Annotated in this window: 40 protein-coding genes (1 of these 40 only partly in view); 34 read left to right on the top strand and 6 right to left on the bottom strand. The window is 52.4% G+C overall.

Annotated features, from left to right (window positions below; translation table 11 throughout):
- The 32 genes from xylA to B156_RS0107855 form a co-directional block, all read left to right on the top strand.
- Positions 1 to 523, top strand: partial view of a xylose isomerase gene (gene xylA, locus B156_RS0108010; RefSeq protein ID WP_018619163.1) — the 3' end only. The gene continues 809 nt to the left of window position 1, outside the view; only the last 523 of its 1,332 coding nucleotides appear in the window; the start codon falls outside the window, past its left edge; the stop codon is at positions 521 to 523.
- A 65-nt stretch (positions 524 to 588) separates the two neighbouring features.
- The gene (locus B156_RS0108005; RefSeq protein WP_018619162.1) at positions 589 to 1,446 is read left to right on the top strand and encodes a transketolase; all 858 of its coding nucleotides are present in this window, start codon (positions 589 to 591) and stop codon (positions 1,444 to 1,446) included.
- Positions 1,447 to 1,455: 9 nt separating this feature from the next.
- Entirely contained in the window at positions 1,456 to 2,412 is a 957-nt protein-coding gene (locus tag B156_RS0108000; RefSeq protein WP_018619161.1) for a transketolase family protein, read from the top strand.
- A gap of 86 nt (positions 2,413 to 2,498) precedes the next feature.
- Complete coding sequence (locus B156_RS0107995) at positions 2,499 to 3,647, top strand: Gfo/Idh/MocA family protein (protein WP_018619160.1); 1,149 nt, start codon at positions 2,499 to 2,501, stop codon at positions 3,645 to 3,647.
- Between the two features lie 629 nt (positions 3,648 to 4,276).
- A complete protein-coding gene (locus tag B156_RS0107990) occupies positions 4,277 to 5,371 on the top strand; it encodes an endo-1,4-beta-xylanase (protein ID WP_018619159.1) in 1,095 nt (364 codons plus the stop codon).
- A gap of 81 nt (positions 5,372 to 5,452) precedes the next feature.
- Complete coding sequence (locus B156_RS0107985) at positions 5,453 to 6,043, top strand: RNA polymerase sigma factor (RefSeq protein WP_018619158.1); 591 nt, start codon at positions 5,453 to 5,455, stop codon at positions 6,041 to 6,043.
- Between the two features lie 58 nt (positions 6,044 to 6,101).
- Positions 6,102 to 7,175: a FecR family protein gene (locus B156_RS0107980; RefSeq protein WP_018619157.1), complete on the top strand. Its 1,074-nt coding sequence runs from the start codon at positions 6,102 to 6,104 to the stop codon at positions 7,173 to 7,175.
- A 238-nt stretch (positions 7,176 to 7,413) separates the two neighbouring features.
- Positions 7,414 to 10,863, top strand: coding sequence for a TonB-dependent receptor (locus tag B156_RS0107975; protein WP_018619156.1), 3,450 nt, complete (start codon positions 7,414 to 7,416; stop codon positions 10,861 to 10,863).
- 8 nt (positions 10,864 to 10,871) lie between these two features.
- On the top strand, positions 10,872 to 12,692 hold the full coding sequence (locus B156_RS0107970) for a RagB/SusD family nutrient uptake outer membrane protein (protein ID WP_018619155.1): 1,821 nt from the start codon (positions 10,872 to 10,874) through the stop codon (positions 12,690 to 12,692).
- A gap of 171 nt (positions 12,693 to 12,863) precedes the next feature.
- A complete protein-coding gene (locus B156_RS0107965) occupies positions 12,864 to 15,335 on the top strand; it encodes a glycoside hydrolase family 95 protein (RefSeq protein WP_018619154.1) in 2,472 nt (823 codons plus the stop codon).
- Between the two features lie 171 nt (positions 15,336 to 15,506).
- Complete coding sequence (locus B156_RS0107960; RefSeq protein ID WP_018619153.1) at positions 15,507 to 15,809, top strand: GIY-YIG nuclease family protein; 303 nt, start codon at positions 15,507 to 15,509, stop codon at positions 15,807 to 15,809.
- Between the two features lie 195 nt (positions 15,810 to 16,004).
- Positions 16,005 to 17,687, top strand: coding sequence for a glycoside hydrolase family 43 protein (locus B156_RS0107955; protein ID WP_026260682.1), 1,683 nt, complete (start codon positions 16,005 to 16,007; stop codon positions 17,685 to 17,687).
- Between the two features lie 126 nt (positions 17,688 to 17,813).
- Positions 17,814 to 20,096 carry a glycoside hydrolase family 127 protein gene (locus B156_RS0107950; RefSeq protein WP_018619151.1) on the top strand — a complete coding sequence of 761 codons (2,283 nt, stop codon included), beginning with the start codon at positions 17,814 to 17,816 and terminating at the stop codon, positions 20,094 to 20,096.
- A gap of 3 nt (positions 20,097 to 20,099) precedes the next feature.
- Positions 20,100 to 20,648, top strand: a complete 549-nt coding sequence (locus tag B156_RS0107945) for a VOC family protein (protein WP_018619150.1) — start codon at positions 20,100 to 20,102, stop codon at positions 20,646 to 20,648.
- Between the two features lie 20 nt (positions 20,649 to 20,668).
- Positions 20,669 to 22,246, top strand: coding sequence for a glycoside hydrolase family 43 protein (locus B156_RS0107940; RefSeq protein WP_018619149.1), 1,578 nt, complete (start codon positions 20,669 to 20,671; stop codon positions 22,244 to 22,246).
- Positions 22,247 to 22,250: 4 nt separating this feature from the next.
- Complete coding sequence (locus B156_RS0107935) at positions 22,251 to 23,105, top strand: sialate O-acetylesterase (RefSeq protein WP_026260680.1); 855 nt, start codon at positions 22,251 to 22,253, stop codon at positions 23,103 to 23,105.
- 207 nt (positions 23,106 to 23,312) lie between these two features.
- A complete protein-coding gene (locus B156_RS0107930; protein ID WP_026260679.1) occupies positions 23,313 to 24,257 on the top strand; it encodes an alpha/beta hydrolase in 945 nt (314 codons plus the stop codon).
- A 120-nt stretch (positions 24,258 to 24,377) separates the two neighbouring features.
- Positions 24,378 to 25,490 (top strand): alpha/beta hydrolase-fold protein, encoded by a 1,113-nt coding sequence (locus tag B156_RS0107925; RefSeq protein WP_018619146.1) that lies wholly within the window; start codon positions 24,378 to 24,380, stop codon positions 25,488 to 25,490.
- A 5-nt stretch (positions 25,491 to 25,495) separates the two neighbouring features.
- Entirely contained in the window at positions 25,496 to 26,803 is a 1,308-nt protein-coding gene (locus tag B156_RS0107920) for a family 8 glycosyl hydrolase (protein ID WP_018619145.1), read from the top strand.
- Positions 26,804 to 26,830: 27 nt separating this feature from the next.
- On the top strand, positions 26,831 to 27,982 hold the full coding sequence (locus B156_RS0107915) for an alpha/beta hydrolase-fold protein (RefSeq protein ID WP_026260678.1): 1,152 nt from the start codon (positions 26,831 to 26,833) through the stop codon (positions 27,980 to 27,982).
- 172 nt (positions 27,983 to 28,154) lie between these two features.
- Positions 28,155 to 30,080, top strand: a complete 1,926-nt coding sequence (locus B156_RS0107910; protein ID WP_018619143.1) for an alpha/beta hydrolase-fold protein — start codon at positions 28,155 to 28,157, stop codon at positions 30,078 to 30,080.
- A gap of 107 nt (positions 30,081 to 30,187) precedes the next feature.
- Complete coding sequence (locus B156_RS0107905) at positions 30,188 to 31,300, top strand: endo-1,4-beta-xylanase (RefSeq protein ID WP_018619142.1); 1,113 nt, start codon at positions 30,188 to 30,190, stop codon at positions 31,298 to 31,300.
- 92 nt (positions 31,301 to 31,392) lie between these two features.
- Positions 31,393 to 34,029: a glycosyl hydrolase 115 family protein gene (locus B156_RS0107900; protein WP_018619141.1), complete on the top strand. Its 2,637-nt coding sequence runs from the start codon at positions 31,393 to 31,395 to the stop codon at positions 34,027 to 34,029.
- Between the two features lie 4 nt (positions 34,030 to 34,033).
- Positions 34,034 to 35,992 carry a sialate O-acetylesterase gene (locus tag B156_RS0107895; RefSeq protein ID WP_018619140.1) on the top strand — a complete coding sequence of 653 codons (1,959 nt, stop codon included), beginning with the start codon at positions 34,034 to 34,036 and terminating at the stop codon, positions 35,990 to 35,992.
- Between the two features lie 25 nt (positions 35,993 to 36,017).
- A complete protein-coding gene (locus tag B156_RS0107890) occupies positions 36,018 to 37,568 on the top strand; it encodes a glucuronyl esterase domain-containing protein (RefSeq protein ID WP_018619139.1) in 1,551 nt (516 codons plus the stop codon).
- Positions 37,569 to 38,051: 483 nt separating this feature from the next.
- Positions 38,052 to 40,292, top strand: a complete 2,241-nt coding sequence (locus B156_RS0107885; RefSeq protein ID WP_018619138.1) for a catalase — start codon at positions 38,052 to 38,054, stop codon at positions 40,290 to 40,292.
- A gap of 292 nt (positions 40,293 to 40,584) precedes the next feature.
- A complete protein-coding gene (locus tag B156_RS0107880) occupies positions 40,585 to 41,655 on the top strand; it encodes a twin-arginine translocation signal domain-containing protein (RefSeq protein WP_026260677.1) in 1,071 nt (356 codons plus the stop codon).
- A gap of 13 nt (positions 41,656 to 41,668) precedes the next feature.
- Positions 41,669 to 43,210 (top strand): c-type cytochrome domain-containing protein, encoded by a 1,542-nt coding sequence (locus B156_RS0107875; RefSeq protein WP_018619136.1) that lies wholly within the window; start codon positions 41,669 to 41,671, stop codon positions 43,208 to 43,210.
- A 220-nt stretch (positions 43,211 to 43,430) separates the two neighbouring features.
- Positions 43,431 to 46,898, top strand: a complete 3,468-nt coding sequence (locus tag B156_RS0107870) for a DUF1553 domain-containing protein (protein WP_018619135.1) — start codon at positions 43,431 to 43,433, stop codon at positions 46,896 to 46,898.
- Between the two features lie 99 nt (positions 46,899 to 46,997).
- Positions 46,998 to 48,449 carry a DUF1501 domain-containing protein gene (locus B156_RS0107865; RefSeq protein WP_018619134.1) on the top strand — a complete coding sequence of 484 codons (1,452 nt, stop codon included), beginning with the start codon at positions 46,998 to 47,000 and terminating at the stop codon, positions 48,447 to 48,449.
- A gap of 114 nt (positions 48,450 to 48,563) precedes the next feature.
- Positions 48,564 to 49,352: an NIPSNAP family protein gene (locus B156_RS0107860; RefSeq protein WP_018619133.1), complete on the top strand. Its 789-nt coding sequence runs from the start codon at positions 48,564 to 48,566 to the stop codon at positions 49,350 to 49,352.
- Between the two features lie 330 nt (positions 49,353 to 49,682).
- Positions 49,683 to 50,138: a RidA family protein gene (locus B156_RS0107855; RefSeq protein ID WP_018619132.1), complete on the top strand. Its 456-nt coding sequence runs from the start codon at positions 49,683 to 49,685 to the stop codon at positions 50,136 to 50,138.
- Between the two features lie 52 nt (positions 50,139 to 50,190).
- Here B156_RS0107855 and B156_RS0107850 read toward each other — a convergent pair whose 3' ends face one another.
- The 3 genes from B156_RS0107850 to B156_RS0107840 all read right to left on the bottom strand — a co-directional run bounded on the left by B156_RS0107850 (position 50,191) and on the right by B156_RS0107840 (position 52,525).
- Positions 50,191 to 50,400 (bottom strand): hypothetical protein, encoded by a 210-nt coding sequence (locus B156_RS0107850; protein WP_018619131.1) that lies wholly within the window; start codon positions 50,398 to 50,400, stop codon positions 50,191 to 50,193.
- Between the two features lie 80 nt (positions 50,401 to 50,480).
- On the bottom strand, positions 50,481 to 51,947 hold the full coding sequence (locus B156_RS0107845) for a CCA tRNA nucleotidyltransferase (protein WP_018619130.1): 1,467 nt from the start codon (positions 51,945 to 51,947) through the stop codon (positions 50,481 to 50,483).
- Positions 51,944 to 52,525: an L-threonylcarbamoyladenylate synthase gene (locus B156_RS0107840; protein WP_018619129.1), complete on the bottom strand. Its 582-nt coding sequence runs from the start codon at positions 52,523 to 52,525 to the stop codon at positions 51,944 to 51,946. Before B156_RS0107840 ends, B156_RS0107845 begins: the two co-directional genes overlap by 4 nt.
- 170 nt (positions 52,526 to 52,695) lie before the next feature.
- Between B156_RS0107840 and B156_RS0107835 the strand changes: the two genes are divergently transcribed.
- A complete protein-coding gene (locus B156_RS0107835; RefSeq protein ID WP_018619128.1) occupies positions 52,696 to 53,802 on the top strand; it encodes an AI-2E family transporter in 1,107 nt (368 codons plus the stop codon).
- Between the two features lie 116 nt (positions 53,803 to 53,918).
- On the opposite strand, the gene B156_RS0107830 is transcribed toward B156_RS0107835, so the two are convergent.
- Positions 53,919 to 54,926 (bottom strand): nitrilase-related carbon-nitrogen hydrolase, encoded by a 1,008-nt coding sequence (locus B156_RS0107830; RefSeq protein WP_018619127.1) that lies wholly within the window; start codon positions 54,924 to 54,926, stop codon positions 53,919 to 53,921.
- Positions 54,927 to 55,073: 147 nt separating this feature from the next.
- On the opposite strand from B156_RS0107830, the gene bshB1 reads away from it, so the two are divergent.
- Positions 55,074 to 55,793, top strand: a complete 720-nt coding sequence (gene bshB1, locus B156_RS0107825; RefSeq protein ID WP_018619126.1) for a bacillithiol biosynthesis deacetylase BshB1 — start codon at positions 55,074 to 55,076, stop codon at positions 55,791 to 55,793.
- Between the two features lie 33 nt (positions 55,794 to 55,826).
- Here the strand turns inward: bshB1 and porG are convergent, their stop codons facing one another.
- Together porG and B156_RS0107815 are read right to left on the bottom strand one after the other, a co-directional pair.
- On the bottom strand, positions 55,827 to 56,498 hold the full coding sequence (porG, locus tag B156_RS0107820) for a type IX secretion system protein PorG (RefSeq protein ID WP_245563700.1): 672 nt from the start codon (positions 56,496 to 56,498) through the stop codon (positions 55,827 to 55,829).
- A 39-nt stretch (positions 56,499 to 56,537) separates the two neighbouring features.
- The gene (locus B156_RS0107815; protein ID WP_026260675.1) at positions 56,538 to 57,527 is read right to left on the bottom strand and encodes a hypothetical protein; all 990 of its coding nucleotides are present in this window, start codon (positions 57,525 to 57,527) and stop codon (positions 56,538 to 56,540) included.
- Between the last annotated feature and the right edge of the window lie 144 nt (positions 57,528 to 57,671).

Genomic DNA, 57,671 nt, shown 5'->3' with positions numbered 1-57,671 from the left:
CCAGCTAAACATAGAAGTTAACCACGCCACACTGGCCGGTCATACCTTCGATCATGAACTACAGGTGGCGGCTGATGCCGGTATGCTGGGCAGTATTGATGCTAACCGGGGCGACAATCAGAACGGCTGGGATACGGACCAGTTCCCCATCAACCTGTACGAACTCATCGAAGCAACTCTGGTGATTCATCAGGCCGGGGGTATCAAACCCGGTGGTATCAATTTCGATGCGAAAGTACGCCGGAACTCAACGGACCTGGAAGACCTGTTTGTGGCCCACATCAGCGGCATGGATGCTTTTGCCCGCGCGTTCATCGTAGCCGACACGATACTGAAAGAATCCGATTACCTCAAGTTTCGCACCGAGCGTTACGCATCGTTCGATAAGGGCCAGGGGAAAGCGTTCGAAGAGGGGAAACTATCGCTGGAAGACCTGCGAACCTATACCTTCCAAAACGGTGAACCGCAACTGCGTAGTGGCAAACAGGAATGGCTCGAAAGCATCATTAATCAATACATTTAACCCAATTTTGCCAGACCGATAGTCCGGTCTGGCAAAATTCTCAAGTGATTACAAAAAGGAAACGCATGAAAACGGACGAGTTAAAAAAAGTAGCTTCTCAGGTACGCCGGGACATTGTCCGGATGGTACATGGTGTGGCATCCGGGCATCCGGGTGGCTCACTTGGCTGTACGGATTTGTTGGTAAGCCTCTATTTTCAGACGATGAAGCTGAAAACAGACGGGACGGATTCGGTGGTGTTCGATATGAGCGGCACGGGGGAGGATATGTTCTTCCTGTCTAACGGCCACATCTCGCCGGTGCTGTATTCCGTTCTGGCTCGCCGGGGCTACTTCCCCGTCAGCGAACTGGCAACGTTCCGTAAGCTGGATTCCCGGCTACAGGGTCACCCGGCCACGGCCGAGCATTTGCCCGGTATCCGGATTGCTTCCGGGTCGCTGGGGCAGGGACTTTCGGCTGCGGCCGGCGCTGCTTACGGCAAAAAAATTCGGAATGATTCACACCGGGTGTATTGCCTGATGGGCGATGGCGAACAGCAGGAAGGTCAGATATGGGAAGCCGCTGCCTTTATTCCCCACCGGAAACTGGATAACCTGATTGCTGTCATCGACTTCAACGGTCAGCAAATCGATGGCCCTACGGATGTGGTTCTGAACAACCGCGACCTGGGCGTTAAATACGAAGCATTTGGCTGGAAGGTATTGCACATGGATGGCAACGACCTGGATGACGTAGTAACCACACTGGCCAAGGCTCACGCAGCCGGTGGGAAGGGCGTTCCCGTTTGCATTATCATGAAAACGGAGATGGGGCAGGGCGTTGATTTTATGATGCACACCCACAAATGGCACGGCACGGCTCCTAACAACGAGCAGTTGACCGCTGCGTTGGCTCAACTGGACGAAACCCTCGGCGATTATTAAGGCTCCCCCATGAAAACATACACATTTACTGAAAAGAAAGATACCCGCTCCGGCTTCGGCGCGGGCATGGCCGAACTCGGCCGAACCAATTCCGATGTGGTAGCGCTGTGCGCCGACCTGGTGGCTTCGCTCAAGCTGGATACGTTCATTAAAGAAAACCCCGACCGGTTCATCCAGTGCGGCATTGCCGAAGCCAACATGATTGGCGTAGCGGCTGGCCTCACTCTGAGCGGTCTGATTCCCTTTGCCACCACTTTTGCCAACTTTGGGTCGAGCCGGGTGTACGACCAGATTCGGCAGGCGGTGGCCTACTCCGGCAAGAATGTCAAAATCTGCGTGTCGCACGCGGGGCTGACCCTTGGCGAAGACGGGGCTACGCACCAGATACTGGAAGACATCGGCATGATGAAATCCCTGCCGGGCATGACCGTTATTAACCCCTGCGATTTTAACCAGACCAGGGCTGCTACCATAGCCATCGCCGATTACGAAGGACCGGTTTACCTGCGATTTGGTCGCCCCGTGGTGCCCAACTTCACCCCCGCCGACCAGATTTTTGAGATTGGAAAAGCAATTGTGCTGAATGAAGGGCCGGACGTTTCTATATTTGCCACGGGCCATCTGGTCTGGCAGGCGCTGGAAGCGGGTAAACTACTGGCCGAGCAGGGTATCGAAGCCGAAATTATCAACATCCACACCATCAAACCGCTGGATAAGGAAGCGATTCTACAATCTGTTCGTAAAACGGGTTGTGCCGTAACCGCCGAAGAGCACCAGATGAATGGTGGTTTGGGCGACAGTGTGGCGCAGGTATTATCGCTGAATTATCCAGCCCCGCTGGACATGGTAGCCGTCAATGATTCATTTGGAGAAAGCGGTACGCCCGAACAACTCATGGAAAAATACGGTCTGACAGCGGCTTCGATTGTGGCCAAAGCGCTGGCCGTTATTCAACGAAAAAAATAAGTAATAAACCGGTCAATGACGGGCTCTGGTTAGCCAGTGCCGGGAAGTTGACGAAACCCCTAAACCAAATGAACAGAAAATTGCGAATGGGCATGATTGGCGGAGGTAAAGATGCATTTATTGGCGCTATCCACCGCCATGCCGCCAACCTGGATAGTACCATAGAACTGGTTTGTGGTGCCCTCAGCATCAACCCGGACGTTGCGATGGCCAGTGCTCAGTCTTTGTTTTTACCCGCCGAACGCAGCTACCTGACTTATCAGGACATGCTGGAGAAAGAGAGCCAACTACCGGCTGAGCAGCGCATGGACTTCGTGACCATCGTTACGCCGAACTTCGCTCACTTCGCCCCGGCTATGCTCGCGCTGGAAAAAGGCTTTCACGTGGTAATTGAAAAACCAATCGCCTTCACCCTCGATGAAGCCCGGCAACTAAAGCAGAAGGTGGAAGAAACCGGCCTGCTCTTACTGCTGACGCATACCTATTCGGGTTATCCCATGGTGAAGCAGGCGCGGCAGATGATTCAGGCTGGTGAACTGGGCAAGATTCGCAAAGTATGGGTAGAGTACCCGCAGGGCTGGCTCAGTCAACTCACGGAACGGGAGGGCAATGCACAGGCTGCCTGGCGTACCGACCCCACAAAGTCCGGCAAAAGTGGCTGCATGGGCGATATCGGTACCCACGCGGCTCACCTGGCGGAGTACATTTCCGGCCTGAAAATTACGGACCTGTGCGCCCACCTGTCGATTATGGTGGAAGGCCGCGCCCTGGACGATGACGGTAATGTACTACTAAAATTTGAGCAGGGAGCAACCGGGGTACTAATGGCCTCTCAGGTAGCAGCTGGCGAAGAAAACGCCCTAAAAATCCGGGTTTACGGCGAAAAAGGGGGCGTCGAATGGGCGCAGCAGGAGCCGAATACGTTGCTCGTAAAATGGCAGGGTAAGCCGACCCAGATTTACCGGACCGGTACGGGCTACGGCAACTACCTGTCCTCCTACGCTATTCAAAGCAGCCGCACACCGGGTGGGCATCCGGAAGGATACCTGGAAGCATTCGGGAATTTATACCGGAATTTTTCTCAGGTACTGGCAGCGCGTATCGACGGCACTACCCCTTCGGAAGAAGCACTGGATTACCCCTCGGTGAACGAAGGAATTCGGGGTATGGCCTTCATTGACAATGTCATAAAAAGCCACCAGAGTAGTGAGAAATGGACTCCTTTTGAGGTGTAAAACGAAATAGAATCCCAGACGGGGTGTGCATGAATAGTACAAATGGGTCAAATGACTTAGTGTCGTTTGACCCATTTTCAGCCGTTCATAAGCAGACTTAGACCCACTGGCTCTTTATCGAGGCCGATAACCGGGTGTTAGATCAGTGTCTGTCCCAGCCTGGCGGAGTTGTTTGTCCGGCCATTGAGGCAATAAATAGAAATGGTAAAATAGAATCAGAAACGGGTAAAATAAGTTTAGTTATTATAACTATTTCATTGTAAAATTGTATTCTCTATTAGAGCAGCAAACCAGGGTAATGGAGATACGTTGTTTCTCTTATAGAGCAATCGAGTGACGTTACGTAGTAAGCGATAGGCAGGCTTCTTCCGATAAGGTGATCACTACAGAGCATAGTTAAGCAAAATGCTCTTTTTTTATCCCCGTAATAGTGTCAAAAAGACACCATTGCATAAGGTACCTGTTCAAGTCATGATCGGGCAGCTACCTGAAAGACCTTTTCTGGTTTTGATAGCTAACGACAGGAATGAACAGGCGTTTATACTTCGTCGACCATCGGACCCGGCCTGAGCTACAGGAAATAATGAGTACGAAAATTTATAAAGTGACGGAAAACATAGCTTAACACGATGAAAACAATACAAAAAACCGTTGGCCTGACAGCCATTCTGTGCAGCCTTATCCTGATTAGTGCCCAAATCAAACCCTCTGGTGCTGTAGCGGATAAAACCTTACGGGAAGCCTATAAAAATTACTTTCCTGTTGGTGTAGCCGTAGCACCCCGCAACCTAACGGGGCCGGAAGCAGAACTGATTGTTCGACAATTCAGTAGCGTTACGCCCGAAAACGCGATGAAAATGGGGCCTATCCATCCGCAGGAGAATACCTATTTCTGGCAGGATGCGGATGCCATCGTTGACTTTGCCGGTAAAAATGGGCTCAAAGTCCGGGGGCACACGCTTTGCTGGCATAATCAAACGCCGGGGTGGTTTTTTACTGACTCATTGGGCAAGCAGGTAAATCGGGAGGTGCTTCTGGGGCGGCTCAAACGGCACATCACCGACGTAGTGAGTCGCTATAAAGGCAAAGTGTACGCCTGGGATGTAGTCAACGAAGCGGTACCCGACACAGGAACCGACATCTACCGTCAGTCTAAGTTCTATTCGATTCTGGGGGAGGAATACATCGAAAAAGCATTCGAGTACGCGCACGCGGCCGACCCGAATGCCATGCTGTTTTACAACGATTACAATACCGAAAACGCAGCCAAACAGGATAAAATCTACCGGCTACTCCAGAAACTGAAAGCGAAAAAGGTGCCCATCAACGGCGTGGGTTTACAGGGGCACTGGTCCATTTATGAGCCAACCGCTCAGGAAATAAACGCATCTATCAATCGATTCGCCAGCCTTGGACTGGTCGTACAAATCACCGAACTCGACCTGTCCGTTTATCCGAAGGAGCACGTGCGACGTCAGAGGAAAGACACGGACAAGTCCGAATTCACCCCGGAGATGGCTGATAAACAGGCTGCCCAGTACAAAATGCTGTTTGAGCAATTCCGGAAGCATAAGGGAACGGTAACGGGCGTAACATTCTGGAACGTATCGGATAAATCGACCTGGCTGGATAATTTCCCCGTCCCCGGTCGTAAGGATTACCCCCTACTTTTTGACCAGAATTACCAACCCAAGAAAGCCTTTTGGGGCGTGGTCAACTACTAATCATCAGGCTGCATAGACCCGTAGGACTTAGTAAATAGTGTGTCCTGCGTTTTTTGATCGACCCATACATTCATAAACCTCATGACTACCCAGGACCAGACTTTATGGCAATTATATCGTGAGGGCGATAAGCAGGCACTTGGCTACCTGGTAGAACGCTACTACCGGGCGCTGAAGCACTATGGCCTGAAATTTATGGTCGATGAAGCCGTTGTGGAAGACTGTCTGCAGGAGTTATTCTTGCAATTGTGGCAGAATCGCGACCAGATAAATGCTACCGTTTCCGTAAAGCATTACCTGTTCAAGGCACTGAGGCACCATGTTCTTCAGTACCTGCGCTCCCAAAAAAGGGTGCCTACTCAGGAACTCGACTGGGATACATCAATTACGGAAGAAACCGACTCCGAAACCCTGCTCATCCAGCGGGAGTCACTCTCTCAGCTTACCAATGCCTTGCAGGCCCAACTGGATTCATTGCCCGCCCGCGAGCGGGAGGCTTTGTACCTGCGTTATTACAGTGATTTATCCATTCCGGAGATAGCGGAGGTTATGAACGTAAACCGCCAGTCGGTGTCTAACTTTTTACAGAAGGCAATTACCAAACTCCGGAAAAGCAGGCTTTCTCCTGTTCTTTTCGCGATTTGCATTATTTGTCAAACTATTTTCCTTTAACGAGGGTATTGCCGGGCCTAATCTTCATACTATCATTGAATATAGTAGAATAGTACCAATGGACCTGCTTCCCGAAAACGCTACAACCGTTGAAGATTTTATAGGCAATGCCGCTTTCCGGTTGTGGGTAACGGAAAGACGGCCCAAAGACCGGCAGCTATGGAATCGATGGTTGGCTCAAAATCCTGAAAAGCGGGAGTTATACGAGCAGGCAGTAGCTACTTTCCTCCTGATTCAGGGGAAAAAAATCACTCTGTCTGACCAGCAGGTCAATGACCGGACAGCGAGTATTCTGGATCGGTTGCCCGATGCGTACATCGTCCGAAAGCCGTTCATCAACTGGCAGTGGGGCCGCTGGGTTGCTGCTGCTGCGGTCATTAGTCTTGTAGTCTGGTGGCAGTCCGGCAACCTTATCCTGGCTCCATTCACCAAAACAAATGAGCCGGTAGTACAAACCCCGCCCGAAGCGGAATGGACGACTGTCCGGAATGTGACGGAGCAGGCCCTTGTCGTTCTCCTGCCCGACAAATCGTCGGTATTACTATCCACCAATAGCCAGCTCCGGTTTCGTAAACAGGCCAGTCATGCACTGCGTGAGGTATATTTACAGGGCGATGGTTTTTTTGAAGTGACTAAAGACCCCGGCAAGCCCTTTATCGTTTACACGGCCAGTTTAACGACTAAAGTGCTGGGGACCAGCTTTCAGGTGCATTCTTCCGATCAGGATAAAACGGCCTACGTGAAAGTAAAAACGGGTAAGGTAACCGTCACACCGGTTAACGCGCCGGACAAAGCGGTAGTGCTCAATGTAAACGAGGCACTAAAACTTGGGTCTACAGCGGGGAAAGGAGTGAAGAGCGCAGATTTTTTGTCGGATGAAAACCCATCCGCTATTATCGCCCGACCATTTGTCTTCAGCTACACGGCCGTTCCGGAAATTTTTGACCAGCTTGAAGCGAGCTACCACATGCCCATTCACTACGACCGCTCATTGCTTAGCCGCTGCACATTTACCGGGAAGCTGGATGGTGTACCTTTTCTCGAAAAGATTCAGCTTATCTGCCTGGCCATCGAATCGTCGTACGAAGTTGTCGACAACAAAGTGGTCATTCAGAGCCTGGGCTGTAATTAAAACCTAACTACTCTAAACCCTGCAACTATGCTATAACAATCACCGCCAATTAGCAGAAAGCAGGCGATAGTGCGTCTAACACTACCGCCTGTAATAACCCAGTTGATGTGCTACTTCCAGCATGTTCCCCTTCAGGCGAAGGGCAGGGTTTTTATTGACATTTTCACGGTAAGAAAACGACAAATAACGCAAACATATGCACTACCTTTCAATTAACCGCAACGTATGGGTCAGGATCATGAAAATCTCGAGCCTGCAAATCATACTTGCTATCTTCCTGACGAACATCAATTTTGCCTTCGACGGCAACGCTCAGGAATTACTGAACCGGCGCGTCAGCATCTCGGCACAAAACCAGGATGTGGAGTCGATTATCAAGCGAATTGAAAAACTCGCTAATGTTCAGTTCCTCTTCAGCCGGGAAATTATTCAGTCCAAACGCAAGGTCACTTATCAGGCCAAAAATGAACAACTCTCGCAGGTACTGGCGCAAATTCTGACGCCCTTAAATCTGAGTTACGAAGTAGTTGGTCAACAAATCGTGATAAAGAGGGAAACAGCCACGGCTCTTCCAACTCAGCAAACCAGCTTTAGCGATGGACAATCGGAAGCGGCTCAGGACCGACAGATTTCGGGCCGGGTAACGGGAGAAGATGGGCAGGGTATACCGGGGGTGAACATTCAGATAAAATCCACCACGCGCGGTACAACCAGTGACGTGACTGGCAACTACAGGCTTACCGTTCCTGGTCAGGCTGGTAACGTACTGGTTTTTTCGTACATCGGTTACGCCACCCAGGAGATACCCATCGGTACGCAGTCAACCATCAATGTAACCCTGGCCGTCGACAATAAAACCCTGGGAGAAGTAGTGGTAGTGGGCTACGGAACCCAGCGGAAACGGGACGTTACCGGCTCGGTAGTTTCGGTGAATGAAGCTACATTGAAGGAAGTTCCCGCTCCTAACCTGGTCAACCAGTTGAAAGGCCGTGCTGCCGGAGTTACAGTTGTCAGCAACGGCTCGACACCCGGCTCGCAGGGCTCAATTCGTATCCGGGGTAACCGTTCCCTGACAACCGGCAATGGAGATGGTCTCGATGGTCCCCTGGTCGTGGTCGACGGAATCCCCTATGGGGGTTTGAATGACATTAACCCGGATGATATTGCCAGCCTTGAAATCCTCAAAGATGCCTCAGCAACGGCCATTTACGGTTCGCGGGGAGCAGGCGGGGTTATTCTGGTAACGACCAAACGGGGGAAAATAGGAAAACCTGTTCTTAGCTACGACGGCTATCATGGTATCACCAACATCATGGGCAAGTATAACGTGATGAATGGTACCGAGTATGCTCAGTTCAAACAGGATGCGGCTAAATACAATCGTACGGCTCCCGGAACCACCGCCTATCCGCTTACAGCAAAAGAGCAGGAAGCACTGGCCGCCGGTGTTTCTACCGACTGGCAGGGCTTGATTTATAAACCCGGCTTCAACACCAATCACCAGTTGGGTTTGCAGGGTGGGGTTGAAAATACGCAGTACTCCCTCGGCCTCGGTTATTTCAATGAAACCGGTATTATCCCCAGCCAGAAATTCGAACGGTATACTATACGCGCTACCATTGATCAACGCCTTGGGAAACGGATCAAGATTGGTCTAAATACCCTGAACACGCTAACCTACACAAACACGCCGGGCGGTGGTGGTATTCCGGGTGGCTTAGTCCGGCTAACCCCACTGGCTTCTCCATACACTGCCGATGGCTCCGTAAACCTGTTTCCCTCGGAAGGCTCAATCGATGCGGCCGGGATAAGCCCGCTAACCATCATCACCAAAAAAGATGCGTATCTGGGACGGACGCGGTCTATACGGACGTTCAATAGTTTGTATGCCGAAGTGAATATTGTTGATGGCTTGCGCTATCGGTTCAATGCCGGTCTGAACTTCAGCCAGTCGAACTACAATGGGTACGGTGGTCCGCTCACCTATTTTAACCAGGCCACGGTTCAGTCCTCCTCTAATGCCGAGATCAGTAATACGGAGTTTTGGGATATCAACCTTCAGCACTTGTTGTACTACGACAAAACGGTTGGCAAGCACAAATTTGGCTTTACAGGGTTGTATGAAATTACGCAAAACCACTCGTTGGGAAGCCGGTTTACGATAACGGGGGTGCCCGCCGACTACATCAAAACGTCCAACTTCTCGCTGGCATCCGGTACACCACTGGCCAATTCGGACTTTGGTAACTCGTTTACCGAAACCGGGTTGCTGTCTTATATGGGTCGGGTCAATTACAGCTTCAACGACCGCTACCTGCTGACGTTAACGCTGCGCCGGGATGGTTCGTCTACGCTGTCGCCACAGAACCGGTATTTCAACTACCCCGCCGTTGGGGCAGGCTGGAATATTATCGATGAGCCGTTCATGAAACGTGTTCCTGCCATATCGAACCTGAAACTGAGAGGTGGCTGGGGTATCTCCGGAAACCGGAACGTAGGCGCCTACTCTACCCTGGGGGCGCTATCGGCGGGTTATTACAATTTCGGCCTTGGCACCGCCGGTCAGCAACTGGCCTATACCGTTACCAGCCTGCCTGCTTCCGACCTCGGCTGGCAGTCAACGTCGCAAGTTGATATCGGGGTTGATTTTGGCTTCCTAAATAACCGTATCACGGGTACGGTCGACTGGTATCTTCAGAAAACCAAAGACATTCTGCTGTCTGTTCCGCTGCCCCCCAGCAACGGGGCTGGTTCGACCCTGAAAAACCTGGGAAAAACCGAAGGCCGGGGTCTGGAAACATCGCTGACGTTTGATATTTTCAGAAAGCCCGGTGGATTCAACTGGAGTGCCGATGTGATTTATTTCTTTAACCGGGAAAAAATTACCCAGCTTACCACCCCAACCGAACAGTCGAACGTAGGAGCGGGCTGGTTTGTTGGACAACCCCTTTCGGTCATCTACGACTACAACAAGATTGGTATCTGGCAAACAGCCGATCAGCCGGACATAACCCGGCAAACCTCGCCCCTGCAGTTTCCCGGACAAATCAGGGTTCAGGATATCAATGGTGATAATAAAATTGACCCGGCTGACCGGCAAATACTGGGCAATTTCCAGCCCAAGTGGGAAGGGGGTCTTACTAACCGGTTTACGTTCAAAAACTTCGATGCCTCGATCGTAACCTTCGCCCGGATGGGGATGAAAGTCGTTGTCCCTTACCTGACGGGTAACTCGACTGGTTCGGGCGGATTTGCGTTCTTCAACCAGGGCCGGATAAACCAGGTAAAAACAGACTACTGGACCGATACCAACCCAACCAACGCTTTCCCGGCACCGGATGCCGGTGGCGCTGTTCAATGGTTCGGATCGACCCTGGGTTATTATGACGGTTCGTTCGTCAAAGTAAGAAGTATCAACCTGGGCTACACCTTTACCAGCCAGTTGCTTAAGAAGGTGGGTGCCAGCTCGGCCCGACTCTACTTCAACGCCACGAACCCGTTCATCCTGTATTCGCCGTTGGTGAGCCAGAATCTGGCTATCGACCCTGAGGGGAACAGCTACGCTACCGGTCAGTCAACACTTAATGACCAGTCGGGAAACCGGGCAACCCCTGAGCGTCAAATCGCTGTAAACCTGAACAACCCGCCTATTCGGCAATTCACATTCGGCGTAAATCTTAAATTCTAATTTCCGACATGACAACGAAAACGATAAAAATTGGCCTGATCCTCTGTCTGACCGCCTTTCTTGGCTCCGGTTGCGAAAAGATTCTGGAAGAGAACCCACAGTCTCAGATTGTCCCTTCCTATTTCAACAGCTCCGCGGGTGTACTGGGGGGTATTGCCGGGGTGTATAACGACATCCGGGGTCAGTGGGCAACCGAAGGGTTTACTGTTGAAATGCAGGCTGGTACCGATGATTTTTTGCAGGGTGCCAGCTCGGGCGGGGGGCCTGCCTACACCTACAACGGTCTCAATGGCAGTAACTTCGGCGCGGCATGGGGCGTAGCGTTCCAGGACATCAACACCCTGAACGGCGTATTGCAATATGGTGCTACGATTGATTTGCCGGAAGCGACCCGTAAGCAATACCTGGCGCAGGCCAAGTTTCTACGCGGATTCTGGTACTTCTATCTGGTGCAGACCTGGGGCGATGTACCGCTGAGTACCACGTTCATTACGGTGCCGTCTCAGGCAGCATCGCGGCAGCCGGTAGCGCAGGTGTACGAGCAGATTATCAAGGACCTGACCGAAGCAGCGGCCGACCTGCCCAATACCCCAACAGCTCCGTTCCTAGGTAAAGCCGCCACCAAACCCGTAGCGCAACTGCTGCTGGCCAAAGCCTACCTGACTCGTGGCTGGCTCAACAACACAGCCGCAGACTTTACGCAGGCAGCCACCATTTGCGCTGACATTATTGCCAACAAAGGGACGTATGGTCTTGACCTATGGGCCGATTACGGCGATGCGTTTGTGCCCGCCAACGACTACGGTAAAGAGAGCATGTTTGTGAGCGATCACGTACTAGACCCCAAGTTTGGTTACTACACCGTCGGCGGGGCCGCTGGTGGCGGAGCCGCTCAAAACTTATCACCCTGGTTCACCAACTGGAACTATCCGAACAACAGTGGCATCAACTCATTCGTCAATGCAGCCGGTAACTTTGTTAATAGTGGCACGTCGGGTATGATTCGGGACTCGCAGTACGGACGCCCTTACATTCGGATGCGTCCCAACAGTGACAAACAGAAAACGGGTCCTAACGTGGGTAAGAGTTATTTCCTCGATCAGGCATTCACGAATCGGAGTGTCGACACCCGGTTTGCCAACTCGTTCTACACAGTGTACATCGCTAATACGGCTGTTACCAACCCAGCTACCGCTGCCAATAACAAGCGGGGTATTAGCTATACAACGGTAGTTGGAGCCGACACTGCCGTCTGGTTGCCTGATTTCGAAGTGGCTGGCGCGCCCCAGTTCGTGGGAACCCGTCCATTTAAGGGCATAGTGGTACCGCCCAGCCTGTGGAATAACGGAATTTTTCCGGCCCTAAAGAAGTTCATGGACCCCAGCCGGGGCTCGAACTTCAACGACCCGTCAACGCGGCCTGCCGTGCTGTATCGTTTCGCGGACGTTTACCTGACGGGTGCCGAAGCGTATCTGAAAGCCGGCAATACCACCCAGGCAGCCACTCTGCTCAACGTTGTCAGACAGCGGGCTGCCTTCCGGAAAACGAACACGGCGGCTCAAAACGCAGCGGCCGCAACCGCCATGGCCATTACCGCTGCCGACGTGACAGTGGACTTCATTCTGGATGAACGCAGCCGTGAACTCTTTGGGGAATGGCAGCGCTGGCACGACCTGGTCCGCACCCGTTCGCTGGTTCGTCGGGTGAAGGCCTGGAATCCGGAAGCGGCCGCCAACATTCAGGATTATCACATGCTGCGGCCAATTCCGCAGAACCAGATCGACCGGGTAGTTGATGGCCCTGCATTCCCGCAGAACCCCGGGTATTAGCGATTAGCAGGCAACATAAATCGAGTGATGGAAGAGGCCATTCCTTGTCCTCTTCCATCCTTTTCAGGTGTCATGGTGGTTGGTTTACAGGTATATACCTCCTCTAATTATAAGCGTAGGTGCCTGCCTGAACAAAGTATATGTGGTAATGGGTAGCTCCGTAAACGTTCAATGAGACAATTTTTCTGCTTCTTTTTTCTGACGGTATCATCGGCTTGTTTCTCGCAAACAAAGTCACCGCTAAAACTTTGGTATAATAACCCATCGGGCCAAACCTGGGAAAATGCCCTGCCCATTGGCAATGGCCGACTGGGAGCAATGGTTTACGGAAACGTAGAGAAAGAAACGATCCAGCTCAACGAACATACCCTCTGGTCAGGTGGCCCGAACCGAAATGATAACCCGAATGCACTGGCGGCTTTAGCTGAAGTACGGCGACTGATTTTTGATGGCAAACAAAAAGAAGCGGAGCAGCTGGCCAACAAGAGCATTATCTCCAAAAAGTCGAACGGGCAAATGTTTCAGCCTATGGGTAACCTGAATCTGACGTTTGCCGGACACGAGAACTACACGAATTATTACCGCGAACTGGATATTGAGCGGGCTGTGGCCAAAACGACCTATACCGTCGATGGCGTTGCGTACACCCGCGAAGTGCTGGCTTCGTTTCCCGACCGCATTATTGTCATGCAACTAACGGCAAACAAGCCCGGGGCTATCTCGTTTTCCGCTTCCTACACCACCCAGCATAATCAACCAGTCATTAAAACATCCGCCAATGAACTGACCATTGCGGCTACAACGTCGGACCACGAAGGCGTAAAAAGCGTGGTTCGGTTCAAAGGCATTACCCGCATTAAAACGCAGGGCGGCAGCCTGTCTGCCAGTGATACGGCGCTTACGGTACGCGGAGCAAACAGTGCCACCATCTACATTTCCATTGCCACCAATTTTACGAATTACCACGACGTCAATGGCGACGAAAACCAGCGGGCAACCGACTATTTAACCAGGGCTTATCCGAAGTCATACGCGACCCTATTGACATCACACGTTGCCGCTTACCAAAATTATTTTAACCGGGTTAAATTCAACCTGGGCACTACTACCAGGCCTTCAGTCGATGCCACCAAGCTCCCCACCGACGAGCGACTGAAAAACTTTCGGTCGGTCAGCGACCCACAACTGGTGACGCTGTATTACCAATATGGCCGGTATTTGTTGATTTCGTCCTCGCAACCAGGGGGACAGCCCGCTAACCTTCAGGGCATCTGGAACAACAAAATGAAGCCCCCCTGGGATAGCAAATACACCATCAACATCAACGCCCAGATGAACTACTGGCCCGCCGAAAAAACGAACCTGGCCGAACTGCACGAGCCGTTTTTGCAGATGGTTCGCGACATGTCGGAGACGGGGCAGGAAACGGCGCGGGTGATGTACGGGGCACGGGGCTGGATGGCCCACCACAACACCGACATCTGGCGGGCAACGGGTGCTGTCGATGGCGCGATGTGGGGTATGTGGGTGGCCGGTGGCGGCTGGACCAGTCAGCACTTGTGGGAGCATTACCTCTACAATGGCGACGAGATGTACCTGGCGTCAGTATACCCGATTCTGAAAGGAGCCGCCCTGTTTTACACCGATTACCTCGTTGAGCACCCCAAATACCACTGGCTGGTTGTCACGCCGGGTACGTCGCCCGAGAATGCTCCCAAAGCACACGGAGGTTCCTCGCTGGATGCGGGTACTACGATGGATAACCAGATTGCCTTCGACGTATTCACCACTACCATTCGGGCTGCTGAAGTGCTGAAGAAAGATGCTGCTTTCGTGGATACCCTGAAGCAGATGCGCAGCAAGCTACCGCCCATGCACATTGGTCAGCACGGGCAATTGCAGGAGTGGCTGGAAGACATCGACGATCCAACCGATAAACACCGGCATATTTCGCATTTGTACGGCCTGTTTCCGTCGAACCAGCTTTCGCCCTACCGCACGCCCGGGCTGTTCAACGCAGCCCGAACGACGCTGATTCACCGGGGCGATGTGTCGACGGGGTGGAGTATGGGCTGGAAAGTGAACTGGTGGGCGCGGTTGCAGGACGGCAATCATGCTTATACGCTGATTCAGAATCAACTTACCCCGCTGGGCGTTACCAAAGACGGGGGCGGTACCTACAACAACCTGTTCGATGCGCACCCGCCGTTCCAGATTGACGGCAACTTTGGCTGCACATCCGGCATCACCGAAATGCTGATGCAAAGTGCCGACGGGGCTATTCACTTATTACCTGCTCTGCCCGATGTATGGCCAACCGGCAGTATCAGCGGACTGCGGGCAATTGGTGGATTCGAGGTGGTCAGTATGGAGTGGAAAGCAGGGAAACTGGCGAAGGTTGTCGTTAAGTCGAACCTAGGCGGGAACCTGCGTGTACGGACGCCGAATGCACTAACAATCAACAAGGGAGCTGCGCCAAAAATAGCATCCGGTCAGAACCCAAACCCGTTCTACCAGATCGAGCCAACGCCAGCACCTATTGTGTCGGAGAAGGCAACAGCGGCAGCGCCTGTATTAAAAGAAACCATACTTTACGACCTGCCAACGCAAGCCGGTAAATCATACACGCTGGTCGCTCAATAGTTTTTTTGTGATCCCGTTTTCTTTGTCATCCCGAGGAACGAGGGACCTTCGGGAATAGTAAAATGCCTGCGACCGAAGATCCCCCCTACGTCGGGATGACAAAAGCACGGGATGATATATAAAAAAGGGTGCCTTTTAAAAAAAAGCTAAAAAGTCTAAAAATGTAGTGTCATGAATGGTTATGCTTTTTACGTCTATATCGTAACCAATCCCGAACGAACGGCTTTATACACGGGCATGACGAATGATCTGGTCAGAAGGATACAGGAGCACTATGAATCGCGCGGACAAGTGGGAAAGTTCGCCGGTAAATACTACTGTCACCGGTTGATCTATTGGGAGCATCACCAGTACGTTCGCAACGCGATTACTCGTGAAAAGGAGATCAAGGGATGGCGGAGGGAAAAGAAAGTGGAACTAATCAATTCAATAAATCCCGAATGGCGCTTTTTAAACGATGAAATCCAGGAATGAAAATACGTTTTCTTTTTCTATCCTCCCGTGTTTTTGTGATCCCGTGTTTTCCTGTCATCCCGACGCAGGAGGGATCCTCGGTAAATGCCGAAAAATGCCTGCGACCGAAGATCCCTCCTGCGTCGGGATGACAAAAGCGGAGAGACCAAAGAGCAAATAAGCTAAAACAGGTTGAAGAAATTAACACAAACGCACATGAGAAATCGCCTTTTTACGGCTCTTTTCGCAATCCTTAGCCTGGTTTTAATCAACAGGACTTTCGCCCAAACCACCTTGGTGAACCCAATCCTGACGGGCTTTTACCCCGACCCGAGCATTGTACGGGTAGGTACTGATTACTACCTGGTCAACTCCACATTTTCCTATTTCCCCGGCATTCCGGTATTGCACAGCAAGGACTTAAAGAACTGGAAGCAGATTGGCAATGTGATCGACCGCCCCTCGCAGATGGATTTCATGGGCGAACGACTGACCCGTGGCTTGTTTGCTCCCGCTATTCACCACTATAAAGGCCTGTTCTACGTCACCTGCACCGACATTGATCATGACGGCAACTTCATCGCGACAGCCAAAAACCCAGCCGGGCCATGGAGCAACCCGGTTAAACTGCCTCAGGTACGTGGCATTGACCCCTCCCTCTACTTCGACGAAGCAACGGACAAAGCGTACGTTATTTACAACAGCGATGCTCCCGACCGGAAGCCCCTGTACTCCGGCCACCGGACTATTCAGATCTACGAACTCGATTACAAAACCCTGAAAGTGGTTGGTGAACAGAAACAGCTCGTCAATGGCGGGGTCGATTTGTCGAAAAAGCCCGTCTGGATTGAGGCCCCGCATATCATGAAGCGGAACGACTGGTACTACCTCTATGCCGCTGAAGGCGGTACGTCGCTCAACCACACCGAAGTGGTTTTCCGTAGCAAATCGGTGTGGGGCCCTTTTGTACCCTATGAAAACAACCCGATTCTGACCCAGCGCGGACTACCCGCCGACCGGAAAGACCCGATTACGTCGGCGGGTCACGCGCAGTTTATAGAAGGGCCCGATGGGAAGTGGTACGCTATTTTCCTGGCCGTTCGTCCGTACGAGGGCGACTACTACAACACAGGCCGGGAGACCTTTATCGCGCCCGTCACCTGGAAAGACGAGTGGCCCATTGTGGACCCCGACCATAAAGTGATTCAATACACCTACCCAGCCGCCTGGAAGGAAGTGAAGCCGAAAGACGCCCTACCGCAGTCGGGTAATTTTTCTTACACCCTGCGCTTCGACAAGACACTGGACCCATCGCTGCTGTTCATGCGAACGGTAGACAGCAGTTCGTTCTCGCTATCGAAAAAGAATGGGTTGACCCTCAAACTAAAGCCAGAAACCGTTATGGATATGGGTAACCCGTCGTTTATTGGGAAACGGCAACAGCACCTGTATAGCACGGCTGAGACCGAACTGACGTTTGCGCCCAAATCGGAGAAGGAGAAAGCCGGTCTAATGATTTTTCAGGACGAACGCCATTTCTACCTGCTGAGTAAATCGACCGCGCAGGGTAAAGAGGTGTTGCAACTGTTCAGGAGCAACCCTAAGGACAAGTCGATGGAGTTGCTCACGGAGGTGCCGCTAACGTCGAAAGCGGGTAAAGTGGGGCTGCGGATTGCCTCTCAGGGAGGTACGTATAGCTTCTCGTTTTCGGACGATACCAAAAACTGGAAACTCCTGAAAGACGATGTAGATGCCAAATTCCTGAGCACCAAAGAAGCGGGTGGCTTTATCGGCTGTCTGTACGGCATGTACGCCACGTCGTCGGGTGAACCAACGACAAATTCGGCATCTTTCCAGTACCTGACTTATAAAGGCGACGACCCCATGTATAGGAAATGATTTTGTCGTCCCATGTTTTTTGTCATCCCAACGCCAGGAGGGATCCCCGGTAGCCGGAGGTTCTCAGCCTCACCCGAAGATCCCTCCTGGCGTCGGGATGACAAAAACTCAAACAACGCATCACTCTTGAAAACGAACGTACTTCATATCGCTCTCCTGTTACTGTCCAGCCTTTCCGCGCTGGCTCAGATGCAGCCGTTTGCCTTGCAGGAAGTAAAGCTGACGGGTGGCCCATTTAAAAACGCGCAGGACGTTGATCTGAAGTATATCCTGGCATTGGACCCGGACAAACTCCTGGCCCCCTACCTGATTGATGCCGGACTGCCCCTGGAAGCGCAACGCTATGGCAACTGGGAGAGCTCAGGGCTGGATGGCCATATCGGCGGGCACTACCTGTCGGCGCTGGCCATGATGTATGCTTCGACGGGCGAGCCGGAGTTGAAAAAACGGCTGGATTACATGGTGGCCGAACTGGCCCGCTGTCAGGCAAAAAACGGAAATGGCTACGTGGGGGGCATTCCCGAGGGGAAGGTGTTCTGGGAGCGAATCCATAAGGGCGACATCGATGGCAGCAGCTTTGGTCTGAATAATACCTGGGTGCCACTTTACAACATCCACAAGCTGTTTGCGGGCCTGCGCGACGCCTACGAATACGCCGGTAATCAGCAGGCAAAACAGGTACTGATTGGTTTGGGCGACTGGTTCGTTGACCTGATCAAACCCCTGTCCGACGAGCAGATTCAGCAGGTCCTTCGCACCGAACACGGCGGCATCAACGAAACGTTTGCCGACCTGTATGTACTAACCAGGGACAAAAAATACCTCGAAACGGCGCAGCGGATTTCGCACCGGGCGTTATTGATTCCCCTGCTCGAAAAACAGGATAAGCTGACCGGCCTACACGCCAACACGCAGATTCCGAAGGTGATTGGCTTGGAGAAAATTGCCACCCTAACGGGCAAGTCGGATTGGTCGGAAGCGGCAGTGTATTTCTGGCAAAACGTATCGCAGACGCGTAGTGTGGCTTTCGGTGGCAACAGCGTCCGCGAGCATTTCAACCCTACTACCGATTTCAATCAACTGTTACGATCGAATCAGGGACCCGAAACCTGCAATTCCTTCAATATGCTCCGGCTGAGCAAAGCCCTGTTTCTGGATAAAAACGACGTGAGTTACCTCGATTTTTACGAACGCACGCTCTATAACCACATTCTGTCGAGTCAGCACCCCGAAAAAGGCGGGTTTGTCTATTTCACGCCCATCAGGCCTAATCACTACCGGGTGTATTCGCAACCCGAAACCAGCATGTGGTGCTGCGTGGGATCGGGGATAGAGAACCACACCAAATACGGCGAACTAATCTATAGCCATTCAGACAACGACCTTTTTGTCAACCTATTCATCCCGTCGACGGTAAACTGGGCAGACAAAAAGATTAAGCTTACCCAGCGTACCGAATTTCCGTATCAGAACCAGACAGAGCTGCTTATCGAGCCAGCGAAACCACAGGAATTTTCGGTACACATCCGTTACCCGAAATGGGCTGAAAATTTGACGATACTGGTCAATGGGAAGGCTCAACCCGTTGATGGTAACCCGTCGAGTTACGTAGCTGTTTCGCGCAAATGGAAATCGGGCGATAAAGTCACGGTTCGCTTCACAACCGCCACCCGCCTGGAACAACTACCCGATGGCTCTAACTGGTCTGCCTTTGTACACGGTCCCATTGTGCTGGCCGCCAAAACGTCGACGAAAGATTTGACCGGGCTTTTTGCCGACGACAGCCGGATGGGTCATGAAACAAAAGGCAAACTGTATCCGCTTACCAGTGCCTACGCGCTCGTGGGTGATCCGGCCACGTACCTGGCGCGACTCAAGCCCGAATCCAGGCTGCGTTTCGCTTTGGACACACTGACGCTGCAACCGTTTTATGAGGTGCACGATGCTCGATACCAGATGTACTTCCCTACGTTTACCAAAGCCGCCTTTGCCGAGCAGCAGGCCCGACTAAAACAGCAGGAAGCGGAAGCCCTGGCCCTGGAAGCCAACACCGTTGACAAAGTGAACTGCGGAGAACAACAACCCGAGGTCGACCATGGGTACAAAGGCGAAAAGAGCGAGTCGGGCTATGACGACGAGCGCTTCTGGCGACTCACCCGATCCTATATTACGTACCAGTTTCAGAACAAAGAGCAGACAGGTAAATACCTTGACATCATAGCTTTAAATGATATCAATCCAGAAAACGTACGCTTTCTAATCAATGAAAAGCCCGCCGAAATCCTTGCCAATCGAGGAAAAACGACCCGACTGAAGGCGGGTACAGAGGAGGTAATTACGTTGAAAATTGTGGCCCAGAATGGAAAGGCTACACCCCGCTTCAATCAAATCAGACTTTTAACGCGCTAACAAATGATTCGTTTCACTATGAACAACAGGATGGTACTTGCCTACAAATGTGTCAAAATAACACTATTGGTGTTTTTATGCGGACTAAGTGCGCAGGCACAATCTAATTTTACCAGCAAAACAATTGGCATTGGAGTCGTTGTCGCCGATCTGGAACGTTCACTGGACTTTTATGTGAATGGCATCGGGATGGTCAAAACCGGCAACTTCACCATCAACGAAGATTTTGGCAAACGCTCCGGCCTGACTAATGGCGTATCGGTGGTGGTCACCATCCTAAAGCTCGAAAACAGCCCTGACGCCACCGACTGGAAACTAATGAGTTTTGGCAGTAAAGCATCACACCCGAAGCCAAAAAAGATTCAGGACGATACGGGCATGCAATACATCACCATCAACGTGAAAGCCCTCCAGCCCATCATCGACCGATTGACCCAGATGAAGGTGCCTTTTCTGGGCAGTACGCCTACGCCCCTGAATGACAAAGCGCATTTCGTTTTCGTGCAGGACCCCGACGGTACTTTTGTGGAACTGATTGGCCCACTTCAATAACCGACGGCACCCTTACCTCCATGAAAAACAAGTTGTTCCGATACGGTTTGCTGGTAAGTACGCTGCTGTTCCGGTACATGACCGTGGAGGCCCAAACCGCCCATAACCCCATCATTTTCGCCGACGTACCCGACATGGCCATGATTCGGGTGGGCAACACCTACTACATGAGCAGCACCACCATGCACCTGAGTCCGGGGTTGCCCATCATGAAGTCGAAAGACCTGGTGAACTGGCAATTGGTTAGCTATGCGTATGATACCCTGGCGAATGTTGACGCACTGAACCTGACCAACGGCAAAAGCACCTACGGCCGGGGTTCGTGGGCCAGTAGCCTGCGCTACCATAACGGCACCTATTACGTAACCACGTTTGCCCAGACCACCGGAAAAACGTACGTGTACACCACAAAAGACATCGAAAAAGGCCCCTGGAAAGAAGCCTCGTTCAGTCCATCCTACCACGACCACAGCCTGTTTTTCGACGACGATGGGCGGGTCTATATGCTCTATGGCGCAGGAAAACTCAAGTCAGTTGAACTCAATGCCGATGCGTTGGGTGTAAAACCCGGCACTACCGAGCAGGTCATCATTGAGAATGCCAGCACCCCGTCGGGCACGGGCGGTGGCCTGCCCGCAGAAGGCTCGCAGTTGTTCAAGGTGAAGGGCACGTATTACCTGTTCAACATCACCTGGCCTAAGGGCGGTATGCGGACGGTAGTCATTCACCGCGCCGATAAGCTGACAGGGCCTTGGGAAGGGCGGGTCGCATTGCAGGATCTGGGCGTGGCGCAGGGTGGGCTGATTGATACGCCCGATGGCAAGTGGTATGCTTATCTGTTCCGCGATTTTGGGGGCGTGGGCCGCATCCCCTACCTGCTGCCGGTAACCTGGGAAGATGGTTGGCCGGTGCTAGGTGTCAACGGTAAAGTGCCCGAAATGCTCGACCTGCCCGCCAGCAAGGGACTGATTCCGGGCATCGTTGCCTCAGACGAATTCACCCGCAAAAAAGGTGACCCCGCGTTGCCGCTAGTCTGGCAGTGGAACCACAACCCCGACAATAGCCTCTGGTCGGTCTCGGAGCGAAAAGGCTACCTACGGCTAAAAACCGGGCGTGCGGACACCTCCTTCGTGATGGCCCGCAACACGCTCACCCAGCGTACCATCGGCCCCGAAAGTACGGGCGCCACCCTCCTCGATGCGTCGAACCTGAAACCCGGCGACTTTGCGGGGTTGAGCCTGTTGCAGAAAAACTACGGACTGGTGGGCGTCAAAGCCGAAGCGGATGGCAAGTCGATTGTGATGGTGAGTGCCGGATCGGGAAAGGCAGTGGAGTTACAGCGGGTACCGTTGAAGCAGAAAATGGTCTACCTGAAAGCGGAGTGCGATTTCAAGGATCGGAAAGACCTCGTCCATTTTTTCTATAGCCTTGACGGCAAAGCGTGGACACTCATTGGCGAGCCACTCAAAATGCCCTATACCATTCCGCATTTTATGGGCTACCGGTTCGGGCTGTTTACCTACGCCACCCGGCAAACGGGCGGTTTTGCCGACTTCGATTACTTCCGGATTGACAGTTCACTATCAGCAGAAAAGTAAAACTATGAGAAATAAACTTGGAGGTTTCTTATTTATGGGGTTATTCCTGCTGAGTCTGAATGCGGTGGCGCAGGACAAAAACTTTTACATTTTCCTCTGCTTCGGGCAGTCGAACATGGAGGGGAATGCGACGATTGAACCCCAGGATACGATCAATATCGATAGCCGGTTTCAGGTGATGGAAGCGGTTGATTGCCCTGGCCTGAACCGGACAAAAGGAAATTGGTACACGGCCGTTCCGCCGTTGTGCCGCTGCAAAACTGGCTTAACCCCCGCCGATTATTTTGGCCGGGAGCTGGTGGCGAATCTTCCCGAAAAAGTGCGGGTGGGTGTCATCAATGTGGCCATTGGCGGCTGTAAAATCGAGCTGTTCGATAAGGACCGGTACGAGTCGTACATCACGACGGTACCGGGCTGGATGAAAAATTTCATTAACGAATACGACGGTAATCCATACGCCCGGCTGGTCGGGATGGCGAAGCTGGCGCAGAAAGATGGCGTCATCAAGGGCATTTTGCTGCATCAGGGCGAGTCGAACACCAACGACACACTCTGGACGAAAAAGGTCAAGGTCGTTTACGATAACCTGATGAGCGACCTGGATCTGAAGCCCGGAAAAGTACCGCTACTGGCGGGCGAAACGGTCAACGCCGATCAGGGTGGTATCTGTGCGAGCATGAACAGAATTATCGCTACGCTCCCGCAAACGATTAAAAACGCACACGTGATTTCATCCGCTGGCTGTACGGACAAGTCCGATAATCTGCATTTCGATGCCGCCGGTTACCGTGAACTCGGGAAACGTTATGCCACGCAAATGCTGTCGTTGCTGGGTTATAAACCGAACGCGACAAACTAAGGATACCTGGATTGCCGTGAGTGGGAAGTTACTTACGGTTGAACAGATCACTGGCTGGAACTCAACAAGTCTCCGGGCCAATTTACATGATAGTATCTCTAACTGAGTTTTTGCCATACTGACGAAGGAAGTACCTCAAAGCCGCCTACCGAAAATACGTTCTTCATCAGTATGACAAAACCTCTACATCACACTCAGCTCTTTACTATGAAGCGTTCAAGTATAATAATGGCCATAAGAAAGCGGTATAAAGGCAACAACATAAGGGCCGCGTGGATTGGCTGCTTTATTTCTCTGTCTTTTGTTGCCAATGCACAGGAAATCATTCCGTTGTACGCTGGTGCGGTGCCCAATTCTAAAGCGTCCGACGTGCAGGAGTCGGGCGCGGCATCGGGCGTACTGAAAGGAATAACCAAACCGACGCTGGAGTATTTCAAGCCTGCGCCTGACAAAGCGTCCGGGGCGGCTGTCATCATCATTCCGGGTGGGGGTTATGGGGTGGTTGTGTATCAGGGCGAAGGAATCAACATTGCAAAAGCATTGGCCGAAAAAGGCATAGCGGCATTCATATTGAAGTACCGGCTACCCAGCGACGCCATTATGCCCGACAAGAAAATTGGCCCGTTGCAGGATGCGCAACAAGCCATCAAACTGGTTCGGGAAGGGGCCACCAGGTGGGGAATCGACGTCAGTAAAGTGGGCGTCATGGGATTTTCGGCAGGTGGGCATCTGGCCTCGACCGCAGCGACGCATTTTGACAAGGCGTATGTCGACAACGCCAGCAACACCAGCCTGCGGCCTGATTTCCAGATACTCATTTATCCGGTCATCAGTATGCAGGACAGCCTCGCGCACGGCGGCTCGCGCGACAAGTTGCTGGGCAAAAACCCGTCGGCAGCCGACAGACAACTGTTCTCCAACGAGCTTCAACTAACGGCCAGCACACCCCCAACGTACCTGACCCACGCGGCCGACGACAAAGTGGTCGATGTGGACAACAGCATTATCTATTTCGAAAAACTCAGACACCTGAAGGTACCCGTCGAAATGCACATCTACCCCAAGGGCGACCACGGATTCATTTTCCGACATCCCGGCTGGATGGAGCCACTATTTGCCTGGATGAAAATCAACTTCTGGATCACCAACTAACGCATCCATTTACCGTAAACTGTGTAGCCTTATTTAGTATATGCCTGCTTCGTTTCAGGGTGACATCGGGGCTGATGGTTGAACACAACAGCATTTTTTCTCATCTAAACCAATACACGAATGACCTATAAACCATTAGCGATTCTGTTCGCAGCCGCTCTTTTCAATACAACTGCTTTTGCGCAGGCCAGCCAGCCTGCGGAGGATTTCAAGCCCTCAACCCTGAATCAGCCGGGGCAGGAATACCCGCAGGTAAACTCGCAGGGCTACGCCCGGTTCCGTATCAACGCTCCCAAAGCCGATAGCGTGAAGGTAAGCCTGGGCCTGGGCGGACGGGGTGGCACCAAACTCACCAAACAGGCCGACGGGTTCTGGACCGGCACCACCGAAGGGCCGATGGATGAGGGATTTCACTACTACAACGTGACGGTCGACGGTGGGAAGTTCAACGACCCCGGTGCCAAAAATTATTACGGGTCCGTCCGCTGGGAGAGTGGCATCGAGATACCGGCTCACGACCAGAATTTTTACGCCCTCAAAGACGTACCGCACGGTCATGTGCAGCAGGTGCTGTTCCCCTCCAAAAGTACCGGTACCCCACGGCGGGCGTTTGTGTACACCCCGCCGGGCTATGAGAAAGACAAGTCAGCCAAATACCCGGTACTCTACCTGCAACACGGCTGGGGCGAAGACGAAACGGCCTGGAGCAATCAGGGACACGCCAACCTGATTATGGACAACCTGATTGCAGAAGGTAAAACGAAGCCTTTCCTGATTGTGATGACCTATGGCATGACCAACGAAGTGGGCTGGGGCAAAATAAGGGATTTCAAAATTGACCCCTTCCAGACGGTCCTGACCGAAGAACTGATTCCGTATGTTGACGCCAACTTCCGTACCCTCTCCGACCGAAACAACCGGGCCATGGCGGGCCTGTCGATGGGCGGTATGGAAACTAAAACGATTACCCTCAACAAGCCGGATGTGTTCGGGTACTACGGCCTGCTCAGTGGTGGTCTTTATAATCCGGATGACCTTAAGGACAAGACTAAGCCGAAGCTGGTGTTCATTAGCTGCGGCAGCAAAGAACGGCCCGACGGTGTGAATAAAGCGGCCGCGGATCTGAAGGCAGCCGGGTACAACGCTGTTTCCTACGTTTCCGAAAACACCGGTCACGAATTTCAAACCTGGCGTCGCAGCCTGCACGAGCTGGCTCCAATGCTGTTTAAATAGACTTTATGAATATACATCTGAACACGATCAAGCTGTCTAGTCTGCACTGGTTTCTGTCCATGCTTACCCTTATCTGTCTGACAATAACCAAACCGGTTTCGGCCCAAAAGAAGCAAGCGGATAACCGAAGCAAAACGGCCATTCAGTCAGCTAACTACCGCAATCTGTTTCGGGAACTGGGCTACAAACAGGCCGACATCGACGCGAAGCTCGCCAAAGCCTACCACGACGTATTTGAGGGGCCGACTAAGGTTTATTTCGAGGTGGGCGATACGATGGCCTATGTGTCGGATGTAAAAAACCACGACGCCCGCACCGAAGGGCTTTCCTACGGGATGATGGTAGCCGTACAACTCGACAAGAAAGACGTGTTTGACCGAATATGGCGGTGGTCGAAAAAGTACCTGCAACACCAGAGCGGTCCCCGCGAAGCGTATTTTGCCTGGAGCATCAACCCCGAGACGTTGAAGAAGAACTCGGAAGGATCAGCGTCCGATGGTGAGTTGTATTACATCACCAGTCTGCTGTTTGCCTCCAACAAATGGGGTAACGATACGGGCATTAATTACTACGGTGAAGCCCGGCGGATACTGGATGCGATGTGGAAAAAGGATGGCACCGGCAACATCTACAACCTCATTAATACAGACGCCAAACAGATATCGTTTGTCCCCGAAGGCAGCAATTACAAATGGACCGACCCGTCGTACCACCTACCCGCGTTTTACGATGTCTGGGTGATGTACGCCAAAGACGGCCACGAAGAATTTTACAAGGCCTGCGCCGATACGTCGCGGGTGTTCCTGCACCGCGCCTGCGACCCCGTCACCGGCCTCAACGCCGACTATACCGAATTCAGTGGTAAACCGCACGATACCCGCTGGTCGCCCTCAGCGTTTCGGTACGATTCGTGGCGCGTGCCCATGAACGTTGCCATGGATTATACCTGGTCGGGGAAAGACAGAGCCTGGCAGGAAGACTACGCCAAACGGTTTCAGGGTTTCCTGCGCTCGAAAGGTATCGACACGTTCGAGGACCAGTTCAATCTGGATGGTTCACGACCCGAGTTCATCCTGCAGGCGGGGCCGGTGAAAAAGCTTCGCCACTCCATTGGGCTGGTATCTACGGCGGCTACATTGTCGCTCGTCAACAAAGAGCCGAACAGCCGGGATTTCGTTGATGCACTGTGGAAGGCGAAACTAGAGCCGTTCGATGATGGCTATTTCGACCCGTATTACGATGGGCTAATGCATCTGTTCAGTATTATGCACCTGAGTGGCAAGTACCAGATTATTACCCCACAAACCCGTTGATCAACCCCTAACGCTCCAACTCTTAACATGAAAAAGTTACTCGTATTAATCGCATGCATGGTATCGCTGGGTGTACAGGCACAGGCTCAAACCGCTGGCGTTCCAGCCTCGACCAATATTCCGGGGCAGAAGTACCCGCAGATTTTGCCCGATAATCGGGTAATGTTCCGCGTAAAAGCCCCCGACGCCCACAAGCTGCAAATCGACCTGATGAAGAAATACGACATGGTGAAAGACACCAGCGGTTTCTGGACCGTCACGACAGAGCCGGTGGTAGAAGGTTTTCATTATTACTCGCTCATTGCCGATGGCGTGGCCACCACTGACCCATCGAGCCAGACGTTTTACGGCATGGGCCGCATGGCCAGCGGCATCGATATCCCGGATAAAGACATGGCCTATTACCAGCCCCAGAATGTGCCGCACGGGCAGGTTCGGTCGGTCAATTATTATTCCGACATCACCAAAGCCTGGCGTCGGGCCAATGTGTACACGCCCCCCGGCTACGACCAGAACACGACCAAACGCTACCCGGTGCTGTACCTGCAACACGGTGCGGGCGAAGACGAAACCGGTTGGCCCACGCAGGGTAAAATGGATTTCATTCTCGATAACCTGATTGCCGCCGGGCAGGCAACGCCCATGATTGTGGTGATGGAACGGGGCTACGCCACCGACCCCACCAAACCGGTCAGCGCAACCCCCACGGGTCCCGGCAGCATGAACAGCAATGTGTTTCCTGAAGTGCTGGTGAAAGAAGTAATCCCGATGATTGACAAGTCGTTCCGCACGCTGACCAATCGGAATGACCGGGCCATGGCGGGCCTGTCGATGGGCGGTTTCCAGACCTTCCAGACCACGATGACCAACCTCGACAAGTTTGCCTACATCGGCGGTTTTAGCGGAGCAGGTCGTTTACAACCGGGTGCTGATATCAAACAGGCCTACGACGGTGCCTGGTCTGACGCCGATGCGTTTAACAAAAAGATGAAATTGGTTTACGTGAGCATCGGCACTAAAGAGCCGGAGCGGATGTACACCGGCGTAAACGGATTTCATCAGACCCTGGAGAAAGCGGGTATCAAGCATGTTTATTACGAGTCGCCGGGCACGTCGCACGAGTGGCAAACCTGGCGCCGGTCACTGCGGCAGTACGCCAGTTTGATCTTTAAAAATTGAGATTTTTTGCCTCTCTCCTGCCTTCGTCATACCAAGCATTTGTCATCCCGACAACAGGAGGGATCTTCTGTAGCTGGAGGTTTTTAGCCTCACCCGAAGATCCCTCCTTCGTCGGGATGACAAAAATACGCGATAACAAAAAATCCGCTTGAAATCACATAACATACTCTCAATGAAACAACTCATCTCCCTATTGCTGGCTGTTGGCCTGTTTAGCCTCAACAGCCACGCCCAACCCACCGAAAAAGAAGGCCCGAAAGGTTTTGATCAGGTGCGGGCGGGCATCGCCACAGGCAAGCTGGATTCGGTGCAGTATGCATCGAAAACCGTTGGCACCACGCGTAAAGCCCTGGTGTACACCCCGCCGGGCTATTCCAAAAAGAAGAAATACCCGGTGCTGTATCTGCTGCACGGCATTGGTGGCGATGAGAAGGAATGGCTGAAAGGCGGCAGTCCGCAGGTGATTCTGGACAATCTGTACGCCGACGGCAAACTGGAGCCCATGATCGTGGTGATGCCAAACGGCCGGGCCATGAAAGACGACCGCGCTGTGGGAAACGTCTTCGACAAAGACAAAGTGGAGGCTTTCGCCACCTTCGAACAGGATTTACTCACCGACCTGCTTCCGTTCGTAGAGAAGAAATACCCAACTCTTACCGACCGCGAACACCGGGCCATTGCGGGCCTGTCGATGGGTGGTGGTCAGTCGCTTAATTTCGGACTGGGCAATCTGGACAAATTCGCCTGGGTGGGCGGCTTCTCGTCGGCTCCTAACACTAAAAAGCCGGAAGAACTGGTACCCAATCCAGAAGAAGCTAAAAAGAAACTGAAACTGCTCTGGATCTCGTGCGGGGATGCCGACGGGCTGATTTCGTTCAGCAAACGCACCCACGACTATCTCTACCAGCACGACGTACCGCACGTGTATTACGTCGAGCCGGGCGGCCATGATTTCAAGGTCTGGAAAAACGGGTTGTATATGTTCTCGCAGTTCCTCTTCAAGCCGGTCGACAATTCATCACTGACGAAATATACGCTGTTGGGCTCACCGGCTGCCACCAACATCCGCAACGCCAAATACCCGCAGATTTTACCCGATAACCGGGTGGTGTTTCGGGTGAAAGCGCCGGACGCGCAGAAAGTACAGATCGACCTGGGTAAAAAGTACGACATGGGGAAAGACACCAGCGGCTTCTGGACCGTCACCACCGATTCCGTCAGCCGGGGGTTTCATTACTATTCGTTGCTGGTAGACGGCGTAGCCACTGCCGACCCCGCCAGCGAAAGTTTTTACGGCATGGGCCGCATGGCGAGTGGTATCGAGATTCCGGACAAAGAAGAAGCCTTCTACGCCCTGCGCGACGTCCCCCACGGCGACATCCGCATCAAACGCTACCTCTCGAAAGCTACTAATACCTGGCGCGAGATGTACGTGTACACACCCCCCGGCTACGACAAATCGACGGATAAATATCCCGTGCTGTACCTGCTGCACGGCGGGGGCGAAGACCAGCGGGGTTGGGCAACGCAGGGAAAAACCGACCTGATTCTGGATAACCTGATTGCCGAAAACAAAGCCAAGCCCATGATCATTGCTATGCTCGACGGGAATATCGGCATGGGTGGCGGAGTGGCGGGCTTCAACGAAAATGCGTTGAGGGCGTTTGAAAATGAGCTAAAACTGGGCGCCATCCCCTTCGTTGAAAGCAACTTCCGGGTCGAAGCAGATGCCAGACACCGGGCGTTGGCGGGGCTATCAATGGGTGGTTTGCAGACGCTGCACGCGGGCATCAAAAACACGGATATGTTCTCATACCTGGGCGTGTTCAGCTCGGGCTGGTGGGCCAACAACCCAAAACTGTCGGACCCGCAGTATGAATTTATGAAGACCAACGCCAGCACCATCAACACCAACCTGAAACAGTTCTGGATTTCACAGGGGGGCAAAGAAGATATTGCTCACGCCAATGGCCAGATCATGATGAAAAAGTTTGACGACATGGGCATAAAGTACCAATACAGTGAATACGCCGGGGGCCACTCGTGGCCGGTATGGCGGCACGATCTCTTGGGATTCTCGCAGGTGCTGTTCAAGTAGAGAACAGGGGTGTTTTGCCGCCTATTCTATCATCCCTCCTGCGTCGGGATGACAAAAAGACCCAGGAGAATAAAGGCATTCATAAGCAGCGTTAAAACCAACTCATCATGTTGCAAAAAAAACAGCCAATCGCACTATACGCGGCCCTGCTACTGCTGAACGCAGTAGCGCAGTCGGGGCCTCTTTTCGCCCAAACAATTCCTTCGCTGAGGGAGACGTTCAAGAATGATTTCGGCATCGGTACGGCCCTGAACAACGCCCAAATCGACGAGCGGGACCCGCAAATGACGGCATTCATTGCCCGCCAGTTCAACATGGCCACGCCCGAAAACGTCATGAAGTCGGCGTTGCTTCATCCACAGTGGGACACCTACGATTTCACGATGGGTGACAAATTAATAGAATTCGGGAAGAAGCACGACATCAAAATCAACGGCCATACGCTCATATGGCATAGCCAGTTACCCGGCTTCATTCGAGGTATTCACAGTAAAGATTCCATCCAGACGTTCTTCACGAATCACATCAAAACGGTGGCTGGTCATTACAAAGGCAAGGTGTATTCGTGGGATGTGGTGAACGAAGCTCTCAATGAAGATGGCACCATGCGTAAATCAGTGTTCCTACAGTACCTCGGTGATAATTTCGTGACCGAAGCCTTCCGGCTGGCGCAGGAAGCCTCACCCGGCACGGAACTATATTACAATGATTATAACAACGAGCAACCCAAAAAGCGGGCGGGCTGCATCGAACTCGTAAAAAAGATCAAGGCCGCCGGGGTGCGCATCGACGGCGTGGGTATTCAGGGGCACTGGCACGTGGGGAAAATTCCGCTGAAAGACATCGAAGAAAGTATCCTTCAGTATTCGGCGCTGGGGCTAAAAGTGATGTTCACCGAACTGGACATCGAAGTATTGTCCCGCAATTTTCAGGGGGCCGATGTGGGTCAGCGGATGACCGCCAACGCCCAGTCGAACCCATATCCAACCGCTTTACCCGACAGTGTGCAGCAGCAACTGGCCGCAGATTACGAAGCGCTATTTAAATTATTCCTGAAGCATAAGGATAAAGTCACCCGCGTCACGTTCTGGGGCGTGAATGATGCCAATAGCTGGCTGAACAACTGGCCCATCCGGGGTCGAACCAGCTACCCGCTTTTGTTTGATCGGAACAGCCAGCCAAAGCCAGCATTTTACAAGGTTATAGCAACGGCGAAATAATAAAACCAGAAATTTTGCCCAACGCGTATAACCTACTCCATCCAGCAGACCTGGCATCCGTCTTCGTCAATGAACAAACGCACTTCCCAGCTATGAAAACAAACAAAACATTATCGGCTTTCTGGTTTTACCATCAGTACCGTCGGGTGATGCTTAATGGTGGCTATGTAGGTTTTCCAAACCTGCTCTTTGCGCTACTGCTCGTTTTATCCACGGCTGGTTTAGCGCAACCGATCACGACTGACAACTCTTCGTTTGCCGTTACCACCGCCGTAATCTACGTTGACCCAGGCGAACCGGAGCTCGTAAAAACAGCCGCCACACTATTGCAACGGGACATTGAACTGGTAACTGGCCGCAGAATACCAATCGTAACAGTTATTGACAAAGTCGGTAAAAACGTCATTGCTATCGGTACAATTCAGCAATCGGCCTTCCTGAAACAACTCGTTTCTCAGAAGAAACTGAACGTCGACGCCATCCGGGAAAAATGGGAAGCCTCGTCGGTTCAAACCATCCGTAACCCCGCCAAAGGCATTACAAACGCACTTGTCATTGCGGGTAATGACCGCCGGGGTACAGCGTTTGGCGTATTCGAGTTGTCGAAACAATTCGGAGTTTCGCCCTGGTACTGGTGGGCCGACGTGCCCATTGCGAAGCAAAAAGAGATTTATATCAGCGAGAACGTCACCCTGACCGATGCGCCGAAAGTGAAATACCGGGGCCTGTTCATCAACGATGAAGCACCCGCACTGTCCGGCTGGACCAAAGAAAAATTCGGGGGGTTCAATCACCAATTCTACGAGAAGTTTTTTGAACTGGTTCTCCGGCTGAAAGGTAACTACATCTGGCCCGCCATGTGGGGCAACGCCTTTTACGCCGATGATTCGCTGAACATAAAAGCGGCCGACACCTACGGCATTGTCATTGGCACGTCGCACCACGAACCGCTGATGCGGGCGCACGATGAGTGGCGCCGGGCCGGGGGCGGCCCGTGGAATTACGAAACAAATAAAGAAAAGCTGCAACAGTTTTGGCGGGATGGAATGAAACGGGCCACCAACGAAAAAATCGTGAGCGTTGGCATGCGTGGGGATGGGGATTCGCCCATGTCGAGGGAAACGGCGACGGCATTGCTGGAAAAAATTGTGGCCGATCAGCGAACCATCATCAGCGAGGTAACGGGCAAGCCCGCATCCGAAACGCCCCAGCTCTGGGCGCTGTACAAAGAGGTACAGGACTATTACGATAAAGGCATGCGGGTACCGGACGATGTTACGCTATTGCTCTCCGACGACAACTGGGGCAACCTCCGCAAACTACCCAAGCTGAGCGAAAAACCGCGAAAAGGAGGGTATGGCATCTACTACCATTTCGATTACGTCGGGGGTCCCCGGAACTACAAATGGCTGAACACGAATCCACTGCCCCGCATCTGGGAGCAAATGCATTTGGCCTGGGAGTACAAGGTACGGGATATCTGGATTGTGAATGTAGGGGATATAAAACCCATGGAATTTCCCATTTCCTTTTTCCTGGACTACGCCTGGAATCCCGAAAAAATCGACGCGGATGACCTGACGGCCTACACCGAAAAATGGGCGGCTGACCAGTTTGGCAATCAACACGCCAAGGCCATTGCCGACTTACTGGCGAAATACGCGAAATATAACGCCCGACGGAAGCCGGAACTCCTGGACGCAAACACGTATAGTCTGGCCACGGGCGAGTGGAAAACCGTAGTTGACGAGTATATAGAACTACTGAAAAAAGCGGAGCAGGTAAACGACGAATTGTCCGCCAATTATAAAGACGCGTATTTCCAGTTGGTGCTGCATCCGATAAAAGCCTGCGCTAACCTGTATGCGATGTACTACAACGTAGCCCTAAATAAGCAGGCCTATACTGATAAAATCAAAGAGACCAACGTGTATGCCAACAAAGTGAAACAACTGTACGCCAACGATTCGTTAATCACGCAGCAGTACCACCAGTTGAACAACGGAAAGTGGAATCATATGATGAGTCAGACGCATATTGGGTATACGTACTGGCAACAGCCCAACCAGCAGAAAATGCCCGCCGTCCGTTACCTGCCTGCCGATTCAACGGTAGCGGGTAAGAACCCCATCGCGCAGGCAGGTAAGCGGGCACAAATTCCAGGGGCGGCAGGCGCACCTGTCTTTCATCAGGACGCAGAAAAGGGCGTTTCCATTGGGGCCGATCACTATACCAAAGCCGTGAATACGAACGGTATTACCTGGAAAGTCCTGCCCGATCATGGCCGGACAGGGTCGGCCATTACCCCTTTTCCCGTAACGGCCAGCGAACAAAAACCGGGGGGCAATTCTCCGCATCTACAGTATGACATTGTTACGAATAGCGCGGGTGAATGTACCGTCAACGCCTATTTCTCGCCCACATTGAATCTGTTCAGGGATGAAAATGGCCTGCAATACGCCATTTCGATAGATGATGAACAGCCGCAAACCGTCAGCCTCAACAGAGAGGACAAAACCAGCGACAAAGGCATCTGGAGTAAATGGGTATCGGAGAGCATCATCATTAAGTCCACTACCCACACAATCAACAAACCTGGCAGGCACACCATCAACTACTGGATGGTGAACCCCGGCGTCGTTTTGCAGAAACTGGTATTGGATTTTGGTGGCCTGGAGCAACGCTATCTCGGTCAAGAAGAGACATTGGAACGAGCCTCAAAAAAGTAAGCCTATGAAACTCAGATTCAACACCGCCGTTGGCCTGTACCTTATCAGTCTGCTGCTGGCAACAGCCGTACATGCCCAGCTTCGTTTGCCCAAACTCATCAGTGATGGCATGGTGCTGCAACGCGATACCCCCCTGAAGCTATGGGGATGGGCCAGTGCGGGCGAGAAAATTACCATTCGGTTCAACAACAAGACCTACAAAACGACGACCGGGGCGGATGGCAAATGGCAGGTAAAGCTGCCGCCCATACCACCGGGAGGGCCGTTTACGATGGATATTACCGGTACGTCGCGGCTCCAGGTAAAGGATATTCTAATTGGCGATGTGTGGTTTTGCAGCGGACAAAGCAACATGGTTCACCAGATGAACATTCATGATGTGCGGTATGCCAGAGAGATTGCCGAAGCCAACGACCCACAAATACGGCAGTTCTGGGTTCCGACCCTGACCAGCCTGCAAGGTCCCCAGCGTGATGTTCCGAATGGCCAATGGAAACCAGCCGTCGGGGAGAACATCCGGCCGTTTTCGGCAGTGGCTTATTTCTTCGCCAAGAAACTTTACGAGCGGTACAAAATCCCCATTGGCATCATCAACGCCAGCGTGGGCGGTACGCCCATCGAAGCCTGGACGAGCGAAGAAGGCCTGACCGATTTTTCAGCCCTGAAAGCCACCATTGAGAAAAATAAAGACACTACGTATATTAATAGTCTTACCCGCCGACCAGCTGTCTCTGCCAACCGGCCTGCTCCTCCCGTCGATTTGGGGCTGGCGGGGGATACAAAGTGGTACGAAACGGCATACACACCCAAAGGCTGGCATCCGATCAATGTGCCGGGGTACTGGGAGGACCAGGGTATCAAAGACCTGAATGGCGTAGTGTGGTACCGAAAAGAAATTGATATACCCGCTTCGATGGTCGGCAAACCCGCCAGAGTTTTCCTGGGCCGAATCGTTGACGCCGACGAGCTGTACATCAACGGCAAATCAATTGGAAAAACGACGTACATGTACCCCCAGCGTCGGTATCCGGTACCGGCCAATGTCCTGAAAGCAGGCAAGAACGTATTTGTGGTACGAGTCACCAACAACGCCGGGAAAGGGGGCTTCGTGCCTGACAAACCCTACTGCATTTTTGCCGGGGTCGATACGGTTGATCTGAAAGGAACCTGGCAGTATAAAGTGGGCCTCGTCAACCGCCCCCTCACGGCTGGTGGTTTCGGTGGGGGCAATCCAGCCGGGGGCATCAATGCCCAGAACCAGCCCGCGGCCCTGTACAATGCCATGGTAGCCCCCGAAATCAACTACGTTATCAAAGGGTTTTGCTGGTACCAGGGCGAAAGCAATGCCGGTAAGCCACAGGAATATGAACAATTGCAATTAACGCTAATCCGCGACTGGCGACAGAAGTGGCAGCAGGGCAACCTCCCTTTTCTATACGTACAGCTTCCGGGTTTCATGGACTATACGTATCAACCCACCGAAAGTAATTGGGCTTTAATGCGGGAAGCCCAACGCAAGGCTCTCTCAGCCCCTAACACGGCCATGGCCGTAGCCATTGACCTGGGCGAATGGAACGACATTCACCCCGACAATAAAAAAGATGTGGGCGAACGGCTGGCCCTGGCGGCACTGAAAACGGCTTACCACGAAAACCTGGTTTCTTCCGGCCCCCTCTACCAGTCGGCCATGGTGGACGGCAACAAAATTGTGGTTAGCTTTACCAATACCGGCGGTGGGCTGGTTACCAGCGACGGCGAGGCACTAGGTGAGTTTGCCGTGGCCGGGAGCGATAAAAAGTTTGTCTGGGCAACTGCTAAAATCGAAGGCAACACCGTAATCGTGCAGAGTGATGAAGTGGATAATCCACAATATGTGCGCTACGCCTGGGCCGATAATCCGGTTAACCCGAACCTGTACAATAAGGAAGGGCTACCAGCCTCTCCCTTCCGAACCGACCAGTAAGCCTTTCCTAAACCCTAAAAATCAGATGAAAAAACACCTGGCATTCACGCTGTTCATGAGCCTTTGTTACAACGGGATAGCCCAACAAACAGCCATCGACAGTAGTAAGTACCCTCCGCTTAAAACTTGGACGGCCGTTCAGGACCAGGCCAACATGATGCAGCAATTGGGCATCAAAAAGCTACGGCCCGGCCCGAGCGGCAACGAGTCGGAACCTAACCACGCCAATTATGATGAATCGCAGGCCGATCCCTGTCCGCAATTGCCCGATGTGCTTACCGCAAAGAATGGCAAAAAAGTAACCACCCCCGAGCAGTGGTGGAACGTCCGTCGGCCCGAACTAGTCGACGCGTTTGAGCGCGAAATGTATGGCAAAATGCCTACGAACGTACCCAGCGTAACCTGGACAACAAAGGTCACCGATACCGAAATGGTCGGCCGTATTCCGGTGGTGGCTAAACACCTGATTGGCCATGTCGACAACAGTAACTACCCGTTGATTGACGTCAATATCAACATGGTGCTGGTGCTGCCCCAGAATGTAAAAGGCCCCGTTCCGGTCCTGATGATGTTTGGCTTCTTCCCCCCGGCCTTACCCGCCCCGGCCCAGCCATCACTCGCCGACATGGAGAAAATCAATACGGCGTTCAAGGAGATGATGATCAGGCAGAACCCGGAGATGAAGGCCATTTTTGACAAGTACCCGGCCTATGCGCCCGTAACCAGACTGCCCGGCCCGAACTTCTTCGCCCCCGCACCAACCGGCGATTCACCGCCAACCGAGCAACTGCTGGCGGCTGGCTGGGGCTATTGCGCCGTAGAGCCGAACAGTATTCAGGCTGACAACGGGGCTGGCCTGACGCGGGGTATTATTGGTCTGGTGAACAAAGGCCAGCCCCGCAAACCCGACGACTGGGGTTCCCTGCGGGCCTGGGCCTGGGGTGCCTCCCGTGCGCTGGACTACCTGGAGACCGAACCGCAGGTAAACGCCAAAGAGGTCGGTATCGAAGGGGTTTCGAGGTATGGTAAAGCGGCCCTGGTCACGATGGCTTTCGACCAGCGTTTTGCGCTGGGCCTTATTGGTTCATCGGGTAAGGGTGGTACAACGCTCCAGCGCAGGGTATTTGGGGAGGCCGTTGAAAGCCTTGCCAGTAGCGGAGAATACCATTGGATGGCCGGTAACTACCTGAAATACGCGACCGACGAATCATCCTTTGGCCGTAAGACCGGCTGCGACCTTTCCGTTGATTCGCACGAGTTGCTAGCCCTCTGTGCGCCACGCCCTACCTTCGTCAGCTATGGCATACCCGAAAAAGGCGATGCCAAATGGCTTGACCAGAACGGTAGCTATAAGGCCACCGTGGCTGCCGGACCCGTATTTAAACTGCTGGGAGCACGGGATTTAGGGGTGAGTAATGCGTACATGACCGAAAAAATGCCTCCCGTTCTGAGCGGCCTCATGGACGGCGAACTGGCGTGGCGGCAACACGCTGGCGGCCATACGGATGCCCCCAATTTTCAGTACTTCATTCCCTGGGCCAGCAAGCTGCTGAAGTACGACCGAACGGCCAAATAGTAGTCAGGCTAGCGGAAGTAAAGCACAGTCTCTTTTTATATACGCATCAACTAACTCATTACCAGTCCATATAGCTTCTAAGTTAGGATACATGGTCATATCCTGACTTAGAAGCTATGTTTGTTTCTGTACCATTTCCCCCTCAACTCAGCCAGAACAAGAGGTGGTCAACTCTATTTGTTGGGCTCTTGCTCTACTAGCTGCAAATGGTTTGCGTTACTCTCACCTTAGCGCTAAATCGTTTATAAACAGCATTGCTTCCGGTCACTTCCCTCCTGCTCAACCACCGCTCAGCTAAACGTCCGATTAAATTGGTAGAAATGGCGTTTGCAATTTTAGTTGTTGATAAACACCGCTGGCAGCACACGAAAGCCTGAGCGGTGTCGGAAAACTGCAGGCTACTAAAACTATATAAACACAGGGGTATCTCAAAACAACCCAGACATATACCAGCTTATAGCCAATAAGAGTCCGAATAAAACAATGTTTATGAATAAGAACCAGAAAGATGTCGATCAATCCGATAAAGTCGGATCAGCCATGGGCAGTAGTGCCCCGAAACCTACGTCCATGAAGGGCAACAAAAATCCGGAGCAACCACAGATTCCGGCAAGCAGCCCGTTGCGAACCGATGATTCGTCCCCGCTGACAACCAACGTTGGCCAGCCCATTGCCGATGATCAAAACTCGCTGAAGGCGGGTGAGCGCGGACCTGTCTTACTGGAAGATTATGTGTTGCGCGAAAAATTACAACACTTCGATCATGAGCGTATTCCTGAGCGTATTGTACACGCACGGGGCGCAGCCGCCCATGGTTATTTTGAGCTTTATGAGTCGCTGCAGGACTTGACGACGGCTAAAGTACTAACCGATACGTCGGCCCAAACGCCCGTCTTCGTACGGTTTTCTACGGTGGCTGGGTCACGAGGGTCGGCCGATACCGCCCGCGATGTACGTGGCTTTGCCGTTAAGATGTACACGCCCGAGGGCAACTGGGACCTCGTTGGCAATAATATTCCCGTGTTTTTCATTCAGGACGCCATCAAGTTTCCTGACCTGATTCATGCCGCCAAGCCTGAACCGGACCGCGAAATTCCCCAGGCGGCCACGGCGCATGATACCTTTTACGATTTCCTCTCCCTCACACCAGAATCCATGCACATGCTGATGTGGATCATGAGCGACCGGACGCTACCCCGCAGTTTTGGCATGATGGAAGGGTTTGGGGTTCACACGTTCCGGCTGGTCAACGCAGCCGGTAAATCGACCTTTGTGAAGTTCCACTGGAAGCCCCTGCTTGGCGTTCACTCCCTGGTATGGGACGAGGCTCAGCAGATTGCCGGCCACGACCCCGATTTTCACCGGCGTGATATGTGGGACTCCATCAAAATGGGCAACGCATTCGAATGGGAACTCGGCATTCAAACCCTATCCGAAGAGGATGAGCAGAAGTTCGACTTCGATATTCTGGATGCTACCAAGCTGTGGCCCGAAGAGTTACTACCCGTTCGGCGGGTGGGTAAAATGACGCTCAACCGCAACCCTGACAATTACTTCGCCGAAACCGAGCAGGTAGCATTCAACACGACCAACGTAGTACCAGGCATCGACTTCAGTAACGACCCGCTGTTGCAGGGCCGCAATTTCTCCTACCTCGATACGCAACTCAGCCGACTGGGAAGCCCCAATTTCACGGAGTTACCAATCAATCGCCCGCTGGTTCAGGTATCCAACAACCAACGCGATGCCCAGATGCGGTACACCATCAACAAAGGTCGGGTGTCCTACGCACCGGCTTCGCTCGATGGTCACTCGCCCGATGAGGTTACACCGGCCAGAGGTGGCTTTACGAGTTACCCGGAACGGGTAAACGGGCCAAAAATACGGGCCCGTAGTCAAAGTTTCAATGACCACTATGGGCAGGCGAAACTGTTCTGGAACAGCATGAGCGGCCCCGAAAAGGAACACATTGTTAAAGCGCTTCAATTTGAGCTGAGTATGGTGGAGACCAGAGCAGTCCGGCAGCGGATGGTCGAACATCTGGGTAAAGTCAACGACATGCTGGCGGCACAGGTAGCTGCGGCACTGGGCGAAACGATGCCCGAAAGCGACGCGTCGACCAAGGCACGCGGTACAGCTGATTCTGTTGACGGGGCGAAGCAACTGGCCGACGCTACGTCGCCAACCACGGCATCGGGCGGGGTGCAGCAGTCGAAGGCGCTGAGCATGGAGAACCAGCCCACCAGTCCGAAAGGCCGAAAAGTGGCCATTCTGGTCGCTGCCGGTATCGATGTAAATCAGGTCAAGCAATTGCAACAGGCGCTCACGAAAGCGGGAGCCATGAGCGAAATTGTTGGCCCGCACCTGGGTATGATAGCTGGTGATGGTGGTGAGCTGGAAGCGACAAAAACCCTGGCCAATGCCAGCCCTGCCCTCTTCGATGCCGTATTTGTACCGGGTGGTAAGGGTGCAGAAGCCCTTAAGAAGAAGGGTGACGCGCAGGTTTTTCTGGCACAATCGTACAAGCACGGCAAAGCCATTGGCGTGCTGGGCGAAAGTGTAGAATTGCTAAAAAAGGCGTTGCCCGACGGAGCCAGCCTTACCAAGATGGGTGTTGTTTCGGGGGCGGATGCTGGCAAAGAAAAGCAGGCCATCCAGAACTTTGTGGACAGCGTAGGAACCCGGCATTGGAGTCGAACTGCGTTAGAGCATGTGGCTGCCTGATTTGACCAAACCCCGTCAGGCTAGCGTATGGAGACTACTACCTGCCTGGATAAGACATGGTTAGGGAATCCACGAAAGGCAACCGTCGCGGTAATCTAAGTGGCTCCGGTGCTGATACGAACGAAAAGCAGGACAACTAGGTAAAATACAAATGCAAAAAACGCCCAGTGTTGACCTAAAGTCACACCGGGCGTTTTTTTATCGGTAGCGCAGACACTCCCAAAGCAGTAATCTGCACCAGTACAGTAGGGGTAGCCGCTCATTTCCTTTTCATAAAAAAATTAATAAGCCAATGCCATCTCCCTTATCACGTCGGTCATTTTTGCAGAAGGGTTCGCTGGCGGTAGCGGCCGGTGTTGCTGCCCCCACTATTTTGACGGCTAATCCGTACCGTCGCCAAGCCGAAACCATGATGGTTGGGCACAACGGCTACAAATACCGGGTGGTGCCGGGCTGGGGTGTATTGGATGCCGGCAAAAACCCAGTCAACGATTGCCACGAGATGGTGCAGGACGCAAAGGGACGCATCATTTTGCTGACCAACGAAACGAAGAACAATATTATCATTTACGATAAGTCGGGGAAGCTGCTCGAAACCTGGGGCCATGAGTACCCCGGCGCGCATGGCCTAACGCTGGGGGGAGAAGGCAGCGAGCAGTATTTGCTGATTACCGATACGGACCGACATCAGGTGATAAAAACCGACCTTAAAGGGCGCGAGCTGATGAAGTTTGACTATCCAAAAGAAACCGGCAAATACGACTTCCCCACGCAGTTCAAACCAACTGAAACCGCCATAAACCCCGCCAACGGTGATATTTATATCGTGGATGGCTACGGCCTGAACTACGTGACGCAGTACGATAAATCGGGTAAAATCATTCGGAGCTGGGGTGGCAAAGGGGATAGCAACGATACGTTCGATTGTTGTCATGGCATCGTGGTCGACCGGCGGACAGCGTCAAACCCGACGCTGTTAATTACGGACCGGCGGCACAATGCACTCAAGCGATTTTCTTTAGACGGGAAATACCTGTCTACCATTGCTCTGCCGGGGTCGTACATCTGCCGACCGGTTATCCACGGCGATAACATCTACGGGGCCGTGTTCCGCAGCACGTCCGACTCCTACCCCGATTCGGGTTATATCACCATTCTGGACAAGAATGACAAAGTGATATCAACTCCCGGCGGTACCGAACCGGTTTATCAGAATGGTAAACTGGCCGAGCAACGGAAGGATATGGATAACTCCCCCTTTCTGCACCCGCACGATGTACTGGTTGATGGCGATGAGAGCGTGTACGTAGCGCAATGGGCCTCCAAAAAAACGTACCCAATCAAGCTGGAGCGTGTTGGTTGAGACGTGACTGTTTATGATTCAATTGATTCTTGCACAAGCCAGTGGCGCAGCCCCCGCCGACTGGGTGTTGTTTTTCGGGCATTTTCATCCGCTTATCGTTCACCTGCCAATTGGTTTCCTGCTGATTGCGGGTTTGCTTGAACTGGACCGGTTAACCCGTCGTAATTCCGTTAGTTCGCATACCATTACCCTGATTTTATTCTGGTCGGCGGTGAGTGCGACAATGGCTTGTATAGCGGGTTACATGCTATCACAGGGGGGTGGTTACGAAGCCGATACGCTCGATACGCACAAGTGGGAGGGTATTGGGGTGGCCGTATTTGCCTGGCTGGCGTGGGCCGTTAAATCCGAAAATCTGGGTCGTATTATCCCCTTTGCCCAGTTACTTTATTTGCCCGCCCTGGGTTTTTCGCTGGCCCTGTTGCTGGCCGCCGGACACCTGGGGGGCAACCTGACACACGGTTCGGATTACCTGACGCAATATATGCCCAGCCCACTCCGCACGCTGGCGGGCGTGCCGCCAAAAGCCCCCGTATTCAAAGCGGAACCGATAACGGATGTGAATCAGGCAATGGTGTACCAGCAGATTGTCAATCCAATTCTACAGACCCGCTGTGTGCAATGCCACAACGCCCAGAAATCGAAAGGCGGGTTGCGGATGGATACGCCCGACATGCTCAAAAAGGGATATGAAGATGGCCCGGTGTTCGTAGCGGGAAAAGCAACCGCCAGTGAATTGATCAAGGTCTGTCTGCTTCCTGAAGACGACGACCACCACATGCCGCCAAAGGGTAAAACCCAGTTAAAAGAGAGTCAGATTGCACTACTAACCTGGTGGATTGACCAGGGGGCCCCCTTCAACAGGAAAGTATCGGAATTAACCGTAAACGAGGCTATTCGCCCGGTGCTGGCATCCCTAACCGGAGGAGGACCGGTAGACGCAGGCGGTGCTGCGGTTGCCAGTCGCCCGGACGGTCCCGCCCCCGAATCGCCGGTGCTGACGATGAAGGTGCCCGCTGCCAACCCAGCAGTTATGGAGGAACTGAAAAAAGCCGGGCTACTGGTACTGCCCCTCTCCAAGGAAAAGAATCAACTGGAGGTGAGCGCCGTAAACGCCCGCAACTTCAATGATGCGCAGGCTGCCTTATTGCCTAAAGTGAGCAATCAACTCGTATGGCTGAAACTGGGTGATACTAACATATCGGATGCTGCCCTGGCGCAGATTGCCAAACTCAAAAACCTGCAGAAACTGCATTTGGAGCAGACAAAGGTGACCGATGCGGGATTGAAGCAACTGAAAGGACTCGCCAATCTGGAATACCTGAACCTATATGGAACGGCCGTTACAGATGCTGGTTTAGCCGATTTGGTTGCGCTAAAAAACCTGAAAACCGTTTATCTCTGGCAGACAAAAGTAACGGAGCAGGGACTCACTACGCTGAGGAAAAACCGCCCTGACCTTGACGTAATCAGTGGTATCAACGAACAGGAAGTGGCGGCCTTCAATAAGGCCTCATCAGCTGAAACAAAGGAAGAGGAACCGAAAAAGAACTGACCCCATCCTTTGAGGCTGAACTGGCAAAAATCCTATTTGTAATCCGCTTTATCCTGATAGCAGAACCAAAATAAGCGATAAGGTTGTTTAGAGAGAAATTACCCACCGAGTTCGTAAACTACGCGTATAGTGTCTTTTGCTTTTTATACGAACCCAAAAGATTGACAGGAAACAACACTTGTTTTCGTTCTACTTATTACTCCACAACGCATTCAGTAATATGATACGATGGCCCAACATACGGTTACGCTACCTGTTGCTTACCGCAACAGTCGGTCTGTTCGGCGCATCCGTCTGGCTGACGGCCTGCCGTAGTTCCATCGAAAAACCAGCCGATATTGTTGCCGCTGAGATAAAGCTTCCCAAAAAGGTTGATTATAACCTGCACGTGAAGCCAATTTTATCGGATCGGTGCTTTGCCTGTCATGGGCCGGATAAGGCCAAACAGCAGGCTGGGCTGCGGTTGGATACGCCGGAAGGTGCGTACGAGGCATTGGCCAAAAGTGGCCATACAGCCGTTGTGCCGGGCAATCTGGCCAAAAGTGAACTGGTAAACCGCATCCTTTCCAATGACCCGGAAGAAATGATGCCCACTCCAAAATCGAATCTGACGCTGAATGCGGAGGAAAAAGCGACGCTGGTTCGGTGGGTTGAACAGGGGGCTGAGTACAAAGAACACTGGTCGCTGATTGCACCCACCCTAACCGACCTGCCAGCCGTAAAAGACAAGCAGTGGGTCCGTAACGACATTGACCGGTTTGTGCTGGCAAAGCAGGAAGCCAAAGGATTGCCCCACGCGCCCGAAGCCGATAAAACGACTTTGCTCCGGCGGGTGAGCCTCGACCTGACTGGTTTGCCCCCTACTCCGGCGGAGGTAGATGCATTTCTGGCCGATAAATCACCCAATGCCTACGAAAAAGTAGTAAACCGACTGCTGAACAGCCCGCACTACGGCGAGCGGCAGGCGGTGGAATGGCTCGACGTGGCCCGCTATGCCGACACGGACGGCTATCAGGATGATGGCTTACGAACCATCTGGCCCTACCGCGACTGGGTTATTCGTGCCTTTAACCGCAACCTCTCGTTTGACCGGTTTATTACCTGGCAACTGGCCGGGGACTTGTTGCCCAATCTGAACGCATCGGCCGATAGAAAGGAGAAGCTAATTGCTACGGCCTTCAACCGAAATCACCAGCAAAGTCAGGAAGGCGGTATCGTGGATGAAGAATACCGGACCGAGTACGTAGCCGACCGCACGAATACGTTTGGAAAAGCCATGCTGGGCTTAACCGTTGAGTGCGCCCGCTGCCACGACCACAAGTACGACCCGATTAGTCAGAAGGACTACTTCAGTCTGTTTGCCTTTTTCAACAGCAACAACGAGCGGGGGCAGATTCCCTATAATGGCGAAGCCGCTCCCACCATCACGCTGACGAAGCCCGAAACGGATGCCAAACTGAAATTCATCCGGGAGCAGCTCACCCCGCTCGAGCAGCAGCTTAGCCTGAACCGTCCCGGTTATCAGCAGCGGTTCCATCAGTGGCTGACCAGGACGCGTTCCGTAACGTCGATTGATTCAGGACTGCTGGCCCATTACACCTTCGACGAAGCGGACCGGACGAATATCAGTGCCTTTGTAAAGGAGCAAAACGAGAAAAGAAAGCTGGAGGATGCCAAACGCAAACAAGCAGAACAGGCTAAACGAATTGTAGCCCAAAAGCCGAAGCAAAAGGAAGCGCCCAAGCCCAAAACAAAGGAGGAACTCTGGAAAGACCCCCGCAATGCCTTCGCTAATTCGGTGAATGACACGCTGCCCGCCCGCCTGGGGGGAGACCCGGACAAGGTGCCTTACCCCGTGCCGGGACGGTTTGGTATGGCGCGGTACCTGGCGGGTGACAGCTTCATCGAACTGCCCGGAAGTTTTGGGGCGTTCGAACAAAACGAACCGTTCACCATCAGCAGCTGGTTCAATCTGGCCAAACCCGGTATGGCACTCACTCTGCTGGGCCGCACCACCGGGCCCATGGATGGGCAACGCGGCTACCAGCTCGATTTACTGGCCGACGGACGGCTAAAACTGACGCTCAATCATGTTTGGCCTGCCAATGCCATCGACATTGAAACCACCGAAAAAGTACCGGTTCATCAGTGGTTTCAGGTAGCCTTTGCCTACGATGGAACCGGTCAGGCAAAGGGGCTGTCGGTGTATTTAAACGGCAAACCCGTTCGCACAAAAGTTATCACCGACCATCTGATTCACAGTATGGTGTATGGCCGAAACAAATCGCACTGGGCGCAGCATCCTTTTTACGTGGGCCGTATGCACGACGACTTTTTCAAGGATTTTGCGGTCGATGAACTACGCATTTATAATCGCTGCCTGACCCCGCTGGAAATACCAGCTCTGGCCGGTCAGCCGGATGCGCTGGCAAACGCGTTGAAAATCCCCGCTGCCAGTCGGACTCCGGTTCAAAAAGCAGGCTTGTACGCGTATTACGTCAAAACGCAGGACCCCACTTATCAGGATATAGTGGCAAAAGCGATGAAACTGCGGGGGGAACAAATTATGCTCTACACCAACTCCGACCAGGTGATGATTATGGCCGAACGGTCGGAGCCACGTGTAACGCATTTGCTGAACCGGGGTGCGTACGACGCTCCCGGTGAAGTTGTCAAGCCCGCCGTGTTGCACAGCCTGAATCCCATACCGGAAGGAACACCCAAAAACCGGCTTGGTCTGGCCAGGTGGTTGCTTGCTCCCGAGAACCCCTTATTTAGCCGGGTAATGGTAAACCGGATGTGGCAGCAGTACTTTGGACAGGGTCTGGCCAGTAACAGCGACGACTTTGGTAATCAAGGCGCCTTGCCCACCCATCCCGAATTACTGGACTACCTCGCCCTTACCTTCCGGGGTAAAGGTGACCCAAACGACCGGCAGACGAGCTGGAACACGAAGGCTATGCACAAGTTGATTGTGCTATCGGCTACCTATCGGCAGGCATCGGCGGTACCGGAGAAAGCGCGGGAGGCCGATCCGGACAATTTATTTCTGACCCGGGGGGCCAGTTATCGGATGTCGGCAGAGCAGGTGCGTGATAATGCGCTGGCGGCTAGCGGCTTGCTTGTTAGGCAGATTGGCGGGCCGAGTGTCTTGCCTTATCAACCAGCGGGTATCTGGGAAGCGTTGGCTACCCGAAACGCCGTAAAATACGAGCAGGACCACGGCGATAGTTTATACCGCCGGAGTATGTACACCATCTGGAAACGGTCGTCGCCCGCGCCGATGATGCTCAATTTCGACGCGGCTGAGCGGCATACCTGCATCGTTAAACGACAGAAAACCAGCACACCGCTGCAAGCTCTCGTCACGCTCAACGACCCGCAGTTTGTGGAAGCGGCCAGAGTACTCGCCCAACGCTTAGTGCCCTCCGGCGCATCGGACAACGGTATCACCCGGATTTTCAAGGCCGTTATCAGCCGCCCGGCCCGGCCAGATGAGTTGGCCCTGATGCAGGAACTCTACACGGAAGAACTGGCAGACTTCCGAAAGAATCCGCAACGGGCGCGGGAGTTATTGGCCGTGGGCGAGTACCCGATTGATAAAACGAAAGACCCTGCCGAGTTGGCCGCCATGACGGTAGTATCCAGTACTATTATGAACTTCGACGAAGCAATTATAAAGCGCTAGTCATTTATCCGCTTCGGGTTGTTCATCGTCATTTATTGACGGATAACAAGGTGTGATACCGAGGAAGCGAAGCCAATGACTAGCTAATGACACCAAATTATGGACATTCAGGACCAAATACATGACCAGTTGAGTCGCCGGAATTTTCTGGGGCAGGCCAGCGCGGGCTTAGGAACCATTGCGTTGGCGTCGTTGCTAAATCCGGTCAATTTATTTGCGGGTACTTCTTCTTCGGACAACCCTACCGTAGGGAAGCCGCACTTTCCGCCAAAAGTAAAACGGGTTATCTATCTGTTTCAGAGTGGTGCGCCCTCGCAGTTGGAACTGTTTGACTATAAACCGAAACTGGAAGCCATGTGGGGGCAGGATTTGCCCGCATCGGTGCGAAACGGGCAACGTCTGACGGGTATGAGTGCGGGGCAGAGTCGTTTCCCGCTGGCGGCATCGAAGTACAAGTTTGCCCAGTACGGCCCCGGCCGGATGTGGCTCAGCGAACTGCTGCCCCATACCGCCCGCATTGCCAGTGACCTGACCTTTATCCGCTCACTGCATACCGAAGCTATCAATCACGACCCGGCCATCACGTTCTTTCAAACCGGAAGCCAGCAGGCCGGACGCCCCAGCTTTGGGTCGTGGGTCAGTTACGGATTAGGGTCGGATAACCAGAATCTTCCGGCTTTTGTGGTGTTGCTGTCCAAAGGGCGGGATGGCGACCAGCCGCTGTACGCCAAATTGTGGAGTAACGGATTTTTACCATCGGTCCATCAAGGCGTAGTGTTTCGGTCGGGGCCGGACCCGGTTTATTACCTGAACAATCCGCCGGGAGTTGACAAAAGCAGCCGTCGGCGAATGCTCGACTATCTGGGGAAATTGCATCAGGAACAGTTTAAGCGGGTGCTGGACCCGGAAATTAACAGCCGCATGGCCCAGTACGAAATGGCGTATCGAATGCAGGCTTCTGTACCGGAGACGCTCGATATCTCAAAAGAGCCGGACTATATTTTTGACCTGTACGGCCCCGAAAGCCGCAAACCCGGTACGTTTGCCGCCAACTGCCTGCTGGCCCGTAAGCTAGTAGAGAAAGATGTGAAATTTGTGCAACTGTACCATCAGGGATGGGATCAGCACGGCAACCTGCCGAATGATATCAAGACGCAGGCTAAAAGCGTCGATCAGGCTTCGGCGGCACTGGTAATAGATTTGAAACAGCGCGGGTTATTGGACGACACGCTCGTTATCTGGGGTGGCGAGTTCGGGCGTGGTGCTTATTCGCAGGGGAAACTCACCCGAGACAACTACGGTCGCGACCACCACCCACGGGCTTTTTCGGTCTGGATGGCCGGGGCCGGGGTGAAGAAGGGAATGGTTTACGGCGAAACGGACGACTTTGGCTATAACGTGGTCAACGAACCCGTTCACGTCCACGATTTCCAGGCAACAATCCTGCATCTACTGGGCGTTGACCACGAAAAATTAACCTTTAAAAGTCAGGGCCGACGCTACCGCCTGACCGATGTGCATGGTAAGATAGTGAAGCCAATATTGGCCTGAGCGGTTCCTCTTTCTTTTACGTAACAATGCCCACCCCTCATTTTTTATAAAGTGAGATAGATAGCTTTACTTTACACCCTAATTCAATACAGTCCAATTCTTTCCAGATTTAACATGCTCAGCAATCGTACAACCCAAAATTGCGTTCTTTTTTTCCTGCTTCTAGCCTGTGTATTACAGGCAGGACAGTTAGTTGGTTTTGCCCCCAAACGGGAATTTTACCAGATTAAAGTATACCATCTAAAAGACGACAGTCAGAAAACCCGGCTGGAAACCTACTTAAAACAAGCCTACCTCCCGGCGCTGCACCGGGCGGGGATTGGGAAGGTGGGCGTTTTCGTCCCTGCTACCGAAACTGATTCCCTGTTGTACGTATTGATTCCGTTCAAATCGGCCGATCAGTTCATTAATCTTTCCGAAACGCTGGCAAAGGATAAAGCGTACGCCACCGCTGGACAGGACTACCTCAATGCCGCCTTCGACAACCCGGCCTACAAGAACTTCGAGTCTATTTTTATGGAATCGTTTGCGGGCATGCCATCGCTGGTTGTACCGAAACTAAAGTCGGATGCCGCGGAAAAAATATATGAACTCCGTCGCTACGAAGCCGCTACCGAAAAACTGCACGAAAATAAAATCAGTCAGTTCAACAACGGCGAACTAGACATTTTCAGCCGACTGGGTTTCAATACGGTATTCTGCGGACAGGTAAAAGCGGGTGCCAAGCTACCCAGTATGATGTATATGACGTCGTTCGAGAACAAGGCCGAGCGGGATGCCCACTGGAAAGCGTTCAGCGCCGACCCAGCCTGGAAAACGCTCAATTCGCTACCCGAATACGCGCATAATTTCCTGCGGGCCGATATTTACCTGTTGCACCCAACTACGTACTCGGAGATTTAATGCCAGCACCCCCGGTTGAAATCGGGGTGATACAGGCTTGTTTTGCAACCTGCCTTTTTTTCAGATTAGCCTTACAGACCGGGCTATGTACAGAGCGGATTTTATCCAGTCTGTACATAGCCCGGTTCTGGTTTCCAATGGTCAGATTCAATAGGTTGCCTGAAAACAGGCACGGGGAAGCGTTAGATTCTTTATTCACAAAAGAGAGGAAACCAATAGCTTTCCCGGGTCAGAATTTGAAAGAATTGGTCAATGGAATCGGGATTCAGCTAAAGTGTTTATTTTTATGCCAATCCCATCGTTTTCTACTTTACTTTATCAGGCTCTTTTATGAAATATCTGCTTCTTTCGCTACTTGTAATGAGTGCCAGTATTTCTGTTCTGGCGCAGCACAAACAGATTATTCAACCCCGCAAAGCACCTTCACTGCCCTATCCATTCAGTCCGGGGGTGGTTAGCAATGGCCTGCTGTTCGTATCAGGTACGTTGGGTACTGACCCACAAACGGGTAAGCTGGTTGCCGGTGGTATCGAAGCAGAAACCGCCCAGACAATTCAGAATATCAAAACTGTGCTGGAAGACGCCGGAACTTCGCTTAATGACGTTGTCAGTGTAACGATTTACCTGAGCAACATGGATGATTTTCCGAAGATGAATGCGGTCTACAAAACGTTCTTCACAGAAGGAGCTTACCCCGCCCGAACCACCGTTGGAGTCGCTAAACTTGTGTACGGAGCCGCGGTTGAAATAACCATGACAGCCGCTATGCCAACATCCAAGAAATGATGGACGGTTTGTAAACCGTGTATCACGAATAGAAAGTTACCCTGGCACCAGATTATGATTCGCGTACCAGGTTGACTCCTGTGACCAGAAAAATCATCCCCACGATGAATGGAGCGGCCGCTTCGAACTTCGATATGCTCATCCCTAATACGGCTTTCCCATCCGACAGGAACGCAATCAGAGCAAACAGAACGACAAAGACACCCAGCACGGTGAGCGATGCGCCAAAAAAACGCCGGAAATTAGTGTTATTATTATCCATAAAGTAACGTGATAGAATGTAGCCTGAATACTATGAATAAACGGTAAGTGTTAACAAACGAGCGGTGTATTGTTCACTCGTCATGCTGCGTTTGTTTTTGTATGCAACCCACGCTTGCGCCCTTCTTCCAGCAAAAATGCGTACGCTTCATCAAGCGAATTAGGGACAAGCCCATCCAGAATCGCTTCCCGCATCACCGTTTTTAGTTCACCAACTTCTTTGGATGGGGTCAGATTAAATGTTTCCATAATCAACTCCCCCGTTATCACCGGCTGAAAATTACGCAGCTTGTCGCGTTCTTCCAGGTCAAGCAGTTTTCGTTCGACCCGGTCGAAATTGCGCAGGTGTTTCTGCACTTTCTCGTAATTTTTCGAGGTGATATCAGCCCGGCACAACGCCATCAACCCTTCCAGATCATCGCCCGCATCGACCAGCAACCGGCGCAGCGCCGAATCGGTGATTTGCTCTTTTGTCAGCGCGATGGGTCGCAGATGCAACCGTACGAGCTTTTGCACAAAGCGCATGTGTTCATTGAGGGGTAATTTCAGTCGGCGAAAAATAGTGGGTACCCACCGGGAACCCATGTCCTCATGGCCGTGAAATGACCAGCCCACTTTGGCGTCGAAACGTTTAGTAGCGGGCTTGGCGATATCGTGTAGCAAAGCCGCCCAGCGAAGCCAAAGTTCATTTTCCGGGTCAACCGGATTGGCGCGGGCAGCAATGTTGTCAAGAACCTGTAGCGTGTGGTAAAAATTATCCTTGTGCCCTTTTCCTTCAATCGTTTCAACGCCTTTCAGCGCAATCAACTCAGGGAAAATCCGCTCCAGCAGGCCCGCATGGTACAACAGTTTGAACCCATACGAAGGCGTAGGCGACAGAATAATTTTGTTCAGTTCATCGATTATCCGCTCCGGCGATACAATGGATATCCGTTCGTTCATCCGAACGATGGCATCGAACGTATCCGGCTCAATATCAAAACTTAACTGCGACGCAAACCGAATGGCCCGCATCATGCGCAGGGGATCATCCGAAAAAGTACTGTCCGGCCCGCCCTGAACCTGGCTTGAAGGGGTTCGGATAAGTTTCCGTTTCAGGTCTTTCAGGCCATCGAACGGATCGAGCAGTTCGCCAAAATCAGCCTTGTTCAGACTGATTCCCATCGCATTGATCGTAAAATCCCGGCGGTTCTGATCGTCTTCCAAGGTGCCGTCTTCTACAATCGGTTTTCGCGACTCGGCCCGGTATGATTCTTTGCGGGCACCAACGAACTCAACCTCCATCCCCTCCCCTTCCTGATTAATCCGCAGCATGGCCGTACCGAAGTTTGGGAATACCGCTACGGGGGCCTGCACCGATTTCCCAACCGCTTCGGCCAGCCGTATACCACTCCCAATGCACACCACATCAATATCCTTCGATGGGCGGCCCAGGACTAAATCGCGCACGAACCCACCAATGACGTAAGCCTGCAAACCAAGAAGATCGGCCTGATGGGCAATGATATCAAAGACTGGATTCTTATGTAACGTATCGCTGAAATTCATTTTCTGATAAAACTTATCTCCCCATTAACCTTGAGCCGTACTATACGGGGTCGTTTGGGCATGGCAGGCAGGGTGCCAAACCGAATGGTGATGAGGGATTCGACCGATGCGGGTAATGATAGCGACTCGAACGGAATAGTGAGCAGTCCCCGCCCGAAACTGCCAATCAATCGTTGTACATCCGCACTCAGCGACCGCCGAATGGCCAGTTGCTCGTTCGTCGGTGTCTCCCCGCTTTCCGCAGCCGACTGTGCGGCTGACTGTGCGGCTGACTGCCAGACGGCGGATGATACGTTTTTGCCCTGATCGTACACGACGATGAGTGGGTCTTCGGCAAAATCGACCAGGTCATAAGCTACATCGGGTAGTTTAGCTACGTATAACCCTAACTGATCCGTCTTTTCAATCAGCACCGTTGGCTGCATATCGGCGGACATAACAGGCAGCAGGGCAATGAGTTGCTCAACGGCCTTCTCATTAACCGGGTCAGCCGCAATGGACCAGCCGGTTTCATCGGCAAGGGCAATGAGCTGGCCCTGCCGGATCTGAAAAGCGATGTCGCGTATGGATAAAGTCATGACTAAGTAAACCACAAAAATACGGCAAGTTTACCAAACCACGACGGCTATCGGGAAGATGGCCGATAATGCCCTGTAGACGATGAACAAATCAATAATTGGCAAGTTGTTTGTTCTGTCCAGTACTTTCTTCATTAAAGTTATTTCTTACTCCCCCTTTCACTAACACGATGACTGTCGAACCCCGTCCCCATTACCACCAGTTTGCACTCACCTTACTGTCACTGACTATTCTGACAGCCGCTATTTATCTGGGGCAGGATATCCTGGTACCGCTTGCCCTATCTGGCCTGATTGCTGTACTACTGCGCCCCGTCGAAAGGAGACTTACGCAGTGGGGTATGCACAAAGCTATTTCCATCAGTCTGTCTGTCCTGCTGGCAATTATTCTGGTATCGGGTATAGCGATTTTCATGTCTATGCAGTTATCAGATTTTACCGACGATCTACCCAAGATTCGTCGTAATCTAAGCGATTCTATCCACGACATGAAGCAGTGGGTTCGTCGGGAATACAACGTAAGCTACCGCGATCAGGACAAGTACCTAAAGAAGGCACAAGCCGAAACCCTCGACAGTTTACAAAGCACTGATACACTGGGCTTCATTACGGGTCCGTTAGGTACGCTCACCCTGATTCCGATCTACGTTTTTTTACTGCTCTATTACCGCAGCATGCTGCTCCACTTTGTTGTTGTGCTTTTTTCAGAAAAACACACAGCACGGGTAAAGGAAGTTTTAGGCGAAGTGAAAGCTGTTATCCAGAATTACATGGTCGGGCTACTTATCGAAACAGCCTGTGTAGCGGCTCTGAACTTTGTTGGGCTACTTGTCCTTGGCGTTCAATACGCGCTGTTGCTAAGCGTTATAGCATCCATTCTTAATCTGATTCCTTATATAGGAGGGCTGGTGGCCACGGCTCTGACGGTGCTGATCACGTTTAGCAATAACCCCGAACTATCCGTTGCACTGGGCGTAGTTGGCGTTTTTTTAGTGGTGCAGTTTATTGATAACAACGTTTTCGTACCGCTCATTGTAGCCTCCAAAGTTCAGGTCAACGCGCTGGTTTCTATTTTGGGCGTACTCATCGGTGGCACGCTGGCGGGTGTATCGGGCATGTTCCTGTCCATCCCGGCCATCGCTATCCTGAAAGTTATTTTTGATCGGGTAGATAGCTTGCGGCCCTGGGGCGTTCTGCTGGGCGACCAAACCCCCGAAGAAGCTGGTAGTAACCTCTTTCGATTGCCCAGACGCAGACAGAAAAAGATTGCCGCGTAACCAATCACGACAGGTAGATTCGTATGTGACTCCCCATCCAGGGCTGATCTACTTTGTGTTAGAAGCAGTTGGTATTAATCGCTTTAGCCGAAAAACGCCAACTGCTTCTTTGCATTTTAGCTGTAAAGTTTCTTGATAACCTCTTGCTGCGTCCTGGTAAAATGCTGTCGGTCAGACGGTTGCCCTAACAACGTATTCGGTGGATACACACTGTGGTTCGCGTAACTTTCCGTGTAAAGTTCATACCGCTGCCGGGCCATCAGATTACCGAGGGCGGGCCGCTGCCTGAACTCGCGCAGGGCGGCCAGGTCGATGTCCGCATTAGCAACAATACTTTCGCCGTAACCGGCCTCGGCCAGGATAATACCTTTCGGGTCAATGATTTTTGAACTACCATCCGATGTACTGAGGGGAACCGAACTCCCCGCTATACCCGCCGAGTTGGCTGATACCACATAGGCCATATTTTCGGCAGCACGGGCTAGTTGGGCTACTTTTCGATGCGTTAACAAGGGACTACCCACTTCGGATGTTGCATGCAACAGCACTTCGGCGCCCCGCATGGCCAGACAACGGGCAACTTCAGGATACATAATATCTTCGGAGGCAATGCAGGCCAGATTCCCAATGTTGGTTTTCACGACCGGAAACAGAGAATCGTACCCATAAGCATCCAGGTACAATTCCCACACATCGTGCGGGGTGGGTATGTACATGGCATTGAGTCGGCGATAGCGCAGGATTATGTCGCCATTTGGCCCTATAATAAAGCTCGTCTGGAAATAGAGTTCCGGGAAGAAAGGGTCCTGTTCGTAGGCGTTGCCCGAAAAATAAAGCTGCTGCCGCTGAACCATAGCCCCCAGTGCCTCGTAAACACGACCATCAATGTCCAGCGCGGCTTTCTCCCGCCATTGGTCTACGGTTTCGGCTACGGGCGGCCCCGTCAGGAAATATTCCGGTGCCGCAACGAGCAACGTATCACGGCCAAGCACACTGACCGACGCCGTTATCTGCTGTTCAATGCGTTCGATAGTCCGTAGCATTACCGCTTCGGCTTCATCGCGATTTTGGCAGGAGTTTACGGTCTGGCAGGTTACCTGAAGGGCAAGGGCTTTGTAGGACATACGGTATGTATTTCTAACTGGTTTAGGTTGGGGTGCCAAAATAAGATGTTTCTGGCAATAAACCTGAACCAGCTATTTTTAATAACTAACAGGAACAAATTGACGGACTGGTGACTTATCTAGCTGCTTACAGGTAAACAAAACCACGTGAACGTTGATGTACTGGCTATTGGAGCCCACCCCGATGATATTGAAATGACCTGTGCAGGCACTGTGCTCTCTTTGGTTAGCCAGGGAAAAACGGTAGCGGGTGTCGACCTCACCCGGGGGGAACTGGGCACGCGGGGTACCCCCGAAATCCGTTTACAGGAGTCGGCGGAAGGGTCGAGGATTATGAAACTGGCAGCCCGCGAGAACATGGGGTTTCGGGATGGTTTCTTCCGCAATGATGAAGAACATCAGATGGCGCTTATCCCCATTATCCGGCAGTTTCGGCCCACTATTGTGTTAACCAACACCCCCGACGACCGCCACCCCGACCACGGCCGGGCGGCCGAGCTGGTCGTTGAAGCCTGCTTTTACGCTGGTTTACGCCAAATTAAAACGGTTGGCAAGGATGGTGAGCCTCAGGAAGCACACCGACCAATATACATATACCACTTTATTCAGGATCGTTCCCTGACACCTGACTTTGTAATGGACATAACGCCTTACTGGTCCCAAAAACTGGAAGCGATAAGGGCGTACAAGAGTCAGTTTTTTAATCCGGCGAGCGATGAACCACAAAGCTACATTTCGGGCGAGCCGTTCATGAAATTTCTGGAATCCCGCACCCGCGAACATGGACACATGATTGGCGTTGAGTTTGGGGAGGGCTTTATCAGCAAACGAATGCTGGGCGTTCAGGACCTGTTCGCGCTGGTGTAATGCCCTGCCTGCGCCCACTACAGAAAAGTAACGTTAAGGGCAGAAGATTTTGTAGAACGTGTAACTGACGGTCAACGCGGTATAGGTATAACTGTCGTACAGGGCTGGGTTGCTCTGCGTTGTTTTGGTTAATGCAGTGCCAAAGGTTAAGTCGGCCAGGCCATCCAGGTAATCATGCCTCGTAAAGCGTGTGCCAAATTCCAGGCCGATGCTCCAGGGACGCTTTATTTCGTATTTAACTCCTATGCCCAGGGGGTAGGTAACAACACCTCCGGCTTTTATAACGTCATTTTTGAAGCGGCACAGGCCAATACCACCAAACACATAGGGTGTCCAGTTTGTGGCCTTCGGCGAGGATACATAATTCAAAAAATTATATTCCAGGTCAATAGACACCTCGCTGATGTTTGTGCGAAACGAGTAGTTGCGCGCCTGTTGCAGGGGGTCTTTACTAATCTGGTCTTCAGCACGGAAAGCACCAATGGCACCAGCCGCCCGTATCGAGAATGATCGGCTGAGGTTGTAGCGAAAAAAGAGCCCCGCACCCGGACTAAAAAAACGCGGATTCAGAACCGGAGCCACATCGCCTTTATACAGCATCCCGCCCAGGCTGGCACCAAGTTCAAGTTTTTGCGCTTGTGTACTTAAACTGATAAAAAGCCCGGCCATAAGTAGCCAGGCTCTGATTCGTTGGTATCGATGCATATAGCCGATGGCAGCAGACCTAGTGTTTGCTACCTGAAGTTACTTGATGGGTGGGCACTTGATTTTAGTTGGGATAATGTACTGAATCGAAAAATTAGTCAGTATGTACCCATCTCTTGGAAATTTACCAACTCCTCCACCCCGTCCTGCCGATGTAAACAGTTCAGGGTTAGTCTGACGCAACCGCTGAAGAGCTACATCACGGTCTTCATTGACCCGTGCAGCATCCAGTTCATTACGCCGGTCAGCCATAATGGTCGACAAGCCCTGCAAGGCATCCGGATTAGCATACGTTCCACTCACATCATCCAGATAATCAGAAAAAGTCATCCGATAGCCAATTTCAACCCCAACATTGAAACTCTCATTCAGCATATACCGCGCACCAATACCGACTGGAATAGCCAGCGTAACCAGTGAATAAGGTTTCTGATAGCCAGGCTGCCCCTGTCCTTCTGTATGCAGCGGCTGGAGTTTCACCCACTCGCGGGCGGGCTGGTAAGCAGCACTGGCCGCATTTCTTTCGGTAGGTGTTCGGGCCTCCGGGCTGTGTGCTACCAATGCCAGGCCACCAAATACGTAAGGGGTAAATTTAGCCCGGTCATTTGAGTTACGTCCATCCGCAATAAAATTGTAAATGCCCGTCACAGCAAATTCTTTCAGGTCATTCCGGAAGTGCAGGTTCCGGATGTACTGCAAGGCGTACTTCTCCGGATTGTTCTTACTAAAGGTATAGTCATCCCCAACTACCCGTGCCCAGGTGAACATAGCCCGCGCGGCAAAGTTGGGCGTGAACTGACGGGTATAGCCGAGTCCAACATTCCAGCGGGGCAGCGTAAATAAGGATTTAATTGGTCTGCTGTAGGCATTTAATTCGCCAAAGTAAGTGGATGTGCCTACGCCAAACGTGACGCTTGAATAAGGTAAAAAATGCGTGTTTATTCGTCGTTGCGCCAGGCTTTTTGTCGGTAATCCGGCCAATAAGCCTAGTACCGCAATGCCTGCTATTAACTGCCTATAATGAATCATACTTTTCATATACGTGAATCAACCCCCGGTAGAGCTGTAAAGCCAACCAATTCCGAAACGGCCAGAGTAATCCTTTTATTGGCAGCCTGCCATAAAAATTATGCCACAAGTGGGGAAAACGGGTAGTTTGATGCAACTACGTTC

The organism is Spirosoma luteum DSM 19990, from assembly GCF_000374065.1.
GTDB classification, from domain to species: domain Bacteria; phylum Bacteroidota; class Bacteroidia; order Cytophagales; family Spirosomataceae; genus Spirosoma; species Spirosoma luteum.
Note: the sequence above shows the minus strand (reverse complement) of the source record. Positions and strands in the feature narration are given on the sequence as shown.

Coding starts and splice junctions, on each gene's coding strand:
- B156_RS0108005 (WP_018619162.1), top strand. CDS start 589: ATGAAAACGGACGAGTTAAAAAAAGTAGCTTCTCAGGTACGCCGGGAC.
- B156_RS0108000 (WP_018619161.1), top strand. CDS start 1,456: ATGAAAACATACACATTTACTGAAAAGAAAGATACCCGCTCCGGCTTC.
- B156_RS0107995 (WP_018619160.1), top strand. CDS start 2,499: ATGGGCATGATTGGCGGAGGTAAAGATGCATTTATTGGCGCTATCCAC.
- B156_RS0107990 (WP_018619159.1), top strand. CDS start 4,277: ATGAAAACAATACAAAAAACCGTTGGCCTGACAGCCATTCTGTGCAGC.
- B156_RS0107985 (WP_018619158.1), top strand. CDS start 5,453: ATGACTACCCAGGACCAGACTTTATGGCAATTATATCGTGAGGGCGAT.
- B156_RS0107980 (WP_018619157.1), top strand. CDS start 6,102: ATGGACCTGCTTCCCGAAAACGCTACAACCGTTGAAGATTTTATAGGC.
- B156_RS0107975 (WP_018619156.1), top strand. CDS start 7,414: ATGAAAATCTCGAGCCTGCAAATCATACTTGCTATCTTCCTGACGAAC.
- B156_RS0107970 (WP_018619155.1), top strand. CDS start 10,872: ATGACAACGAAAACGATAAAAATTGGCCTGATCCTCTGTCTGACCGCC.
- B156_RS0107965 (WP_018619154.1), top strand. CDS start 12,864: ATGAGACAATTTTTCTGCTTCTTTTTTCTGACGGTATCATCGGCTTGT.
- B156_RS0107960 (WP_018619153.1), top strand. CDS start 15,507: ATGAATGGTTATGCTTTTTACGTCTATATCGTAACCAATCCCGAACGA.
- B156_RS0107955 (WP_026260682.1), top strand. CDS start 16,005: ATGAGAAATCGCCTTTTTACGGCTCTTTTCGCAATCCTTAGCCTGGTT.
- B156_RS0107945 (WP_018619150.1), top strand. CDS start 20,100: ATGATTCGTTTCACTATGAACAACAGGATGGTACTTGCCTACAAATGT.
- B156_RS0107940 (WP_018619149.1), top strand. CDS start 20,669: ATGAAAAACAAGTTGTTCCGATACGGTTTGCTGGTAAGTACGCTGCTG.
- B156_RS0107935 (WP_026260680.1), top strand. CDS start 22,251: ATGAGAAATAAACTTGGAGGTTTCTTATTTATGGGGTTATTCCTGCTG.
- B156_RS0107930 (WP_026260679.1), top strand. CDS start 23,313: ATGAAGCGTTCAAGTATAATAATGGCCATAAGAAAGCGGTATAAAGGC.
- B156_RS0107925 (WP_018619146.1), top strand. CDS start 24,378: ATGACCTATAAACCATTAGCGATTCTGTTCGCAGCCGCTCTTTTCAAT.
- B156_RS0107920 (WP_018619145.1), top strand. CDS start 25,496: ATGAATATACATCTGAACACGATCAAGCTGTCTAGTCTGCACTGGTTT.
- B156_RS0107915 (WP_026260678.1), top strand. CDS start 26,831: ATGAAAAAGTTACTCGTATTAATCGCATGCATGGTATCGCTGGGTGTA.
- B156_RS0107910 (WP_018619143.1), top strand. CDS start 28,155: ATGAAACAACTCATCTCCCTATTGCTGGCTGTTGGCCTGTTTAGCCTC.
- B156_RS0107905 (WP_018619142.1), top strand. CDS start 30,188: ATGTTGCAAAAAAAACAGCCAATCGCACTATACGCGGCCCTGCTACTG.
- B156_RS0107900 (WP_018619141.1), top strand. CDS start 31,393: ATGAAAACAAACAAAACATTATCGGCTTTCTGGTTTTACCATCAGTAC.
- B156_RS0107895 (WP_018619140.1), top strand. CDS start 34,034: ATGAAACTCAGATTCAACACCGCCGTTGGCCTGTACCTTATCAGTCTG.
- B156_RS0107890 (WP_018619139.1), top strand. CDS start 36,018: ATGAAAAAACACCTGGCATTCACGCTGTTCATGAGCCTTTGTTACAAC.
- B156_RS0107885 (WP_018619138.1), top strand. CDS start 38,052: ATGTTTATGAATAAGAACCAGAAAGATGTCGATCAATCCGATAAAGTC.
- B156_RS0107880 (WP_026260677.1), top strand. CDS start 40,585: ATGCCATCTCCCTTATCACGTCGGTCATTTTTGCAGAAGGGTTCGCTG.
- B156_RS0107875 (WP_018619136.1), top strand. CDS start 41,669: ATGATTCAATTGATTCTTGCACAAGCCAGTGGCGCAGCCCCCGCCGAC.
- B156_RS0107870 (WP_018619135.1), top strand. CDS start 43,431: ATGATACGATGGCCCAACATACGGTTACGCTACCTGTTGCTTACCGCA.
- B156_RS0107865 (WP_018619134.1), top strand. CDS start 46,998: ATGGACATTCAGGACCAAATACATGACCAGTTGAGTCGCCGGAATTTT.
- B156_RS0107860 (WP_018619133.1), top strand. CDS start 48,564: ATGCTCAGCAATCGTACAACCCAAAATTGCGTTCTTTTTTTCCTGCTT.
- B156_RS0107855 (WP_018619132.1), top strand. CDS start 49,683: ATGAAATATCTGCTTCTTTCGCTACTTGTAATGAGTGCCAGTATTTCT.
- B156_RS0107850 (WP_018619131.1), bottom strand. CDS start 50,400: ATGGATAATAATAACACTAATTTCCGGCGTTTTTTTGGCGCATCGCTC.
- B156_RS0107845 (WP_018619130.1), bottom strand. CDS start 51,947: ATGAATTTCAGCGATACGTTACATAAGAATCCAGTCTTTGATATCATT.
- B156_RS0107840 (WP_018619129.1), bottom strand. CDS start 52,525: ATGACTTTATCCATACGCGACATCGCTTTTCAGATCCGGCAGGGCCAG.
- B156_RS0107835 (WP_018619128.1), top strand. CDS start 52,696: ATGACTGTCGAACCCCGTCCCCATTACCACCAGTTTGCACTCACCTTA.
- B156_RS0107830 (WP_018619127.1), bottom strand. CDS start 54,926: ATGTCCTACAAAGCCCTTGCCCTTCAGGTAACCTGCCAGACCGTAAAC.
- porG (WP_245563700.1), bottom strand. CDS start 56,498: ATGCATCGATACCAACGAATCAGAGCCTGGCTACTTATGGCCGGGCTT.
- B156_RS0107815 (WP_026260675.1), bottom strand. CDS start 57,527: ATGATTCATTATAGGCAGTTAATAGCAGGCATTGCGGTACTAGGCTTA.